Annotated in this window: 56 protein-coding genes and 4 pseudogenes; 35 read left to right on the top strand and 25 right to left on the bottom strand. The window is 61.2% G+C overall.

Annotated features, from left to right (window positions below):
* Nucleotides 1-186: 186 nt before the first annotated feature.
* Nucleotides 187-630 (top strand): DUF3564 family protein, encoded by a 444-nt coding sequence (locus SB822_RS46570; RefSeq protein WP_410857837.1) that lies wholly within the window; start codon nucleotides 187-189, stop codon nucleotides 628-630.
* Between the two features lie 240 nt (nucleotides 631-870).
* Here SB822_RS46570 and SB822_RS46575 read toward each other — a convergent pair whose 3' ends face one another.
* The 3 genes from SB822_RS46575 to SB822_RS46585 form a co-directional block, all read right to left on the bottom strand.
* Complete coding sequence (locus SB822_RS46575; RefSeq protein ID WP_410857838.1) at nucleotides 871-1,107, bottom strand: hypothetical protein; 237 nt, start codon at nucleotides 1,105-1,107, stop codon at nucleotides 871-873.
* Nucleotides 1,108-1,309: 202 nt separating this feature from the next.
* The gene (locus SB822_RS46580) at nucleotides 1,310-1,684 is read right to left on the bottom strand and encodes a permease (RefSeq protein ID WP_410857888.1); all 375 of its coding nucleotides are present in this window, start codon (nucleotides 1,682-1,684) and stop codon (nucleotides 1,310-1,312) included.
* Between the two features lie 99 nt (nucleotides 1,685-1,783).
* Nucleotides 1,784-2,062: a hypothetical protein gene (locus SB822_RS46585; protein ID WP_410857892.1), complete on the bottom strand. Its 279-nt coding sequence runs from the start codon at nucleotides 2,060-2,062 to the stop codon at nucleotides 1,784-1,786.
* Here SB822_RS46585 and SB822_RS46590 point away from each other — a divergent pair.
* The 9 genes and pseudogenes from SB822_RS46590 (at nucleotide 2,003) to katG (ending at nucleotide 8,900) form a co-directional block, all read left to right on the top strand.
* The gene (locus SB822_RS46590) at nucleotides 2,003-2,137 is read left to right on the top strand and encodes a DUF5939 domain-containing protein (RefSeq protein WP_410857889.1); all 135 of its coding nucleotides are present in this window, start codon (nucleotides 2,003-2,005) and stop codon (nucleotides 2,135-2,137) included. The two genes, SB822_RS46585 and SB822_RS46590, sit on opposite strands and share 60 nt — an antisense overlap.
* Nucleotides 2,124-2,858 carry a DUF5939 domain-containing protein gene (locus SB822_RS46595; protein ID WP_410857839.1) on the top strand — a complete coding sequence of 245 codons (735 nt, stop codon included), beginning with the start codon at nucleotides 2,124-2,126 and terminating at the stop codon, nucleotides 2,856-2,858. Before SB822_RS46590 ends, SB822_RS46595 begins: the two co-directional genes overlap by 14 nt.
* Nucleotides 2,834-3,217, top strand: coding sequence for an adenylate/guanylate cyclase domain-containing protein (locus SB822_RS46600; protein WP_410857840.1), 384 nt, complete (start codon nucleotides 2,834-2,836; stop codon nucleotides 3,215-3,217). Before SB822_RS46595 ends, SB822_RS46600 begins: the two co-directional genes overlap by 25 nt.
* Before the next feature lie 434 nt (nucleotides 3,218-3,651).
* Nucleotides 3,652-3,882: a hypothetical protein gene (locus SB822_RS46605; protein WP_410857841.1), complete on the top strand. Its 231-nt coding sequence runs from the start codon at nucleotides 3,652-3,654 to the stop codon at nucleotides 3,880-3,882.
* 347 nt (nucleotides 3,883-4,229) lie between these two features.
* Nucleotides 4,230-5,330, top strand: coding sequence for a polyamine ABC transporter substrate-binding protein (locus tag SB822_RS46610; RefSeq protein ID WP_410857842.1), 1,101 nt, complete (start codon nucleotides 4,230-4,232; stop codon nucleotides 5,328-5,330).
* Nucleotides 5,331-5,447: 117 nt separating this feature from the next.
* Nucleotides 5,448-5,705 (top strand): hypothetical protein, encoded by a 258-nt coding sequence (locus SB822_RS46615; RefSeq protein ID WP_410857843.1) that lies wholly within the window; start codon nucleotides 5,448-5,450, stop codon nucleotides 5,703-5,705.
* A 34-nt stretch (nucleotides 5,706-5,739) separates the two neighbouring features.
* Nucleotides 5,740-5,934: pseudogene (locus SB822_RS46620) on the top strand (GMC oxidoreductase); the annotation flags it as partial.
* Nucleotides 5,935-6,136: 202 nt separating this feature from the next.
* Nucleotides 6,137-6,512 (top strand): annotated as a pseudogene (locus SB822_RS46625) (SAM-dependent methyltransferase); the annotation flags it as partial.
* Between the two features lie 219 nt (nucleotides 6,513-6,731).
* Nucleotides 6,732-8,900, top strand: coding sequence for a catalase/peroxidase HPI (gene katG / locus SB822_RS46630; RefSeq protein WP_410857890.1), 2,169 nt, complete (start codon nucleotides 6,732-6,734; stop codon nucleotides 8,898-8,900).
* Nucleotides 8,901-9,317: 417 nt separating this feature from the next.
* Here katG and SB822_RS46635 read toward each other — a convergent pair whose 3' ends face one another.
* From SB822_RS46635 to SB822_RS46645, 3 genes are all read right to left on the bottom strand, one after another.
* Nucleotides 9,318-10,115, bottom strand: coding sequence for a hypothetical protein (locus tag SB822_RS46635; protein ID WP_410857844.1), 798 nt, complete (start codon nucleotides 10,113-10,115; stop codon nucleotides 9,318-9,320).
* Nucleotides 10,076-10,321 carry a hypothetical protein gene (locus SB822_RS46640; RefSeq protein WP_410857845.1) on the bottom strand — a complete coding sequence of 82 codons (246 nt, stop codon included), beginning with the start codon at nucleotides 10,319-10,321 and terminating at the stop codon, nucleotides 10,076-10,078. Before SB822_RS46640 ends, SB822_RS46635 begins: the two co-directional genes overlap by 40 nt.
* A 614-nt stretch (nucleotides 10,322-10,935) precedes the next feature.
* Nucleotides 10,936-11,280 (bottom strand): response regulator, encoded by a 345-nt coding sequence (locus tag SB822_RS46645; RefSeq protein ID WP_410857846.1) that lies wholly within the window; start codon nucleotides 11,278-11,280, stop codon nucleotides 10,936-10,938.
* Between the two features lie 348 nt (nucleotides 11,281-11,628).
* On the opposite strand from SB822_RS46645, the gene SB822_RS46650 reads away from it, so the two are divergent.
* From SB822_RS46650 to SB822_RS46675, 6 genes and pseudogenes are all read left to right on the top strand, one after another.
* Complete coding sequence (locus SB822_RS46650; RefSeq protein WP_410857847.1) at nucleotides 11,629-11,784, top strand: hypothetical protein; 156 nt, start codon at nucleotides 11,629-11,631, stop codon at nucleotides 11,782-11,784.
* 538 nt (nucleotides 11,785-12,322) lie between these two features.
* Entirely contained in the window at nucleotides 12,323-12,871 is a 549-nt protein-coding gene (locus SB822_RS46655) for a DUF4142 domain-containing protein (protein WP_410857848.1), read from the top strand.
* Nucleotides 12,868-13,211, top strand: a pseudogene (locus SB822_RS46660) (DUF1488 domain-containing protein). Before SB822_RS46655 ends, SB822_RS46660 begins: the two are co-directional and overlap by 4 nt.
* A 95-nt stretch (nucleotides 13,212-13,306) precedes the next feature.
* Nucleotides 13,307-13,826 (top strand): annotated as a pseudogene (locus SB822_RS46665) (hypothetical protein); the annotation flags it as partial.
* A 257-nt stretch (nucleotides 13,827-14,083) separates the two neighbouring features.
* On the top strand, nucleotides 14,084-14,536 hold the full coding sequence (locus SB822_RS46670; RefSeq protein WP_410857849.1) for a PA2169 family four-helix-bundle protein: 453 nt from the start codon (nucleotides 14,084-14,086) through the stop codon (nucleotides 14,534-14,536).
* Nucleotides 14,537-14,677: 141 nt separating this feature from the next.
* Complete coding sequence (locus tag SB822_RS46675) at nucleotides 14,678-14,857, top strand: winged helix-turn-helix transcriptional regulator (RefSeq protein WP_410857850.1); 180 nt, start codon at nucleotides 14,678-14,680, stop codon at nucleotides 14,855-14,857.
* A 292-nt stretch (nucleotides 14,858-15,149) separates the two neighbouring features.
* Here the strand turns inward: SB822_RS46675 and SB822_RS46680 are convergent, their stop codons facing one another.
* Both SB822_RS46680 and SB822_RS46685 read right to left on the bottom strand, forming a co-directional pair.
* On the bottom strand, nucleotides 15,150-15,566 hold the full coding sequence (locus SB822_RS46680; RefSeq protein ID WP_410857851.1) for a hypothetical protein: 417 nt from the start codon (nucleotides 15,564-15,566) through the stop codon (nucleotides 15,150-15,152).
* Nucleotides 15,567-15,990: 424 nt separating this feature from the next.
* A complete protein-coding gene (locus SB822_RS46685; protein WP_410857852.1) occupies nucleotides 15,991-16,509 on the bottom strand; it encodes a hypothetical protein in 519 nt (172 codons plus the stop codon).
* 620 nt (nucleotides 16,510-17,129) lie between these two features.
* On the opposite strand from SB822_RS46685, the gene SB822_RS46690 reads away from it, so the two are divergent.
* Entirely contained in the window at nucleotides 17,130-17,507 is a 378-nt protein-coding gene (locus SB822_RS46690) for a hypothetical protein (protein ID WP_410857853.1), read from the top strand.
* A gap of 27 nt (nucleotides 17,508-17,534) precedes the next feature.
* A complete protein-coding gene (locus SB822_RS46695; protein WP_410857854.1) occupies nucleotides 17,535-18,152 on the top strand; it encodes a hypothetical protein in 618 nt (205 codons plus the stop codon).
* A 98-nt stretch (nucleotides 18,153-18,250) separates the two neighbouring features.
* Here the strand turns inward: SB822_RS46695 and SB822_RS46700 are convergent, their stop codons facing one another.
* Nucleotides 18,251-18,565: a hypothetical protein gene (locus tag SB822_RS46700; RefSeq protein WP_410857855.1), complete on the bottom strand. Its 315-nt coding sequence runs from the start codon at nucleotides 18,563-18,565 to the stop codon at nucleotides 18,251-18,253.
* A 298-nt stretch (nucleotides 18,566-18,863) separates the two neighbouring features.
* On the opposite strand from SB822_RS46700, the gene SB822_RS46705 reads away from it, so the two are divergent.
* The 9 genes from SB822_RS46705 to SB822_RS46745 all read left to right on the top strand — a co-directional run bounded on the left by SB822_RS46705 (nucleotide 18,864) and on the right by SB822_RS46745 (nucleotide 27,804).
* Nucleotides 18,864-19,805, top strand: a complete 942-nt coding sequence (locus SB822_RS46705) for a tyrosine-type recombinase/integrase (protein WP_410857856.1) — start codon at nucleotides 18,864-18,866, stop codon at nucleotides 19,803-19,805.
* A gap of 95 nt (nucleotides 19,806-19,900) precedes the next feature.
* Entirely contained in the window at nucleotides 19,901-20,356 is a 456-nt protein-coding gene (locus SB822_RS46710) for a hypothetical protein (RefSeq protein WP_410857857.1), read from the top strand.
* A gap of 65 nt (nucleotides 20,357-20,421) precedes the next feature.
* On the top strand, nucleotides 20,422-20,685 hold the full coding sequence (locus tag SB822_RS46715) for a hypothetical protein (protein WP_410857858.1): 264 nt from the start codon (nucleotides 20,422-20,424) through the stop codon (nucleotides 20,683-20,685).
* Nucleotides 20,686-20,903: 218 nt separating this feature from the next.
* A complete protein-coding gene (locus SB822_RS46720) occupies nucleotides 20,904-21,365 on the top strand; it encodes a hypothetical protein (protein ID WP_410857859.1) in 462 nt (153 codons plus the stop codon).
* 255 nt (nucleotides 21,366-21,620) lie between these two features.
* Nucleotides 21,621-22,328: a translesion DNA synthesis-associated protein ImuA gene (imuA, locus tag SB822_RS46725; RefSeq protein ID WP_410857860.1), complete on the top strand. Its 708-nt coding sequence runs from the start codon at nucleotides 21,621-21,623 to the stop codon at nucleotides 22,326-22,328.
* Complete coding sequence (locus SB822_RS46730; RefSeq protein ID WP_410857861.1) at nucleotides 22,258-23,730, top strand: Y-family DNA polymerase; 1,473 nt, start codon at nucleotides 22,258-22,260, stop codon at nucleotides 23,728-23,730. The genes imuA and SB822_RS46730 overlap by 71 nt, the downstream gene beginning before the upstream one ends.
* A gap of 3 nt (nucleotides 23,731-23,733) precedes the next feature.
* The gene (locus SB822_RS46735) at nucleotides 23,734-26,880 is read left to right on the top strand and encodes an error-prone DNA polymerase (RefSeq protein WP_410857862.1); all 3,147 of its coding nucleotides are present in this window, start codon (nucleotides 23,734-23,736) and stop codon (nucleotides 26,878-26,880) included.
* 22 nt (nucleotides 26,881-26,902) lie between these two features.
* Nucleotides 26,903-27,202: a DUF2471 family protein gene (locus SB822_RS46740; protein ID WP_410857863.1), complete on the top strand. Its 300-nt coding sequence runs from the start codon at nucleotides 26,903-26,905 to the stop codon at nucleotides 27,200-27,202.
* A gap of 56 nt (nucleotides 27,203-27,258) precedes the next feature.
* Nucleotides 27,259-27,804 (top strand): hypothetical protein, encoded by a 546-nt coding sequence (locus SB822_RS46745; RefSeq protein ID WP_410857864.1) that lies wholly within the window; start codon nucleotides 27,259-27,261, stop codon nucleotides 27,802-27,804.
* A 92-nt stretch (nucleotides 27,805-27,896) separates the two neighbouring features.
* Here the strand turns inward: SB822_RS46745 and SB822_RS46750 are convergent, their stop codons facing one another.
* The 3 genes from SB822_RS46750 to ligD form a co-directional block, all read right to left on the bottom strand.
* Nucleotides 27,897-28,286 carry a hypothetical protein gene (locus tag SB822_RS46750; RefSeq protein WP_410857865.1) on the bottom strand — a complete coding sequence of 130 codons (390 nt, stop codon included), beginning with the start codon at nucleotides 28,284-28,286 and terminating at the stop codon, nucleotides 27,897-27,899.
* Nucleotides 28,287-28,368: 82 nt separating this feature from the next.
* A complete protein-coding gene (locus SB822_RS46755) occupies nucleotides 28,369-29,388 on the bottom strand; it encodes a DUF6685 family protein (RefSeq protein ID WP_410857866.1) in 1,020 nt (339 codons plus the stop codon).
* A 164-nt stretch (nucleotides 29,389-29,552) separates the two neighbouring features.
* Nucleotides 29,553-31,457, bottom strand: a complete 1,905-nt coding sequence (ligD, locus tag SB822_RS46760; protein ID WP_410857867.1) for a DNA ligase D — start codon at nucleotides 31,455-31,457, stop codon at nucleotides 29,553-29,555.
* 105 nt (nucleotides 31,458-31,562) lie between these two features.
* Here ligD and SB822_RS46765 point away from each other — a divergent pair, with 105 nt between their 5' ends.
* The 3 genes from SB822_RS46765 (at nucleotide 31,563) to SB822_RS46775 (ending at nucleotide 33,597) form a co-directional block, all read left to right on the top strand.
* Nucleotides 31,563-32,489, top strand: a complete 927-nt coding sequence (locus SB822_RS46765; protein WP_410857868.1) for a Ku protein — start codon at nucleotides 31,563-31,565, stop codon at nucleotides 32,487-32,489.
* Between the two features lies 1 nt (nucleotide 32,490).
* Complete coding sequence (locus tag SB822_RS46770) at nucleotides 32,491-33,309, top strand: tetratricopeptide repeat protein (protein WP_410857869.1); 819 nt, start codon at nucleotides 32,491-32,493, stop codon at nucleotides 33,307-33,309.
* A gap of 75 nt (nucleotides 33,310-33,384) precedes the next feature.
* Entirely contained in the window at nucleotides 33,385-33,597 is a 213-nt protein-coding gene (locus SB822_RS46775) for a hypothetical protein (protein WP_410857870.1), read from the top strand.
* Nucleotides 33,598-33,932: 335 nt separating this feature from the next.
* On the opposite strand, the gene SB822_RS46780 is transcribed toward SB822_RS46775, so the two are convergent.
* Nucleotides 33,933-34,973, bottom strand: a complete 1,041-nt coding sequence (locus SB822_RS46780) for an alpha/beta fold hydrolase (RefSeq protein ID WP_410857871.1) — start codon at nucleotides 34,971-34,973, stop codon at nucleotides 33,933-33,935.
* Between the two features lie 108 nt (nucleotides 34,974-35,081).
* Between SB822_RS46780 and SB822_RS46785 the strand changes: the two genes are divergently transcribed.
* The 3 genes from SB822_RS46785 to SB822_RS46795 all read left to right on the top strand — a co-directional run bounded on the left by SB822_RS46785 (nucleotide 35,082) and on the right by SB822_RS46795 (nucleotide 38,001).
* Nucleotides 35,082-36,116: an AraC family transcriptional regulator gene (locus SB822_RS46785; protein ID WP_410857872.1), complete on the top strand. Its 1,035-nt coding sequence runs from the start codon at nucleotides 35,082-35,084 to the stop codon at nucleotides 36,114-36,116.
* Nucleotides 36,117-36,456: 340 nt separating this feature from the next.
* On the top strand, nucleotides 36,457-37,416 hold the full coding sequence (locus SB822_RS46790; RefSeq protein WP_410857873.1) for a TauD/TfdA dioxygenase family protein: 960 nt from the start codon (nucleotides 36,457-36,459) through the stop codon (nucleotides 37,414-37,416).
* Nucleotides 37,417-37,524: 108 nt separating this feature from the next.
* A complete protein-coding gene (locus tag SB822_RS46795) occupies nucleotides 37,525-38,001 on the top strand; it encodes a 2,4'-dihydroxyacetophenone dioxygenase family protein (RefSeq protein WP_410857874.1) in 477 nt (158 codons plus the stop codon).
* 831 nt (nucleotides 38,002-38,832) lie between these two features.
* Here SB822_RS46795 and SB822_RS46800 read toward each other — a convergent pair.
* The 12 genes from SB822_RS46800 to SB822_RS46855 all read right to left on the bottom strand — a co-directional run bounded on the left by SB822_RS46800 (nucleotide 38,833) and on the right by SB822_RS46855 (nucleotide 51,648).
* On the bottom strand, nucleotides 38,833-39,021 hold the full coding sequence (locus tag SB822_RS46800; protein ID WP_410857875.1) for a hypothetical protein: 189 nt from the start codon (nucleotides 39,019-39,021) through the stop codon (nucleotides 38,833-38,835).
* Between the two features lie 43 nt (nucleotides 39,022-39,064).
* Complete coding sequence (locus SB822_RS46805) at nucleotides 39,065-39,916, bottom strand: 3-hydroxybutyryl-CoA dehydrogenase (protein WP_410857876.1); 852 nt, start codon at nucleotides 39,914-39,916, stop codon at nucleotides 39,065-39,067.
* A gap of 11 nt (nucleotides 39,917-39,927) precedes the next feature.
* Nucleotides 39,928-41,112: a beta-ketothiolase BktB gene (bktB, locus tag SB822_RS46810; protein ID WP_410857877.1), complete on the bottom strand. Its 1,185-nt coding sequence runs from the start codon at nucleotides 41,110-41,112 to the stop codon at nucleotides 39,928-39,930.
* Between the two features lie 110 nt (nucleotides 41,113-41,222).
* The gene (locus SB822_RS46815) at nucleotides 41,223-41,600 is read right to left on the bottom strand and encodes a BON domain-containing protein (RefSeq protein WP_410857878.1); all 378 of its coding nucleotides are present in this window, start codon (nucleotides 41,598-41,600) and stop codon (nucleotides 41,223-41,225) included.
* 29 nt (nucleotides 41,601-41,629) lie between these two features.
* Nucleotides 41,630-42,781 (bottom strand): porin, encoded by a 1,152-nt coding sequence (locus tag SB822_RS46820; RefSeq protein ID WP_410857879.1) that lies wholly within the window; start codon nucleotides 42,779-42,781, stop codon nucleotides 41,630-41,632.
* Nucleotides 42,782-42,983: 202 nt separating this feature from the next.
* A complete protein-coding gene (locus SB822_RS46825) occupies nucleotides 42,984-43,415 on the bottom strand; it encodes a Rieske (2Fe-2S) protein (RefSeq protein ID WP_410857880.1) in 432 nt (143 codons plus the stop codon).
* A 34-nt stretch (nucleotides 43,416-43,449) separates the two neighbouring features.
* Nucleotides 43,450-45,093 carry a fatty acid--CoA ligase gene (locus tag SB822_RS46830; protein ID WP_410857881.1) on the bottom strand — a complete coding sequence of 548 codons (1,644 nt, stop codon included), beginning with the start codon at nucleotides 45,091-45,093 and terminating at the stop codon, nucleotides 43,450-43,452.
* Between the two features lie 8 nt (nucleotides 45,094-45,101).
* The gene (locus SB822_RS46835; protein ID WP_410857882.1) at nucleotides 45,102-45,950 is read right to left on the bottom strand and encodes a TauD/TfdA dioxygenase family protein; all 849 of its coding nucleotides are present in this window, start codon (nucleotides 45,948-45,950) and stop codon (nucleotides 45,102-45,104) included.
* Between the two features lie 19 nt (nucleotides 45,951-45,969).
* On the bottom strand, nucleotides 45,970-46,956 hold the full coding sequence (locus SB822_RS46840; protein WP_410857883.1) for a quinone oxidoreductase family protein: 987 nt from the start codon (nucleotides 46,954-46,956) through the stop codon (nucleotides 45,970-45,972).
* Nucleotides 46,957-47,035: 79 nt separating this feature from the next.
* On the bottom strand, nucleotides 47,036-49,060 hold the full coding sequence (locus tag SB822_RS46845; protein ID WP_410857884.1) for an acetoacetate--CoA ligase: 2,025 nt from the start codon (nucleotides 49,058-49,060) through the stop codon (nucleotides 47,036-47,038).
* Between the two features lie 52 nt (nucleotides 49,061-49,112).
* Nucleotides 49,113-50,453: a spinster family MFS transporter gene (locus SB822_RS46850; protein ID WP_410857885.1), complete on the bottom strand. Its 1,341-nt coding sequence runs from the start codon at nucleotides 50,451-50,453 to the stop codon at nucleotides 49,113-49,115.
* 139 nt (nucleotides 50,454-50,592) lie between these two features.
* A complete protein-coding gene (locus SB822_RS46855) occupies nucleotides 50,593-51,648 on the bottom strand; it encodes a 3-keto-5-aminohexanoate cleavage protein (protein WP_410857886.1) in 1,056 nt (351 codons plus the stop codon).
* A 204-nt stretch (nucleotides 51,649-51,852) separates the two neighbouring features.
* Between SB822_RS46855 and SB822_RS46860 the strand changes: the two genes are divergently transcribed.
* Nucleotides 51,853-52,848, top strand: coding sequence for an AraC family transcriptional regulator (locus tag SB822_RS46860; protein WP_410857891.1), 996 nt, complete (start codon nucleotides 51,853-51,855; stop codon nucleotides 52,846-52,848).
* A 538-nt stretch (nucleotides 52,849-53,386) separates the two neighbouring features.
* A partial coding sequence (locus tag SB822_RS46865; protein ID WP_410857887.1) for an electron transfer flavoprotein subunit beta/FixA family protein occupies nucleotides 53,387-53,613 on the top strand: 227 nt, incomplete at its 3' end.

The following is a 53,613-nucleotide window of genomic DNA, read 5'->3' on the forward strand; positions in this document are numbered from 1 at the left end:
CGGTGAACTCGTCGTCGGCGTCGCCGCCGTCGGCAAGCCGACATACTAACGCCAAGGCGCGATTCCGGAAGACACCGTTCATCGATGTCCGTTATCTGCGAAATCGGCTTGCGTGCCGGTTTTCCGGTACTACACTTGATACCCCATCCCCTGCGACTCTGGTGGACGTCTCCTGACGCGACTGCTATGCGCCTGACTATTCTGATCAATGGCCCCGATCCCACCGTCAATCATGACTATGCGGTGCTTTGGCTTGACACTGGTGAACAACGCTGGTCCCGCGAGGCCCATGCAGGCATCGATCTGCCTGAGTGGGGCGAAATACATTACAGCGGCGACGCAACGGTCCTCAGCGGCTCCGCAGGACCGCTCTGCGTTCTGCATGGTCTGCGCGTGAACCGTCGTGAGGAAGTAAGTTGTGCAGACGGCACCGTCACGCTATCGCACGAAGCCTCGTATGTCCGGATTGCCTGGCACTGGCGCCTGCAGGCAGTTGATCGCACGCGCACCCATGCGGACAGTGCGCTGTTCGCAGGCGGAGTATCAGGGCGCGCGTCGTCCCCTATGGCCGCGCTGACCGGTGCGGGGGCAACTTGCGCGTTGCCCGGCGGAGTATGGCGCCGTGGTTAGGCGAGCTTGTCACCGGGGCGCCACACGCCTTGCGGGGATAAACTGGTGTCAATCGAACTAAAGATGCAACCCGCTCCAAACAGCGAACCACCTCATCTCGGGTTGCAAGTTTCTGTCAATGCTGAGCCGAAATCCGTTTTTTGATGCGCTGGGCGGTGTGGGGGTAGGCATCGTGTTAATGGGTACGGCATTATTCTCCATGCGAGAGATCAAGTCGCCGCTTGTGGGAGAATCCGCGCATCAGCATGTCCGCGATGCGATGGACGCCTGGCTAGAGAACCGGCCCGAGATTCGGCGCACGTCAGCTTCGTGGTACTCGAATGGGCGGACGATCTTGTCGTCGCCGTGCAGGCCGAGCTTGAGGCTGGTGGCACTGCTACTGACCTTGTTCGCATGATTGATCAGATAGAGAACGAATAGCAGATGCAGTTTCCGACTGCCCGATGGATTTACTTCGAACCGGAACTCCACGAACATGGTCGCAAATCCGCTTTGAAGCGGGCCGGCAGGCTTGCGCGTTGCGGAAGCCGGATCTAGCGACGCGACGAATGATCTTCTGCACAATGCGATTCGTGGCGAGCGCGGCCCAGATCTGGGCCAGTGCGACCTCGAGGGTGATCTTTCATCGTGCGCATCATGCTCACGCCACCCGTTCGCAAAAAAAAAACGGTGAAGAGCGCTATACACACAAGCCCGAATGCGATGTCGAGAATCGACGTGTAGTTGAAGGTGATGGACTGGCTGTATGCGCAGCCGAGCCGGTTTTCGGCCGTGCGGGAATCCATCCTGCCACCGCAAATATGCCTTCGACAACAAGGCTGGCGGCGAACATGGCAGCGTAAAACGTGACAAGCATGAAAGCGGTCATCCGCGCGCCGTAGTATTTGCGGTAGATGTTGAGAATGGGAAGGATGATGAGATCGCCGAAGATGAACGACGCGACGCCACCAACGCTGATGCCACCGTGCCACAGCACGCCAGCGAGTGGAATGTTGCCGACTGAGCAGGTGAAAGACGCGAGCGCAATAAGCGGCCCGGCAAATGCCCCCCACATCACCGACGGCACAGGATGACCGGTCAAGAACAGACGTTGCCAGATCCTGTTGGTACCCACGCGGAAAGCGCGCCCGCCACGAGCAGACCGATGGCGATGTCACGCCATAACATCGATCGGGTCATCACGTAAGTGTGACTGATCGCCGTGAGGCCTTTGCGCGAGAACAGACGTGCCGGCCATCCGCCTTCCTGCTCCTCGATTGAAATCGCGGCGTGACAGGGCGCCGTTGGGACGCTGGCGTACATTTTGCGCTTTTCCAAGCTCGAGACTCTGATCAGGAGCGGCGACGATCTGTCCGTTTACCGGGTCAACCCGTTGGCGTTTGCGCGTGATCGCGGCATAGGTGAGGTTGAATGCATTGACCTCTTTCTTCATGCGGCACGGTACGGATTGTTCGAGATGAACTGGGACGTTCTTTGTCCGCAGTCAGTCGGGAATGGTCCTCCATAGCTTCGGATCATTGCGCACGCTAAAGACCCACTATGTGCGTGGGCTATGCGACGTTACGGGCGAAACAGACCTGGACGATTTCATTGAAGTCACGTTTTCGATATCGCCGGAACTCCGGAGGCTGGCGTTCCACGATCCCGAGTCGCTTTCCGTCGAGGATTTCCACTGGAAACTGCGATTTAACGGTGACTGTCGGTTCGCCGGCCAGCAAGTCCGGTTTCTCGACTTCCTGAGGGGGCTGGTGCGCGGCCTCACGTTCCTGCCGCCAGGTTCGACGACCACTCTGCAGGCTGACCTTGCACCCGGTGCCTTGTCGGGCGTGAATGTCGAGACACAGGCCGCTTTTATGGTGCCGATCGCCGGCGAGCCCGCCACCTCGCCAACGCTGTTGCAGGTCGGATATGACGGACAACGGTTTGCGCCGGCGCTCTCCGTTGTGCCGCCCGGTCCTGTCGTCATTCAGGTGAGCAACGACGGGAGCACGCGCGGGTCGCTGCCCTTGATCAATTGGCCTCTCGAAGTCATTGCTCAGGCCATCAAGCCGCCGCTCGAATTTGATCCGTATCTGTCCGGAGGGACGCTGGTGGCGCGACAAACCTTCCGGCGCCTGTTCCGCTCGGAGCGCGTTGACGAGAAAGAGGGGCTTGGGATCCGGCAGGTGACGTTTGTTTTCACGGATCTCAAGGGTTCGACGCCATGTATGAACGCCTCGGCGATCTGAATGCGTACGGCCTCGTCAGACAGCATTTCGCACTGCTTGAGATGGTCGCGCAACGGTATTCCGGTGCTATCGTAAAGACGATTGGCGACGCCGTGATGGCCGTCTTCTGTCGACCCACGGATGCAGTGTCCGCGTCGTTAAGGATTGTGGAGGAAATCGGGCGCTTCAATCGCGAGCGTGGCGAACCGGCCATCATCCTGAAGATCGGGGCGCATTGGCCATCGATCGCCGTGACGCTGAACGACAATCTCGACTATTTCGGTCAGGCCGTCAACGTCGCCGCGCGCGTGCAGTCTTTCGCCGACGCCGGAGAGATTTGCCTCTCGGAAGCGCTCTATAGCTCGCCTTGGCGTCCGTGAGCTCCTTGCTGGCCGCACCGTCGTCGAATTCGAGGCTCCGCTTCGCGGCGTCCAGGGCAGGGCAAGCGTGTATCGCATCGCGTCCTGGGGGTGACGGTTGCGTCACGGATCTCGCCACCTCATTCGACGACGGGAAGAACGTCATTGCGTCGATCACGCTTACACGTAAAGTCGTGAAACGGTCCCATGGGACTGGATAGGAGCAGAAGCCACAAGCTACCGGCCTGGCGCATAGCCATCGGCCATGTGGCCGCGCGGATAGCTGCTGTAATGTGAAAGCTTGGGCCGAGGCGGAGCCAATTCAGACGGCAGCAGTGGGGTCGGTTGCTGTCCTCACTGCTGGAGCAAAATTGACGTTCGAGCCGTTCGTGAGACCCACGTCGGCAAAGTTGACCATCGCTGCAGGTGCCGCGCGAACTGGGCATCAGACTACTTTGACGACTTCGCGCGCGACAATCGCGAGTTCTTTCGTCACCCTCAGAAAGCGCTTCATGTGCCGGCCGGTGCCGTTCGCGGCCAACCTGCGCGAGATCGCGGCCCTTGACGGCGCCGAGGCGCCCCGACACCCGGTGCAACAGCATCGCCATCAGGCTCGACATGACGACGCTCCGCAGTTTCCCGTGCTCGACAACCGGGCGCCCGTGCGCTGCCTGGGCCGGGACTAATTCAACGCGAGCGGATCCATATTTATCGCAAGGTCACGGCCCGAAAGCACCAGCAAGACGAGCCGTGTGCCGCGCCTTTGCAACGGCATCGCGTGACTGCCCCTATCCGGGCTTATTTGACCGTCTATAGTGATGGGTGATGGCGGAAGACGCGTTTCGGAAAGCGGCCAGGACGCGGGACGACAGGCCGCACGCTGTACCCTTTGCGCGACATCTGGCGGTTTTTTGAATCGGGCATCAATTGAGGGTAGTTTTCGGGTTTCTCAAAAGGGGGAGCCGCGGCCAGCACGCAGCGGTTTGAAGCGGGGCAAGCGACCGGTTTCGCGCCGGTCAGAACGGAGAACGGAATGAAGAAACGGGTGGTGGGCCATCTGGCTGCGCTGGTACTGTGCGCGACGCCTTTCATGTCGGCGGCGGCAAAAGATACACAACTGAATGTGTACAACTGGTCGGACTACATCGCCAAGGACACGATTCCGAACTTCACCAGGCAGACTGGCGTGCAGGTCAAGTACGACAACTACGATAGCGACGACACGCTGCAGGCCAAGCTGCTCACGGGCAACTCGGGCTACGACATCGTCGTGCCGACCAGCAACTACGCGGGCAAGCAGATCGCAGCGGGCATCTTCGCGCCGCTCGACAAGTCGAAGATCCCGAACCTCAAGTATCTCGATCCGTCGCTGATGGCGCTCGTCGCGGGCGCGGACCCGGGCAACAGGTTCTCGGTACCCTGGGCCTACGGCACGACGGGGCTCGGCTACAACGTCACGAAGGCGCAGCAGATCCTCGGCAAGGGCGTCGCGCTCGACAGCTGGGACGTCCTGTTCAAGGCGGAAAACATCTCGAAGCTGAAGGCGTGCGGCGTCTCCGTGCTCGACGCGCCGGACCAGATGTTCGCGGCCGCGCTGCATTACATCGGTAAGGATCCGATGAGCACGAACCCGGCCGACTATCGCGAGGCGCTCGCGATGATGAAGAAGATCCGTCCGTACATCACGCAGTTCAACTCGTCGGGCTACATCAACGACCTGGTCGGCGGCGACATCTGCTTCGCATACGGCTGGTCGGGCGACGTCGTGATCGCAAAGCATCGCGCGGCAGAAGCGAAGAAGGCGTACAAGATCGACTACTACATTCCGAAGGGCGGCGCGCCCGTGTGGTTCGACGTGATGGCGATTCCGAAGGACGCGAAGAACAAGGAAGCCGCGATGGAGTGGATCAACTACATCGAGACGCCGCAGGTCCACGCGGCCATCACGAACGCCGTCTACTATCCGAGCGCGAACACGGAAGCGCGCAAGTACGTGGACAAGGATGTCGCGAACGATCCCGCCGTCTATCCGCCGGCGGACGTCGTCAAGACACTGTTCCTGTTGAAGCCGCTGCCGCCTGAAATCCAGCGTCTGCAGACGCGGCTGTGGACCGAGTTCAAGTCCGGCCGCTAAGCGGACCTGAACCAGACGATTGTGCAGGACAGCATCATCATGAGGTCCGCGACTCCCTTTTTGCCTCTGGTGCCGCAGTGGCTACGGTGAGCGTAAGATTAATCAGGAGATTTAGCCATGAAAGAAGCACCCGGAGTTAGCGGCGAAAGCGAGCCTTGTTTTGCCCGCAGACATTCTGCTGCGCTGGCGCGTGCGACCTTATATATTGCTAACGCGGCGGACCAGGACCTCGCGGCGCAAGCCATTGCAGAAATAATCCGTGACTTCGCTTCTGGCCATGGATCAGAGGAACTTATGGTCTTCCGGAGATCGCTGTCCGAGCGCCTTGAGAGGCGGGGCGATCACGCAGCCGCAATGGCGGTCTTGCAGTCGTAATGAAACGTTCCTTGTGGCGTCCCTCATACGACGGAGCGTCGTCGATAGCGCGCTGCGAGTCAGAGGTGTTGCCGGCCTACGGGTGGTGGACGCATCAGTGATGCCTACGATACCGTCTGGGAACACGAACGCTCCCACCATCACGATTGCCGAAAAAGCGGCGGAAATGATCATGCTGGCGAGGAATGCAACCCATGCCGAGACGCTCATAGCGGTTCCGGCCCGCTAGCGACTTATGTCACTACCTCTCCCGATCCCCTCCCAGCGATTCCGGGTCAATATGCGCCTACCGTCAACGGCGTGCGCTCCTGACTCCTGCCGAGGGTCCGACGTGCCTCGTCAAGATGCGTTTCCAGGGCATCGCCGCACGGATCACCTTCTCCTTGAACTCCTTGCTGTGGCGCCGGCGCCGTGTCGGCTGCACCACCTAGTCGTTCGACAACATTTCGTGCGCAGTGGCTTTCGACTATGTCGAAGACCTTGCGCCGGTTCTCCGGGAATTCCGGCGCGTAGCGCGACGGGGATTGACGTTTGGTGTTCTCCATGGCACTCCCCATGCGAGACTGGATGGATGCACGAACGCATGGCGAACGGACATACTTTACGACCTCGCGCTTCGGCCCATATTGGTCAGGTTTCGGTGAGTCGAAGCCGTACGCGCAAGCCTATCGTCGTCCTCTTTCCGACATTCCCAACGGAACCGAAAGCGGCTGGCTGTTGGATCGCTTTGTCGAAGCTCGACCGCTCGCCGGGATGCAGACCCTCTCGGAACGCCTGAGCCCAGCATACTGCGCGCGGCCGCTTTAGCGATTAATTCGATCGCTTTCCCCTATCGCATTGATCGTTAAATTTCAACAGTCCAGGTTTGATTTTCTGCCGGCAGAAAACTACACCAGAAAGTGTCATCTCGAAAATGTGCTGCCACGCTCCATGGAGGATGATATGTCTGACAAGCGACACACCGGAAGCGTTAGCGAAAGCGAAAGCCCTGCCATCCCCGCGCCAACTCCAAAGGTCAGCCGACCGATGAGGAACAAGGATTGGTGGCCGAATCAGCTGGATCTTTCGGTGCTTCACACGCACTCGCACCTGTCCTGCCCGTTGGAAGAGGAGTTCGACTATGCCGAACAGTTCAGGAATCTTGATGTCGAGGCGCTGAAGCAGGACCTGATCAAGCTCATGACCACGTCCCAGGATTGGTGGCCGGCCGACTACGGCCACTACGGGCCCTTGTTCATCCGCATGTCCTGGCATGCCGCCGGCACATATCGCATCGCCGATGGTCGCGGCGGCGGCGGCGAGGGCCAGCAGCGGTTTGCGCCGCTGAACAGTTGGCCGGACAACGCCAATCTTGACAAGGCGCGCCGGCTGCTCTGGCCCATCAAGCAGAAGTACGGCCAGAAAATTTCCTGGGCCGATCTGCTGATCCTGGCCGGCAATGTGGCTTATGAATCGATGGGCTTCAAGACCTTTGGCTTCGGTTTTGGCCGGCCCGACGTCTGGGAGCCCGAAGACATTTTTTGGGGTCCGGAGGACACGTGGCTGGGGGACGAGCGCTACAGCGGCGACCGGGAACTCGCCAAGCCGCTCGCCAACGTGCAGATGGGCCTGATCTACGTCAATCCCGAGGGCCCGGGGGGCAACCCCGATCCGCTCGCTGCGGCCAGGGACATCCGCGATACCTTTGGCCGCATGGCCATGAACGATGAAGAAACCGTTGCGCTCATCGTGGGCGGCCACACGGTCGGCAAGACGCATGGTGCTGCGCCGGCGGCAGGGAATGTCGGCCCGGAACCAGAGGGCGCCTCGATCGAGGAGCAAGGCCTGGGCTGGAAGAACAAGTTCGGCAGCGGCAAGGGTTCCGATGCGATTACCAGCGGGCTTGAAGGCGTATGGACCAACAATCCCACCACATGGGACAACGGGTTTCTGGAGAACCTGTTCAAGTACGAGTGGGAGCTGACGACGAGCCCTGCGGGCGCGAAGCAGTGGACGCCCAAGAATCCCGAGGCGAACGACACTGTGCCCGATGCACACGAGGCGTCCAGGCGGCACGCGCCGACGATGCTGACGACAGACCTGTCGCTGCGAATGGATCCGATTTACGCGCCGATTGCGAAGCGCTTCCACGACAACCCAGACCAGCTTGAGGACGCGTTTGCCAAAGCCTGGTTCAAGTTGCTTCACCGCGACATGGGTCCCCGCTCACGCTATTTGGGCCCCTGGGTCCCGGAGGCGCAGCTTTGGCAAGACCCGATACCACCGGTCGATCACGAGCTGGTCAGCGAACAGGATATCGTCGCCCTCAAGCGCACCGTCCTCGACTCTGGTTTGTCCGTCCCTGAGTTGGTTTCCACAGCCTGGGGCGCTGCCGCCAGCTTCCGTGGCACCGATAAACGTGGTGGTGCCAACGGCGCGCGGATTCGCCTGGCGCCGCAAAAGGATTGGGAGTCCAATGAGCCGCCGCGGCTGGCAAAGGTCCTGACAGCGCTTGAGCGCATCCGGAAAGACTTCAACGGCTCGCAGTCCGGTGGCAAGAAGGTTTCGCTTGCCGATCTGATTGTCCTTGGTGGGTGCGCTGCCGTCGAGGAAGCGGCCGGAAAGGCGGGATACAAAATTAGCGTCCCGTTCGCGCCGGGTCGCACCGATGCCTCGCAGGAACAGACTGATGAGAGCATCTTTGATGTGCTCGAACCGATCGGCGACGGGTTCCGCAACTATTTCCGAGCGGAAGACCCCCTGTCGCCGGAGGCCCGTCTGCTGGACCGGGCCAACCTCTTAAAGCTGACCGCGCCCCAGATGACGGTTCTCGTTGGCGGCATGCGCATGCTCGGTGCAAACCACGGGCAATCGAAGCACGGCGTGTTCACCGACAAGCCGGTTACGTTGAGCAACGACTTCTTCGTGAACTTGCTCGACATCGGCACAGCGTGGAGACCTTCCGCCTCGGACAAGAACGTGTACGAGGGCAATGATCGCTCTACGGGCAAGACCAGGTGGACCGCGACGGCTGCCGACCTTGTCTTCGGGGCGCATTCTCAATTGCGCGCGCTGGCCGAAGTCTACGCGTGCGACGACGGGAAGGAGAGATTCGTGCGCGACTTCGTGGCGGCGTGGAACAAGGTCATGAATCTCGATCGCTACGACCTGCTCGGCCGGGGAAACGGTCGACGCGCGGTTGCAGCCGCGCACTAAGCGAGTGTGACGACACCGCTGCAGCACAAACGTGGGCGGCCTTCCCGAGGGTCGCCTGCGCCTCGTTGCTCGGGCGCGTCGCTCAACATCATGTGAAGGCAAGTCCATGGATCAAGACACCGCACCTGATCGCTCGCCTCAACTCGATTACTGTCTCCGTGGAGGAGTTGATCCTTGCGAGCCGCGAAGGAGTACGGGGAGGCGTGGTCCGGCACCGACGGTTGCACAGGATCTTCAACTACATCCTGCAGTTGCTGTACATGGGATGTCAGTGGAAGGCGCTGCCGATCGAAAGGAATGGAGAAGGTCGCGGCATCGCCCTGAAATCCACTACACGCGCATCTATCGGGCGTTGCGGCGATGGCCGGCCGATGGCTGCATCCACGCGATTTTTGCGGGCTCGGTGCGCAAGCTTCATCAGGACGGACTGCTTGAGCTCACGGTCATCCACGGCGACGGCACGACCACTGTCGCGAAGAAGGCGACAACCTGGGGTACAGCGGACACAAGCACCTGAAAGGGGACAAGGTGGTCGCCTTCTGCGATCGCCGCTGCAACGTGATCGCGCCATTCGTTTCTGCCCCGGGCAACCGCAACGAATCGCCGCTGCTGCGTGAGGCGCTGCCCCGATTGAACCGCATCGCCCGGTCGCCCAGATGAAGCAGGTTGATCTCTTTCCCGGCGGTGTGGTCGGCGCGTATCTGGCGGTGGCGGCGAGTATGGGGAGTGGCCGGGGTCTGGCTCGATGGACGATGCGTGCTTCCGGACCGAACAGCTCATCGAAGGCGGCTGGCAACGGGGCCTTGCGTCAGTAAGGATTTTCCGGCGTCGACGCGGTTCCGAGGGGCGGAAGGTCAGGTTCATGTTCAGCGCCGCCCCCCACGGCACGTCCGCATGCAGGTGTTCGACGTAGGCTCTCCAGCCCGGCTCGTTGTCGGCGAAGAGGTCATGCTCAACGAGATGGGCGAGCGACCGTCGGTTCAGACTCACATCGAGCAATCCTTTGGGCCATAGAAAATAGGCGCCTGCAGCTCGCGTCACAAATTCCAGCGGCGTCATCTCCGGCTCAACCTCCTGCAAGATGGAAAAGGTCATCAGTGATTCTTCCTGCCGGACGGCTTCGCCAAAGGTGTTGTAACGGTGGGCGCATTTCATGACGCAGGCAATCGCCTCAATCACGTCGCCGAGATGAAGCAGCAGCGCTCTGCGTTCCATGCCATCCGCGGCGCCAATAGCAGCACCCGCTGTCGGTCCTTCGAGCGCTCGGCGGGTTCAATCCGCTTTGCGATACAGCGGTATAACCGCGTGTAGACATCGCGGTCCTGCTCGCCAATCCTGAGGTACAGGTCGAGCTGGTCGGGGGTCATGCATTCGTCGGCTGCGCTTCGCCTCAACGCATCGCGGTCGATGTTATCTGCCATTGACAGTTCTCTATCTGGTAACCTGGCTAGTCGCAATCTCAGGGCCCCGGACTGTAACCGGCCAGCATCTCCTGCTGGTCGGAGTTCCGGATTAAGCCACCAGCAATTGCTGGGCGAAAGCAGATCGGTCCATTGCCGCGCAGCAAAACTGACCATGTGCTCGTGATGCGGCGTTACCCTCGCACTGCGGATCGGAGAAGCGCGGATCACTTGCCTGATCTGGGGTCCGCCGTGCGGGCGAACGGATCACCCGGCGAGTGTGACCGTGGACGCGACCCGCGATTCAACATTTAAAGAAGGCTGGATCAGGTCAATTCGCTGACTACAAACCCGTCCGTAGAAACGGTCAACCTCACAGCTTTCGGAACTCTGGCAGGGGCTTACCTGGGATCACTTGCCTGATCTGGGGTCCGCCGTGCGGGCGAACGGATCACCCGGCGAGTGTGACCGTGGACGCGACCCGCGATTCAACATTTAAAGAAGGCTGGATCAGGTCAATTCGCTGACTACAAACCCGTCCGTAGAAACGGTCAACCTCACAGCTTTCGGAACTCTGGCAGGGGCTTACCTGGGAGCAGGTTCACTGCCGGCACGGGACGGGACGGCAGGGCCGCTCAGAAGAGCCGAGATAGCGGCAAGCAACGTAATACTTTCCACTGCTTTTGCAAAAAATGATCGTGCACAACTGTTGCGGCAGGTGACCATTCCAGGGACGAGGCGAGGATGATCGGCACAGAGGCAAGGTTGGCGTCTTCGCGAAAAACCCGACAGAGTGCCGGACCGTCCGTGCCCGGCAGTAATAAGCAGATCAGGGCGCGCGAGCCGTGAAGCGCCAGAGCGGCGTCGCCGTTCGGTGCCCACACAACTTCCCAACCGTTCATTCTCAGTACGGTGGCCCATGCGTCAGCATCATGATCCTCGGCCAGGAGAACGGTGGGGCGGCGTTCAGATGTCTCCATAACGCGTCCCGGCATAAGGCAGATTCAAATACTAGCTGCAATAAGCGAGCCAAAGCGGAGACCAAAAAACCGGCCGCGCCGAGCGGCGACCGTAAAGGTCTTCGATTCCGTGCGGTGTAAAGCATGGCGGTGTCAGCCAGCCAGGGCGAGTTGCAGACCGGCCTGCACCCTTTGCCTGCCATGATTGATGCGCAACGCACGTCGTGTGCCAATGTTCTACACGCCTGGCATCACCGTTTTGCCGCGAGAGCGCGCGCCAAAAAGGCACGGACCTTGCTTGTTCACTGATACAGCAAGAGAAAGTTGCGCTGCAAGCGGCGAACGCCGCATTCACCGACGCAGACTTCGATGAAGAAGGGGGTGATGAAACAGCTAACTAATCAAAGCACGGCCAAACAACTGCGGATGGTGGCAGCGCTTGTATTGTTGACCGCATTAGCGGCTGCAAGCGCTCTACTGGCGAAAGCGCTGCTTCGGGCGCCGCGCTGGACAGCAGCGGCGTGATGGACGGCCACGCGGGGACGGCCACGCGAGCGAACAGGCTGCGGCAGCCGCGGCGTCGGGCGCCAGCCAATGACGTCGGTCCGGCGCCAATTTGCAGTCAGGCAATCTGGGTTGAACGCCTCATGACCAGGTAGAAGCCGCGACAGTAATACCGGCGAGTTGCCGACGTGGACAAGCGCGGACTTACTGTTCCGGCTGTACCGGTGCAATCGATGCATGCGACCCGGTTCTCGCAAGGACGGGAATGAACGCATGCACTTGCATCGCGGGAGATGCAATCATGGACCCAAGAACTTATTGCCAGATGCATATCTGCGGCGGCGATTTTACACACGTCAGAGTGTGCTTCCGTTACCTGTGACTAGTGATGGCGGCGTTCGAAGCAAAGAAGCCTGAAGCGGTCCGCGCGCCTCGTCTTCTCTGCTCGCGGCCGGTGATCGGCGCGCTCAACGAGCCTGCCTCGCCGGACGCGATCTGACACATTGTGCCGCATGTATCCGCGGCGTTTCGGTGAAGACATCGACCAGGGAGAAAAAACATGAAACTCCGGTATTTCCTTCAGGTGGTGGCTGCCGCGCTGGGTCTTGGTGTCGCGTCGACCGGCGCAGTGTATGCGCAGACGAGCGATGCAGCGGCGGGCGCCGCGAAGCTGTCGGCGGCGGACCAGCAGTTCGTGCAGGATGCCTCGCAGGCCAACGCCACCGAAATCGCTGCAAGCAACATAGCGCTCAGGAATTCGAGCGATCCGCACGTCAGGACATTCGCCCAGCAGATGATCACCGACCATACGAAGCTTGCGCACAGCATGGGCGCACTGGCTGCCAGAAAGGGCCTGGGCGCGGCACCGGCCGCCAATTCCGCTCTGGTCGGCAAGCTGCAGACGCTTAAGGGCAAGGAGTTCGATCAGGCGTACGTCGAACAGATTGCGCTCGAGGGTCACCAGAAGGCGGTCGATCTGTTCCAGACAGAGAGCGAAAGCGGCAGCGATGTGGAACTGAAGGCCGCGGCCGCGCACGCGCTGCCGACCATCAAGCATCACCTCGCGATGGCGCAGCAACTCGCTGGCACGATGAAGGGTTCGTCATGAGTGAGATGCTGCCGCGGCCAGCCTATGAGGATTTCCTATGCACATCACGTTTCCCGACGACCAGCCAGCGTTCGATGGTGCGAATCTGACCGTGCGTTTTACGGCGCGCGCCGACGGCAAGCCGGTTGAATGCACCATTACCGCCGAGGCGCTGGAAGATCATTTCGGCGCCGATTCCGCGCTGGAACCCGCCCTGATGGCTGCTTTCGACAACGGCCGCAATCGCATCCATTCGGTTTGCGCGGAAGCGCTCGCCCAGAACGGTGGCAAAGAAGTCGTGTTACATAGCGGACTGTTCAGGGTGGACGGCATGGAACCCGATCGCGGCACCACGGCATAGTCCGCCTGCGTGTCACCGCTTGCATTTGTGCCTTGGCGCGCGCGGGGTGGGGCAGCATAGTCCGCAACCACCAGTCAACGATGAAGGGAGGCGACATGTCACTGATCGTCGCAGCACGCTTTACGACATTCCCCGCCGCTGAAGACGCGGCGCAACGGCTCTTCGCTGCGGGTTTCGTCGAGGAGGACGTCATGCTGTTTTTCGTTAATCCGCGCGGCCAGCATGCACGTTTTCGGCTCGGCGGCGATACCAGCACCGACGCAAATGCGAGGGAGGCGCCGAAGGGCGCCGGCATGGGCGTCACGATTGGCGCGGGTGGTTGGTAGCGGTAGTCGGCGTCGGGATATTCGCAGCGTTTTCGGCGCCGCTTGTCGTGTCGCTGATCGCAGCCGGGGTGGGCGCGTATGTCGGTTCACTGGTCGGCGCGATGGCGCGTACCTTCGAAGCCAATAAGACAGGACACCCGGTGCCGTATTACGAAGAAACCCGGGAATCCGGCGTGCTGATCGCCGTACACGTGTCGCCGGACAACCAGATGGACGCCGCGCGCGGGTGTTGCGCGACGCGGGAGGCGCAGCAATCGAACGTGCGAGCGGCCGCTGGCAGCAAGGACGGTAGGCCGACTTCGATCCAACCAGACAGCCGGAGCCGCTGAACGAATTCAGCGGGAAGCACGTATGAATCGAGGGAATTTTTCGCTGGGATTTTTCAGCGAACTAGGAGACACGAACGGCCTGGATATGCCAGCCGTTCTGCATGCCGGGCGGTACATTCCAGGCATGCCCCATGCGGATAGATCCGTGGATCTCCGCTGCTGCATGAAAGTATGCGGCGACTGATTCCACGATTGGCGGAACCCCAGGAGGTATTGAATGGCTACGAACGTTGTTTCCGTGCTGAACGATCTGATCGAAACGTCGAAGGATGGCGAGAAGGGCTTTCTCAAGGCGGCGGAAGACGCGCATGACGCCCAACTGAAAACGCTGTTTCTGTCGCGGGCCGATGACTGCGCGCGCAGCATACGTGAATTGCAGGATGCGGTTCAAGGCTTGGGCGGCAAGCCGGAAACGCACGGCAGTATGAGCGGAGCCTTGCATCGCGGCTGGCTCGACGTGAAGTCGGCGGTGACGGATCGCAGCGACCACGAAATCCTTGCTGAATGCGAAAAAGGCGAGGATATAGCGAAGAAGCGCTATCACGACGCGCTTGAAGAGGATTTGCCGCCGGACGTGCGCAGAGTCGTCGAGGGCCAGTATCAGGGCGTATTGCAAAACCATGATCGCGTGCGCGATCTGCGCGACCAGTACGCCGCGGTCAGGCATTAATCGGTGGTAAGTGGCCGGCGCTCCGACGGGCGCCGGTGATAGGGGGTAAATGGAAGCCCCTGATCCTGTTTCACGTCGCACACGACATTATGGAGAACTAAGGCGGGCGGTCGGAGCAGTTAGCCACAAGATGCTAATCCAGTGGAGACAGTTGGCCTCGTCAATCGTGTCGACTACAAGGAGATTCCGCCGCGAGTCGGGTACACGCTAACAGCATTCGGCCTGGCTCCAGTAAGCTATCAAACAGATCAGCGTCCTCTCCGTGAATCACAACTACATTCGATGGTGCGAAAAAAGGCGCGCGAACCGGCACAACGCTAAGTCGAGCGTGAGGCCTGCCGAGGGGTTATTTGACATAAACCGAATTATCAACATTTCATAAGACTCCTAATGTAATCGATAAGACTTGAACCGATAACGTCTGTCGTATCGCTTTCGGTGCCCGGTTCGCTTCGGAAAATAGATAGGCATCCTACTCACGTGAAATAACCAGAGTTGTCGAACGGACATTCGGGAGTGTTGCGCTTTTCTGGCGTCCGACAATGACAATTTCAAGGTTCGCGGGCAGACTTCGCGCAACAGAAACGGCCGCCGTGTGACGCACCACCTTGACTCAAAAGTTGTTGGATACAAGCTTGATAGCGAACACCGAGTGATACGCTCCCAGCGGGTCATGATGCTGGAAGACCACGTCATAATTCACCCCCCAAATCATGCAGGCATCACCGGTGTGTCGATTCGTGCCGTTGGGGCGATGTGTTAGCGTAATCCGCTCGACCGTGAAGGATTTTTTTGTTTCCAAGTCCGTAATCACGAAATTCGGGTCCTGTTCAACATGCCAGCTTGCACCGTACTTCCTGTCGAGGACGGGCCTAATCTCATCCCAGTAGGTCTTATTGAAGGCCACATCAATCTCTGTGATGCGCCCTCCAGGGAACGAAACAAATACGCTTACCGGAGAATTGCTATTGCCGACCCCCACTCCAAATGGAATCCGGGCATGAGTCACTATCGCAGGCTGGACCCGCATTCCACTCTTCGATTTCGGCCGCTGAGGTCAGTCCGTATTTTTTCCCAAGTTCAAGGAACTTGTCGGATTGCCATCGCTCGGGGTTCATCTTGTAGTTCTTTATCCCGAGAGACTCCATCAACGATGATGGCGTCGTTTTCTCCCCCACGGATACGCCCTTGAAGTCGCAGGGGGTTTCCGCAGCGGCGCACGTTGCGGCAACAACGAAAAAGTACGGTACTAGTCGGTGAAACATTTCTCCCCCTGCAAGCCGGCGCAACACAGCGCCGCATGTACCAAGAATCAACGAACTGGTATGTTTTGGGCCGTTGCTCAGCGCACGGCCTCACGACGTGGGCCGTGTCAATACTGTCAGCATTGGCAGTTGATAATGTCGTGAGCGCTGCTTCTGCAATGAGTTCGCGAAGTAACGCTTCCCGAGAACTCAACGATTTTTCGTTACTCGATTCAAGTAACGGTTAAACGCTGCATCGTCGTCTCCAAACAACTGCACGACGCTACGATCCGCCCACCAGATCAGCCGCTCGAGCACGGCGCGTTTGGGCAGGCCGTAATGTGCCTCCAGCCGCTGGAGCGAAAAGAACTCGCGACCGTTCATCGTCACCACCAGCCGCTTGTCATCCGATTCCGCCTCGTCCGCCGGCACCGGCTGGACCAACACCGCTGAGGCAGCAAGCTCGCCATCGCTAGACACACGACCACGTGGCTTTGCGATCCCGCGTCGAGTCTTTGCCAATTCTTCGCGCAGCCGCTCACATTCGCGCACGAGTTCATCATGCTCATTTTTCGTTACAGTAACGGGTTTTCCCGCCGCCTTATGCCGCGCTCGGAAAGCCGCCTGGCGCTGTGCGTTCGTCAGGGCGCCGGGTTTTCGCGGCCTGCCCCGCCTGCGTTTTTCCGTTACGGAATCAACCTGTAACGGAATATCGTGATCGCCTGCCATGGTCCGCCCCTGTCTGTCCGGACCTTTATTTTGTGTTACAGGTAACGCAGAATCAACACTCTGCGAATCACTTCAACGAGATCGAGAGTCGCACGACGCCCGGGACGTCGACACGCTTGCGATACGCCAAGATGCTGAACCGGCTATGCCGCCATCTCGTCGACATCGGGCTGCGTGCCAGCAACCCGGCGTCTGGAGTGAGCGCGTTTGCTCGTTGGCCCGAGGACGAGCCGCTACCTCTTTACCTCGATCAGGCCGCAGACGAACGGCTGCAAGCGTGGACTAACCCCTCAGGGCCAGTTGTGTGCGTTTCCCCGGGGAAACGAAACGTTAGATCGCTTACGATCGCGTGGATAAGTTACGAAGGGTTCGTTAGCCGTTTCCCCGGGGAAACGGCAATTCAATGGCGCGGCCGTTCGTTTTACCTCGTATCGACGCAGGTTCCACCACAGCATCGCTCCACCGCTCGTTGCTAAGGCAAGCGCTGGACTTGCTCGGCCGCCGCACCTCGCCATGAAATCTATCCGTTTTTCGTTGAAACGGCCACTTTTTCGTTTCCGTTACGACATTTCCCGAAAACGTCTTGGTACACTTCCACCCGACCGACGGGAGGCGATTGCATGGCGACATCAGGCGAACTGTTTGAGCAGGATTTTGAGACATGGACGCCGGCTCAGGCAAAGTCGTTCTTTCGCGCCGGGATGGTAGATGATTTCTTCGCGACTAACGTTGGCGACGATCAGTGGGTGCTTACGCTGCTCGTCGTCGGTCGGCAAGGTCGCCAGACGCAGGTCCAGTTGCGCACCGCTCGCGAGCTTGATACTCACAAGGTGCGTCACTTCAAGACTCTCGATGCCGCCGTCAGAGCGGCAGGCGAGATAGGCTTCGATGTGCGTACGATCGGGACCGCTCGAATTGCACAACGCTCGTCGCAGCGTCCCGGCAAGGCCTCGCGAGTCACGCCGGAACATCGCCGCATGCTGCCGGACGCTGACTAAGCGCAGGTATCAGCTCCCTACAATTCAATGTCGAATATGCAACGTATAAAGTCGTCAAAAATCGCCGGTGCCTGTGCCGCCTTGCTTTTGAGTATTTCGCTAGCGGCCTGTGACGGCAAGTCGTCGCCAACGAAAGAGAACTACGCGAAGGCCGTGCAGACCTACTTCGACGGCAAGGACGCGGTGTGCATGTTGGTCGGCGCAGTGCCGTTCGATGCAGCCGAACATTCGAGTGAGGCGCTGTTTGCCGAGCCGCTCGTGAAAACCGGTCTTCTCACCAAAGAACCGACCCATGTGCAGCAAGCCGGTTCAGCGCACATGCTGCTCCCTGGCTTCCACTATGCGCTGACCGACGAAGGCAAAAAAGCTTACCGTCGAGCAGATCCAGCAAAGAACTCGAAAATTTGTGGTGGCAAAGCCAAGCTCCTCGCAATCACCTTCGCGTCGTCGGCCGAAAGCGCTCACGTGGGCGACAGGGTTGATATCAAGTATGAGGCGAAGCTCGTTGATCGTCCGCGTTGGGACGATGAGGCAGTGCTTCGAACGCTGCACCCCGATTTGATTGAGACAGAAAACGATCAGTACCACAGCGAGTTATACGTAGAACTGACAAACGACGGCTGGGTTGTGAACCCCTCCTTGTAGTGCCTACGTCCGAAAAATCTGTTCCGCTAATGCGTAGGACTCGCTCCAACGACGATTTCATTGTCCATTGGCTTCCCGCCAATCGCCGTTTATGGCCCCTAGCATCCACGCCCGCTGATGCGTGAGATGACCGAGTTAGTCTGAGCGGCTGCCAGTTCGGCCCGCAGGTCTGCCCACCTGGCGATCAACGTTGGATCTGGCGTCAGGAAGAGCGGCTGCGTTGTCCAACCGACGACACGGGCGCCGTTCCATTGCGTCTCGAAGATGCGCATGTCTTCGTCCTCGCTAACGCCCGCGTTCACGAGATCGTCAAAGGACTCGAGGTTGAACAGTTCAGCTCGTCCTGGTGGATGCCCGATATCAACGATATCGCCGAGCAGAAAAATCGCCGCGCATCCTCGCGCGTCGCGCATAGCGCGAACGCGTCGACAATTCCATCAGGTGTCTGCCACATCATTCGGTAAAGCAGCTTGCGGCACCGCTGTGATAGCTCGCTCATAGAGGTCTCATGTTTCTGGCGCACAACCGCGCCTTGACATTGCGTGGCGATCTGTACGATAGGCCGCATATGCCTTTCTCGACAATGCCCGCAGATGAATAATCGTCTCCCCTCACCCGCCTTGCAGCGACCCCATGCCCCTGATGGCACGGTTTCGGCGAAGCGCCAGCTTCGTTATGATGGGGAGCGCGCGACTTCAGTATATACATTTTATGAATGCAGACCTGTGGCGGTCCGATCCCGAAACAGCCTACGCTGAATGGCAGCAGGCAGAAGCCACCGGTGCGGACAGGCGGGCGTTTGCCGAGCGCTCCATTGTTCAGCACCGCTCGATGTTTGCCCGATTCCATCGCTATCTGACAAGCCACGGCGTCGCGGTGACGGAGTTCGGCACTGACCATATCGACGGCTTTTTCGCCGATCTGGATCGCGACTGCGCGCCGGGAACATCGACGCGCCTGCGCTACCTCAAACTGCTGGACCGGCTCTCGCGCCACCTCTCTATGCTCGGCCTGCGGACCGACAACCCGGCCGCACGCCTGCTTCCGCGAGAACACTGGCCGGAAGACGAGCCGGTGCCGGTTTTCCTGTGGCCGGATGAGGATGCGCGATTGCAGGAGCTTTGCCGCGTAGTCGACTTCGAGTCGTTCAAGGAGATGCGCAACCGTGCAAGCGTCGCGGCGCTGCTTGGCACCGGCACCACTGCCGCTGAACTGACTGCGCTCACCGTTGGAGATCTTGAGGTAGGCAAGCGACCCAGCGTGTTCGTCAAAAAACGCGGGCCACGTATCGCGCGCCGCGTGCCCATTGACGCGTTCGCAGTTGAGCTGCTGCGCGCCTACGCGAAGGCGCGTGAGGGACAGGCCGTCAGCGATGGTCTGTTGTTCATGGCGACGGCGAGCGGGAAGTCGATGAAGCCAGGCACCCTGGGACAGTGTGTGCAGGCGGCACTGCGACTCGTCGGCGCGACGGCCGACGACGAGAGCCCGCGACTGCTACGCAACACGTATGGACGCAGGCACCTGCTGGAAGGCAAGACCAACGAACAGGTGAGCAACCTGTTGGGCCTGTCGAGCCGCAGGACGGCCACGCGGTTACGGGAAACCATCCTTGACCCCGGCGATGACGACGACCGGACGGCCGACACTGCCTAGCTGTCGCGCGAACCGTCGCCTTGACTTTGGCCCGCGACGCGTAGCCTGGTGAGTGAGCCGTACAGGGGTGCGGCCACACATACGGGGTTTCAGTCATGATCTACAAAAGCGCCTTCAGGGACATCATCTATCCAGCGCAGAACCGGGAGCCGCGCGCCACGCGCTACCGCATCGTGCTCGCAAAGACCTCGCGACTTGTGCGCGCGATCGTTCATCTCGTTGCTGATGAGCCGACCCAGCCGGAAAGCACCGACCTTCCCACGGCAATCGACGTGATCCTGAACAGGATCATCGACGGCGAACTGACGGGCGTGCGTCACGACTGCATCTGGCTCGTGGTTCAAACCGGCGCGCAATTGACCGACTACCCCATCACCTACAACGCGCTGGAGTTGAAGGGCCACGGCGGTCGCGCACCGCGTCCCCCGGGCACCTCCGACCAGCCGATCCACATCCGCTCTATCGACGTGGTTGGCGGCTCGGTCGCGTTTTACGTGGACTACGACGGCGGAAAGCCAGCAAGTGACGTTGTTGCGAGAATGCTGCGATGAACAGCCGCCGGCGTCCTCAATACGCCGTCGGTCGGTGGGAGTCGCTGTGGGCGAGCGATCCGTATATGTCGCACCGGATCATCATCGATCTTTCGGCGCGAAAAGTGATCGCCGGGCAGGATCGCTACCACAAACGGTGGCATCCAATGAGCGTTCGTGACGTCGACTACATGCAGCAAATTCTGGAAGAGACGGCCGACGACATTTTCGATGAGCCGCGCGAACACGGCTTTGAACTCGTCGATCATCCGCCAGCCTGGGCGCTCGAACCGTGGCCTTGGCCGCGGATCTACGGGCGAACTGACGACGAGTACGAACAAGACGACTGACGCTTCATCGCGACCGAGCAGATTTTGCGTGACACCAACTGAGGCTGTGGAAATCCCGGTATGTAACGCGCGCGCCGACGATTTTCTAGTACTTTGGGGCGAACGGGCCTCCCTGCGGCACGCGGCAGCCTGCAGCACTAGCCCCGCCCGCCCGCTGGCCGACAAATTGCTCCCTCCGTAGCCTATCGTGGGTGTAGGTGTGCGGCGAGGAGGCGGGCGTGTTCCACTTTTATCTCATTGATCCGGTCGGGCACACGGTCGTAAAGGTGAATGACGGATTCGACAGGGCTGCGGAACTGACGGACTGCGCAGCGCCTGACCTCTACACGCTATGGCAAGACGCGGCAGAGCCGGATTCGTCGGTTGATATTGCATACGACCCGGACGCCGAAGATCAGCCCGCTTTTCTTCTGACCCTTACGCATGGCAGCACGACGACGGAACGTCTTGTGGCTGGCCGGGCGGTCTTGATGGCGGTCGGTGCAGTGCCCGACGACATCGCGCAGCAGTTGTCGACGGCAGAGGCGGTTCAGGATGCCATCGGTTTTGTGGGCAAGGTCCGGACAGATGTCGCCGCGTGGCTGAAGTCCGGTGCGCCCGATACTCGCGCGCCTGCCCGGCGCAGCGCCGCCTCTGGCCACCCCCGGAAACCCCGTCACGGCACGTTCGGACGGCGCTAGACGGGGCGTCGCCGGCTAAAAAAAGCCAGGCGTCGTGATAAGCGCCTGGCTTTCAACTCAGCCGACTGCCTGTACGTGTCGCCATGAAGTGGGCCGGCTGTGCAGTCCACGCGACCTGACGGCGCGGGATTGCATCCCGATCGCAGCATTTGGCGTACCCGCCTCGAAAGCCACGTCGCTTCGCACGGGCGATGTAAGGGGCGCGTTACCAGGCTATACTACTGTTTATATATACAGTGTTTTGAGGGGAGAGCGATGAGCGCCGTCATGCTACCCGAAGCGATACACCCCGGGCTCTGGAAAGGAAACCAGTTGGCCCGCGCTGCATCGCGGGTCATCCCTTGCGGCGATGACGCACTTACGGCGGAATTGCCCGGCGGCGGCTGGCCACGCGGCGCACTGACCGATCTGCTGGTCCAGCAGACGGGCTGCGGGGAACTGCGTCTACTGCGACCTGCCTTCGAGCGCCTTGGATCTAAGCCGGTCGTGCTCCTGCAGCCGCCGCACAACGTCCAGCCGACGGCGTTCGCATGGTGGGGCCTGGATGCCTCCAATCTGATGATGGTGAAAGCGCCGAAGACGGCCGACGCGCTGTGGGCTGCCGAGCAGATTCTGCGTGCGGGCACCTGTGGCGCGCTCGTATTCTGGCAGCAGCACGTGCGGCCCGAGGCGGTGCGGCGACTGCATCTGGCCGCGCAAACGTCCGAGTCGCTCTTTTTCATGGCGCGACCGCTCGCGACGACACGCGACGCCTCGCCTGCCCCGTTGCGCCTTGCGATCCGTGCGGCCAAAGGCGGCGTCGATGTCCAGTTTCTGAAGCGCCGCGGCCCCGCCCGCGATGAACCGCTGTTCGTCGCCCTGACGCCCTCTCCAATCCTGAACGTAAAACGCAATGCAACTGTGGATAGGCGTCCATCTCCCGTTGTTGTGCCTCGAAGTGTTCCGGCCGAAGTGGTCGCATGAGCCCGATGACGGCGCAGGCCTTGCCGTGCTCGAAAAGGAGCGCGTCATTGCCGCCGACCCATGCGCACGCGCGGACGGGGTCTGCATCGGCATGCGGCGCGGCGGCGTCCTCACGCTCTCGCCGGCCACGGTCATGCAGGAGCGCGACAGTACGGCGGAAGTCAACGCTGTGCGCGGGATCGCCACCGGACTGCTGAACCTGTCACCGCAGGTCGTGATCGCCGAGGAGAGCACGGTGCTCATCGACGTGTCAGCGAGTCTGCGGCTCTTCGGCGGCATCCGCTCGGTACGTCGCATGGCGCGGCGAGTTGCCGACGCGATCGGGGTTACGGCCACGATCAGCGTCGCTCCAACGGGACAGGCGGCATGGCTGCTGGCGCGGTACCGCGGTGGCGTTGCGTTGTCGCACCGTTCCCTCTCGCGCGCCCTCGCCGGACTGCCGGTCAGCCTGCCGACGCCCGCCCGACGTCATTTCGACTGGCTGACGGGCATCGGCTGCGAGACGGTCGGCCAGCTGATGCGCCTGCCCCGTGCGGGACTGAAAAAACGCTGCGGCACGGCACTCCTCGATGTGCTGGACCGCGCCAACGGAGTGGCACCCGAAGTGTACGAATGGTATGAAACGCCGCCGACCTTTCAGGCGCGCGTCGAGCTGCCCGATAGCATTGAGCACGCCGAAGCCTGTCTTTTTGCGGCCCGCCGGCTCGTCGTCCAGCTAACGGGCTGGCTGTCGCAAAAGCAGCTTGCCGTCACACGCATTGCGCTGCTGCTCGAACATGAGCGCGGGCGCGATTCGATCGCCCCGACAACGATCGAGGTGGCGCTCGCCGAGCCGACGTGGCGCGAAGACCACCTGATGCGCCTGCTGAAAGAACGGCTGGGCCGTGTCGAACTCGCCGCAGCCGTGATCGCGCTGCAGCTAGTCGTGCAGGAAGTGAAGGAAGCCGAACCAGCCTCGGACTCGCTGTTTCCCGAGCCGGGCGGCACGGCGGCGGATCACGCGCGCCTGCTGGAACTGCTGGTCGCGCGGCTCGGCGCAGAAAACGTGCTGAAGCCCGCGCCCGTCGCCGACCACCGTCCGGAAGTAGCCGCGCGCTGGGTGCCCGTCACGGACAAGGCAAAGTACGTCGCGCCGGCGACGGACACGCCCCGCCCCGCCTGGCTGCTGGAGTCGCCCATCAAGCTGCTGATGCGCGGCGAGCGACCGTTTTACGGCTCCCCATTGCGCACGGTGTCATCCGGCGAGCGCGTCGAAGCGGGGTGGTTCGAGGGAGAGCCGGTGACGCGTGACTACTTCGTTGCCGAGGCCGACGACCACATCTGCTACTGGATCTACCGCGAGCGCATCGGCGCCGTCGACGAGGACGAGCCGCGCTGGTTCCTGCATGGGCTGTTCGGATAAGTCATGCTGCCCGCTTCGTTCGGCCTGCCCGGCTATGCCGAGTTGCAGTGCGCATCCAACTTCACATTCCTGCACGGTGCTTCGCATGCCGAGGAACTGGCCGCGCGCGCGGCGCAGCTCGGGTACGAGGCAATTGCGATCACCGACGAGTGCTCGCTTGCAGGCATCGTCCGCGCGCTCGTCGCTGCGAAGGAAGCGGGGATCAAGCTGCTGGTCGGCGCGCACTTCCGCGTCACGAACGCGGACGGCTCACCTGCCCTAGCCTTCACCGCGATTGCCCAGAACCGCGATGGCTACGGCAACCTGTCCGAACTCATCACGCTTGCGCGCACGCGCAAGGCCAAGGGCACGTATGTCGTGTACCCGCACGACCTCGACCATCCCGATCCGCCTTTCACGCATCTGCGCGCGCTGCCCGACTGCCTGATCGTTTTGACGCCCGAGTACCCCGCGAAGGATGTGCGCCTTGACGCGCAGGCGCTATGGGCGGCACAGACGTTCAGCACGGACCGCTGCTGGATCGGGCTCACTCTGCACGCCCGCGCGCTCGATGACCTGCATCGCAATACCGTCTATGACGTCGCCGAGCGGCATGGACTGAACGTGGTGGCCACCGGCCAGGTGCTGATGCATGTGCGTTCGCGCAAGCCGTTGCAGGACACACTGACGGCGATCCGCCTGAACCGGCCCGTGACCGAATGCGGGTTCGAGCTGTCGCCGAACGCCGAACAGCATCTTCGCTCACGGTTGAGGCTGGCCAACGTCTATGCGGTGGACGCGCTTGCACAGACGCTGAACATCGCGTCGCGCTGCACGTTCAAGCTCGACGAGCTCCGCTATGAGTACCCCGACGAACTCGTGCCGCCTGGCACCACGCCGACCGCCTATCTGCGACGCGAGACCTATCTGGGCGCCCAGCGGCGCTATCCGCGCGGCATTCCGCACAGCGTTCAGACCCAGATCGAGCACGAACTGTCGCTGATCGCCGACCTGAAGTACGAGCCGTACTTCCTGACGGTGTACGACATCGTGCGCTTCGCGCGCAACGAGGGCATCCTGTGTCAGGGGCGCGGCTCGGCGGCCAATTCGGCAGTCTGCTTTTGTCTGGGCGTCACAGAGGTCGATCCCGATCGGAGCAGCATGCTTTTCGAGCGCTTCATCAGCAAAGAGCGTGGAGAACCCCCGGACATCGACGTCGATTTTGAGCACCAGAGACGGGAAGAGGTCATCCAGTACATCTACCGTAAATACACGCGGACCCGCGCGGCGCTCGCGGCCGCCGTGACAACCTATCGACCGCGCTCCGCGATCCGCGATTCCGGCAAGGCGCTCGGGATCGATCCGGTGATCGTCGATCGCGTCGCCAAGGAGCATCACTGGTTTGATTCGAGCGCCGATCTTATCCGTCGCTTCGTTGATAGCGGACTCGACCCTGAGACGCCGATGATCCAGCAGTGGGCGACGCTCGCCGCGACACTGCTCGGCTTTCCCCGTCACCTGTCGCAGCACACAGGCGGCTTCGTAATCGCGCGAGGTAAGCTCTCGCGGCTCGTGCCCGTCGAAAATGCGTCGATGCAGGATCGCACCGTGATCCAGTGGGACAAGGACGATCTGGAAGCGCTCGGCCTGCTGAAAATCGACGTGCTCGCGCTCGGCATGCTGTCGGCGATCCGCCGCACGCTTGACCTGGTGTCGCAGCAGCGCGGCGAGCCGTTCGAGATGCAGGACATTCCGCCGGAGGACGAGGCCACCTACGACATGATCTGCGCAGCCGATACCGTCGGCGTGTTCCAGATCGAGTCGCGCGCACAGATGAGCATGCTGCCGCGCCTGAAACCGCGCGAGTTCTACGACCTTGTGATCGAAGTCGCGATCGTACGTCCCGGCCCTGTGCAGGGCGGCATGGTCCATCCGTACCTCCGCCGGCGGCAGGGATTGGAACCCGTAAGTTATCCGAGTCCTGACGTCGAACAGGCGCTGAAACGTACGCTAGGCGTGCCGATCTTCCAGGAGCAGGTGATGCAGGTCGCAATGCTCGCGGCAGGCTTCAGTGCGGGCGAGGCGGATCAGCTGCGCCGGGCGATGGCCGCATGGAAGCGCAAGGGCGGCCTGCAGCACTATCACGACCGCATCGTCGAAGGGATGCTCCAGCGCGGCTACGACCGCGGGTTCGCCGAGTCCATCTTTGCGCAGATCCAGGGCTTCGGCGAGTACGGCTTTCCCGAGAGCCACGCGGCGAGCTTTGCACTGCTCGTCTACGCAAGCTGCTGGCTCAAGCGCCATGAGCCAGCAGCGTTCCTGTGCGCAATGCTCAACAGCCAGCCAATGGGCTTCTATTCACCGTCGCAACTGGTTCAGGATGCGAAGCGTCACGGCGTCGGCGTGCTGCCCGTCGACGTGACCGTCAGCGACTGGGATTCAACGATGGAAGGCGACGGCAGCATGGTGCCTGTGCGTCTGGGCATGTCCATGATCCGCGGCATGCGTGAGGAAACCGCGCAGCGCATCGAAGCGGCGCGCGCGGTGAAGCCGTTCCGCGACGTCGCGGACCTCGCGAACCGGGCGCAGCTCGATCGCCATGACCTGCAGGTGCTCGCGGCCGCCAACGCGCTGAGGGCGCTCGCGGGCGACCGGCGGCAGGCATTATGGGCAGCCGTCGCCGCCGTCCCGGAAAAGGATCTGTTGCGCGCGACGGCGCGCGAGGAGGAAGCGCCCACGTTGGTCGCGCCAAGCGAAGGACAGGACCTGATCGCCGACTACCGTTCGACGGGCCTGACACTAGGCCGCCATCCGCTCGCGCTGCTGCGCAAGAAGCTGCTCTCGATGCGCCTGATGCCTGCCGAAGCGCTGTCGCGCTATCGCGACGGCCAGCTCGCGCGGGCGTGCGGCATCGTCACCGTACGCCAGCGCCCCGGTACCGCGAACGGCGTCATGTTCATGACGCTCGAGGACGAGACGGGGTCTGTGAACGTGATCGTCTGGCAGTCGGTGGTCGAACGGCAGCGGCGCGAGGCGCTCGGCTCGTCATTGCTCGCCGTCTATGGTGTGTGGCAGCGTCAGGGGGATGTGAAGCATCTCGTGGCACAACGGCTCGTCGACGTCTCACATCTCCTCGGCGAACTGCCGACGGCGAGCCGAAATTTTCACTGAACCCAACGAAAAGGAATGACCGATGGGAAACTACAACGTGCTGTTTGACGCACAGGCCGCCGTCGAAGCAGTACTCCCGCACGTCGTCGCACGGCACCGCAGCAAAGGCGTCCGCACCTGGAAGTTGATCCACCAGATCGAGGAAGAGGTGTTGACCGAGGTCCGCGCGGAGGGACGGTTCAACGACCGGCTGCTGCAGATGATCTGCGCGCCCGCCGCCCTCTCCTATCCCAACGACGACCGGCCCGTTTCATTCGAGGGCCATGACTTCGTGCCGATAGTCTTCTCGGCGATCGACCGCGCATGGCGGCTGGTACATTAAGTGCGGCCGGTGGAACGTCGGATGCTGAACGGAGTTTGACTTGAAGGAGGCATTCCATGTGTTACAGAGATCCGGAGAAAGGCATTGCGCTGCTGCTCGAGGTGATCGGTGATCTGAAAAGCGCGCACGGCCACACAGTGCTGGAGGATTTCGACCACTTCTGCAGCTACTCGGGCTTGTCCGAGGCTGAAGTGGGCCGCCTTCCTTTCCTCTGGACAAAGTACGGTTATCTGTCGGCATGGAAACCTGCCGACGAGAGCAGACAAAGTAGCGCGGCCGCATTAGCAGGCGTGTCTCATCGACGAGAGGATGACGAGGTCGCAGTCTCGGCGTTCAAACTGCAAGTAGGGATGCTACTGCGTGATCTTCCACTGGGAACGGTCGCAGAACTCGACGACCTATGCATCGCGTGGTGGAACGGCAAAGATCTCGTTTTCGCGCACCTTTGCGACGACGACCCCGACCGGATCGAAGAGGAATTCGACCTCGACGATTGCGAATGGCAAGAGCGGCGCGAGGCTTTTGAGGCGTGGCTGAAGGAACCGAACTACAGTTCGCGCGCCGAGGTGCGTGACTGGGTGTTGCGACGGCGGCAGCCATGAGATGTTAACTGGGTGCCGCGGGCTGTTGCACTGTCGGCACCTTATCGCACGCCTCCAGATTGGCCAGCGTGCCGATGATTTAGCCTATTTTCCTAGCGCAACTCACCCCGGCCGACTCGAACAAGCGTCGACTCTAGGCCGGACATGACACCCTGCACATCGATGCCCTGCTCGGCGCACAGCTGCGTGCACGCAAGCACATTGGCCAGAAGTGCGGCGCCCGCGGGGCTATATACCGGATTGATCCTCACGAATGCCCTTACGTCGTCAATCCGATCCTTCAGCGTAGGCGCAACTTCAAGACCTCTCCAACCGCCGGCTGGCAGGTTCCTACGGAAATCCGTTTCGTAGGAGTCTGGCACCCGAACCTTCACGACGATGGACTCGAATGCGTCCAGGACCGCAACATAGTCGGAGAGTCGGATCGGGTCGTTACCTTTGTCCTCGTCATACGCTTTTTTTGCCGCAAGCAATGTCTGCATTTGGTTTCCTTAAAAGAAGGGGCTATACCGGCACCGCCGGCGCTTACCGGATTCTTCGACATTTTGGGATGCACCTCTTCTGCTAAATGCGCACCGGCGGTCGATGGACTGATTGATCACGAAGTCGGTCGATCGATTCATGCTGGTTAGCCGCCAAGTCGGAAAGGAGTCGCCCAAGATCCACGACCCCGGCTTTGGCAAACTCTTCTGCGACATGCATCGAACGACGCTCACCCCGCGGCAAAAGAATGGCCCGCGTCTGGTTGTATGGCGCAGGCATTCCGTGCCGATGCCACGTCGCGCCGAAGCTGCGCATCGCATCAACGAAACCGTTCGAAAATGCGGCGTGGTTGGGCACGACGAACATCTCGAAGTCGCGACGAAGCGAGGAAATTGCCTCTTCATTAAGGGCATACACGCGCAGGTCCGCTTGCAGAGGCACGCGCTGCGGCAGACGTGAGGCAATGTATTTGGCCGCTGCAAAATGATGCGACCCACCACAGTTCATCAGCCAGAGGCGCCCGTCCCATTGATAGCAGGCGAAGTGGTCAGTCGTTTTCTTCCTGTGCAGTATGCGGATCTCGTCGTGTGCGAGATTCTCTGCAAGCTTCTCAGGAGTAATCTCGTCGATCATGTTCCGACTGTTACGCTCAACCATCGCGTCAGTCGAAGAAAATTCAGACAGCTTCGACTTCGACCCGCTAAAGCCGTGCACGTCGGAAATGTCGCACCACCAGCCTTTAACAGTCGTCTCGACACAAATCTGCTCATACTCTGGACGGTGAATCTTAAAGCCACGGTAGTCCCCGCCGATACGCTTCCAACCCATCAACGTGCCGCCTGGTAACCGATCGTGGAAGTTGAGCGAAATGCCATCGTTTAGGCGATGCCACGCCGGCACACTTGACGCAAGAATGCACGGCGCTGATTCGCTCAACCTTGTAGGGAGGTCCAGAGTCGCCGCAAGCAACCGCTGAAGCTTTACGGGCCGTCCAAAGTGTTCCTGTACGCTATCGGCCAGCAATTTTAAGATCGACGTCACGCTGCTTCCCCGTTGTGAAATGGCCAATGTGTGTTTTTCCGTTCTGTTCTCTTGCGTCACGAACACTTCGCAAGATGCGCGGCGCGCGTAACGCTACCGAAGCTCCGAGCCGACTTCATTGATACCGATCACCTTCCGGTAGGCGGCATGCTCGTCGTGCCAACGGTCGTCCAACAACGTCTTATCGGCCACTGCGCCCTCTTTCTTGACTAGGCGCACCTTGTCTACGCGCGAATCAATCGCCGCATTTTGTCGGTGAACACCTGCCGACCGGCGCCGGCGGTCTCTTCGCCTGACCTCAGCCTGGCTTCTGCGATGCCCGTCATGACGTTCCAGTCGGCGGCACCACTGAGTTCCAGCAACTCGTCCCACTTGATCGGCATCGATATCGGAAGCCCGGGTCTGGCACGAGGAGACAAGGCGATCGCTGTCGTTGCGCCTTTTCCATTTCGCAGGTAATCCACAAAAATCTTGCCGATGCGATTCCGCGGGCCCGACACGGCTGAAAAGCGTTGCGGAATGACCTTCGCAAGATGTCGTGCAATCGCGTGACTGAATCCCTTCACCTCCTGCCACGTATGGACCGGCGCAAGCGGCACGATGATGTGCACGCCCTTCCCTCCGCTGGTCTTGCAGTGCGACTGCAGTCCGAGTTCGTCCAGCACAACCCGCGTAAGCGTTGCGGCTTCAACCATAACGCTCCAGTCGAGTTGCGGATCGGGGTCGAGATCGAGAATGAAGCGGTCGGGATGATCGAGGTCGGGCGCAGTCGCGTTCCACGCGTGAATCTCGATCGTGTTGAGTTGCGCAAGCTCCAGCAACGCTTCTCGCGTGTTCGCAACCAGTAGCGGCGCATGACCGGGGTGCATCGACTCCGGCAACTGCGTAACGGCTTTCAGGCGCTGCCCTTCTGCGTGCTTCTGATAAAACATCTCGCCATTGATCCCATCGGGCGCGCGCACGATCATGAGGGGCCTGTCCTTGACGTACGGCAAGAGGTAATCGGCAACCGCGTCAAAGTACCGGACGACGTCCGCTTTCTTGAGGCCCGTCGATGGATCAACGATGCGCGAAGCGTTGGTGATTGTCGTTCCGGCCACGCTCGAACTCGCACCGCGACGAATGCCTGTCGCGGGCGGGGCAACCGGCTTCTCTTCATGGACTTCGTCTGCCTCCTTGTCGTCGCGTAGCGCCTTCAGGACGCCGTGACGGATCTCCCCGGACGAAGTCCATTCAAGGAACGATACTTCGACAACTACATGTGGCCGCATCCAGACGATCTCCCGTCCTCGCTCAGGCTTCGGCGGGTTAAAGAACGGCGATTCGGCGCCCGGTTCGAGACGCTCGCGCAGAGCGCGCATCTGTGCGGGCCGCAACGTCGCCTTAACCGAACCTGAGAAGCGAAACCCGCCATCGCGTTCATACACGCCGAGCAGCAACGAGCGAATGCCTGCTGCCGCTCCCGCGCTCCGGCTGATACCGCCGACGACGAATTCCTGCCGTTGTAGGCATTTCACCTTGGCCCAGTCGGGCGAGCGGCCTTCCGTATAGGGGCGGTCGATCCGTTTGCCGATGAGACCTTCAAGGCCCATCCGACAGGCCGAGTCGAGCAAGGATTCGACGCCGTCGTTGAACGTGTTGCTAAGCCGTATATGTGCGTCGTCGACGCCAGCAAGCAACTGCCGCAATGCGGCTTGCCTGTCGTGGAGCTTGGCCCGTCGGAGGTCCGCGCCATCCAGAAACATCATGTCGAAAGCGAAAAACGTCAGGCCTGCCGTGCGACGCCTGGCGAAGGCATTTTGCAAAGCCGAGAAGTCGGGGACGTCGGCTTTATTGAGCGCCACCACCTCCCCATCGATCCATGCCTGGCTGACGGGCAGGCGGGCGAATGCTTCCGCTAGGACAGGCATCTTCCCGGTCCAGTCGTGACCGTTGCGCGTGAACAATGTCACCGAGCCGTTGTCGATACGGCACAGCATTCGATAGCCATCGAACTTGATCTCGTACGACCAATTCGAGCCGACCGGCGGCCGATCGACGAGCGTGGCGAGTTGCGGCCGGATGATGTCCGGCAGGCTGTCCACCTGGCTCTCGTCCGCCTGATCGGGTACTCTCGTTCTACGCGCCACCTGTTCCGCCTCCCAAATCCCATCGGCGTCGCGCTGACTGTTCCAGCCAGGCGCGCTGGCCGGGAAATTGCTGCGAACGGGAGCGCCTGCCAACGGGAGAATGTCATGGCCGCTCCGCGTTCGATCGCCTCGATGACCATCAGCTTTGGACTTGTTTCGATTCCCTGCCGCATGTTCTCGGCCACGGAATCCAAGTCTGCGGTCAGCTTCAATATGTTGCACAAGGATTGCGGCGCCCGGGTACGCCAGCAGCTCTACTGCCCCGCTCATCAGGCCGTGGTCGAGCGTTCAGATACCGTCAAAGGATACGAGTTCGAGAAGGACAAATACGTCGTCTTCGAGCCGTCCGAGCTCGAGGCCTTCGAGGCGACCGCCAGCCACAGCATTGACATTGTCGCCTTCCTTCCGGCCGACGCGATTGATCCGATCTATTTCGACAAGGCTTACTATCTCGGCCCCGACAAGCGCGGCGCGAAGCCCTATCAGCTACTCGCGCAGGCAATGACCGAAACCGGCACCTGCGCGCTCGCCAAGTTCGTGATGAAGGGAAAACAGAACGTCGCGCAGGTGCGTTCCGGACCGGACGGGCTCATCCTCCAGCAGCTTCTGTACGCCGACGAGGTACGGGCACAGTCGGCGATCGGCATTGACAAGCCGGAGGTGCTGCCCGCGGAACTGAAGCTCGCCGAACAGCTTATCGAGCAGTACCGCGTCGATTCGTATGACCCGACGCAGTTTAAGGACGAGGAAAAGGAGCGCCTGCTCGCCGCGATCGACCAGAAAATCGCGGGAAAGAAGATCACCCTGCAGCCCGCCGCGCAGCCCGAGGGCGCGGAGATCATCGACCTCGTCGAGGCTTTGCGGGCGAGCCTGAAGGGCAGCGCCACGCCTGCGACCCGGCAGAAACCGGAGGCCGCCGCCCCAGCCGCCGAGCCTGCCGCGCCGAAGCAGCGCAAGTCGGCGCGCCGTACTGCAACTGCGGAAATGCCCGCCGCGCCCGCACCGGCCAGAAAGACAGGAACCCGCAAATAGCATGACCCGCGAAGAGCGTTTCCGCATGCGTGACGTGCAGCGGATGCTGGGCGTCTCGCGAACAGTGATCACCCAGCTCGTCGCTGGCGGCTTCGTCCAGCCGGCGCGCGGCCATGGCCGGGAGACGCTGTTTTCGTTCCGCGACGTCGTCATGCTGCGCACCGCCCATTCGTTGAGAAAGGCGGGCATCCCACCGCGCAAGATCGTGCGAGCTCTGGAAAACCTGCGCGCGACCTGGTCACCCGACAAGGACCTCACGGCGATCCGGATCACTGCCGTTGGTGCCGACGTGGCCGTGCAGGACCGCGCCGGGCCGTGGGACGCCCATACTGGCCAGTTGCTGCTCGATTTTGAGCCGACGCCCGCATGCGGCGGTACCGGCAACGTCACGGAGATTCAAAAGCGCCGCGCGCCCGACGAATTCGCGGACGCTGCTGCAAGGGAAGCTGAGGGCGATGTCGACGGCGCCGAAGCCGGCTACCGGCGCGCCATCGAGTCGGACCGGACCTATCTCGACGCGTACCTGAACCTTGGATGCCTGCTGTCGGAGTGCGGCCGCTACGACGACGCTATCGAGGTATGGCGCAGCGCCCTGCTCGAAAACCCGGACCATCACCTGCTTCACTTCAATCTCGGCGTGGCGCTGGAAGACTCGGGGCGCCTCGAACAGGCTCTCATCGCATACCGGCGCAGCATCGAACTGAAACACGACTTCGCAGACGCGCATTTCAACGCGGCGCGCATCCATGAGGAACTGGGCCAGCAGACACAGGCGATCCGCCACTACAACGCCTACCGGACATTGAACCGCGACGGTTGAGGGGCTTCCCAACCCGTCGGGCATCAGGCTTGCTGTCCCCTTTTTGTTATCGTCCGATTGATAGGGAGGCGAGCTATGGCAGAGCAGCACAAGCCCGGCGAGATCGTGAAAACATCCGGGATTTACAAAGTCGTTCACGAAGGCGACAGCAAGGCAGGGTTCGAAGTGACATGCGTCGAGGGCGAACATTTCCCGCCGACACGTACCGGCAAAGGCGCGGTCTATGAGCTTGTGCACGGTGCGACGCATTCGCACAAGCACAGCGAACTCGGCAGCGGCGACAAGTGACAGACCGGAGGCGAATAAGCGGGCCAGCGGAGACGCTGGCCGGTGGCGGCGGGCGGGCTCTTCCGAGCCGCTCAAATCGCGCTTTCGCCGGTTCCCGCAGCGGGCACCGGCGAAGCCAACGCCGATTGCACATCGATTGGCAATTTGCGGCCACTAGCTGCCGTTCGCGTTCGCGGTCGCTCGGTCATTCGAATGGCCGCTCCGCTCAGATAACGGACCGCTGTTCGCAATCGTTTCTGCCGCCTCTATGCCGCTTCGACACGCTTGCGGTCACCCGTGCCGACGCTGCCGCTGGTGCTCCCGGTTACACCCACCGCTAGCGAAGAACCTGGACGCTAGCGCTCCAGCTGCCCGAGAAATTCCAGGAGCAATTCGTTAACCTGATCAACGCTTTCTTCCGCTGCAGCATGGCCCACGCCGGGGAGCAGCACCTTCTTCTGCAATCCGGACAAATAGGTGTCGAACTGGTCGTAGATTCCACGAATTTCGATCGGTTCAAGGGAAGGGTCGGCAGTGCCACCGATGAACAGGCTCGGCTGGCGGACCACCGCGCCGTCCAGAAACGCTGTGATTTCCCAGTTGCGGTCGCGACAGCGGTAGTGATTCAGGGCACCGGTAAAGCCTGTGCGCGTGTATTCATCCACGTAGTAGTCGATCGCCCGTGCGCTTAACCATGACGGGAACTCCTTCGGCTCAGTGAAGGCATTGAGAATGGGCTCACCGGCTTCGATGAACATGCGCCAACGCTCGGTGCCGACGGCGCTGCCGGAGACCGAGTAGAAGATGCTGCGCAACGTCTTGCGCGGATCGCTGGCCAACTCGCGATCCGGCTTGCCGATCTGCTGGAAGTACAGGTGGTGATACACCCTGCCTTTCGCCATCTCCCGCAAACCGACGGTCGGTTTGACCTTTCCGCGCGGTGGCACCGGGGTATTGAGCATCACGAGGCCGCGGAACAGGTCTGGCCTCAGCATGGCCGCCGCCTGAGCCACCCATGCGCCCAGGTCGTGTCCGACGATTACCGCGGTCTTTTCATCCAGAGCCTTCATCAAGCCAACCATGTCTCCGACTGACTGGCTCATGTCGTAGGCTTCAATGGAATCCGGCCGATCGGTTTGCCCGAATCCCCGTTGATCGGGGACGACGACCCGAAAGCCGGCCTCGGCTAACACCCCGATCTGGCGGCGCCACATGTACCACAGGTATGGAAAACCATGCAGCAGAATAACGAGCGGGCCCTGCCCCTCGTCGATGTAATGCATGCGAATGCCATTGACTTCGGCAAAGCAGTGGTTGAATGCGGCGGGGTCGTCGGCATCCACTTGCCCCAATGCGGCGCGCGGCTGACCGATGCGCAGTGCAGCGTTTGTGTCCATTGTCTACCTCCAGCTGTTGAAGTTCTCGGCCTCAAAGATAGCTCTGACATGAGTTCCCTTCTATACTTACCAGGACATAAGTTTGAGCAATTGGGACAGGTGACGTCGGTGCATACCCTGACGCGAAGTGCCAGCCTTACCGACTATGCGCACGTTGCCCATTCAGTGGGGCTCGATCCGTTTCTGATGCTGCGGCTGGCCAGGCTGCCGCCGAAGGTCCTCATCGATCCAGATATGATGATTAGTGCCGATTCGGTGGGGTGGCTGCTGGAGGAGTCGGCCCGTCTGTCCGGCCAGGAGGCCTTCGGGCTGTTGCTCGCGGAAACGAGAAGCCTGGCCAATCTGGGCATGCTGGCGCTGGCGATCCGGGAAGAGCCCACGCTGCGCGCAGCAGTGCAATTTTTCGGCCGCTATATGCGCCTGCATAACGCCGGCGTGCAATTGCGGCTTGACGATGCGGGCGACGTCGCACTGCTGCATATAGGTGTGAATTTGCAGGGCCATGGCGTCTGGCGCCAGGCTATCGAACAGTCGACTGGTATCGCATTGCGGACGTTGAGAGTGCTGGCCCACGACACCTTCCAGCCGGCAAAGATCAGTTTCACCCACGCGCGACCCGCCAGCCTTGAAGTGCACCGCCGCGTGCTGAGAACCGCGATCGAGTTTTCACAGGAATGCAATGCCATCGTTTGCCGCAGCCGCGACCTGGACATGCCCATCCCTGCGGCAGACCCGGCGCTGAATCGCGAAATGAAACGATGGCTGGACGTGCAGTTGGCTAGCCTGCGCGACGAGCCCACGCAGCGGGCGCGCCAGATCGTCAGGATGCTGCTGCCAGGCGGACTGTGTTCGGTCGATCGGGTTGCCCAGCATCTTGGCATGCATCGACGCACCCTTAATCGGCACCTGGCGGCCGAGGGCGAGAGTGTCACAACGATCATCAATGCTGTACGGGCTGAACTCGCCGCGGAGTATCTGGCCAACAGCGAACGCAAGTTGTATGAAGTCGCCGAACTCCTTGGCTTTTCCTCTGCCTGTGAACTTTCTCGCTGGTTCCGCGGCCAGTTTGGTAAGACACCCTCGGAGTGGGCTGCCCACTACCGGCAGAGCAAGGTGGCAGCCGGGCCCATCTCGCATAAGTAGGACGCCAGGTTCGAGGACGTCTGACGCGTCCCTTCGTCATCCCAGCTAGCCACACGGCCTGAACCGGCCGCACCCTGCACATTCCTGACGTTACAGATCCCCGCCTGCTTCCGCGACTGCACGGGAGCGTTATCGCTATCGGCTTTCCAGCCATGGGCCCTGGCCTCGCGTCCCAATATGCAAAGAAATTGGCGCGTTAAATCAATAGCATCGTGGCCGCACCGCCTATTATGAGTCCCGTGGCCCAAACGAAACGGTGCCCCTGCCCGCTGACAGGCCAGCTACATCTGCCGGACGCACATAGTGCTCGCCGCCGCACCAGCACAGATCGGAGACATCAATGACAGCAACTGCCGCAACCGAAGACACTGCTTCCCAAACCACGCTGGCACCAGCCATTGTCCGGCCATCAGTGCGCCAGCATTCGATCAAGGTGGAGATTTGCACGCCCGCCATCGGCGCCGAACTCAGCAACATCAGCCTCGCTGATGCCGCCCTGGACCCCGACGCCATCGCCGAAATCCGGGCGCTGTGGCTGAAGCATAAAGTCCTGTTCTTCCGCGATCAGAACATTACGCCGATGGAGCAACAGAACTTCGCCGCGCAATTCGCCGAACTGGAAGGCCATCCCCTCGCGCCGAGCCATCCAGAGGCGGACAAGCTGCTGATGCTGTACCGCAATCTCGACCCGAGCAAGCCGAAGAGCTTCGTCGAAAAAGCCAGCCGCGAAAACCTCTGGCATGCCGACGTGACCTTCAAGAAGGCGCCACCCCGCGGCGCGGTGCTGCGGCGCGAACTGGGTCCGGAGACAGGCGGCGACACCATATGGTCCAACATGGTGATGGCCTATGAAAAGCTGCCCGACACCATCAAGCAACGGATCGACGGCCTGTATGCAAAGCACAGTGCCGAGCATGTCTTTCTCGCCCAGATGCCGATCGAAGAACGTCACGCGATGGCCGCGAAGAACCCTGGCGCCGAGCATCCGGTGGTGCTCACCCATCCGGAGACGGGTGAAAAGGTGTTGTTCGTCAACTCGGGGTTCACGACGCATTTCTCGAATTTCTTCAACTTCGAGGACATCCGGTACGGCCAGGACTTCATGCCGGAGGCTCATCACCTGATGAACTATCTGACCTCTCAGGCCGCGATTCCGGAATACCAGGTACGCCTGAAGTGGCGAACCAACACGGTTGCCATGTGGGACAACCTGCAGGTTCAGCACTACGCCGTGGCGGACTACGGTAATGAGCCAAGAAAGATGCTGCGCGCCACCCTCTCGGGCACCCCGCTGGCATAGGGCGAACAGTTTCCTCCGGCGTATCCAGGGCACCCGCCCATCAGGAACAGACGGGCAGCCCTGGTACGCTTACCAGTTTTCGACCACCACCACAAAATGGAGACAGATATGCTTCACGAACAGGTCGACACCTCCCTCATCGATGGCGAATCGCTGCCGTGGGTACCGTTTACGCCCTATGCAGACAACGTCCTGCTGAAATACTTCAAGCTTGACCCGATCCGGGGTGAAGTGATCGTACTGATGAAGGCGCCGCTCGACATGCAACTGCCCAGGCACCACCACACCGGTACGGTCATGGTCTACACGATCGAAGGCCAGTGGAAATACAAGGAGCACGACTGGATCGCGAGGCCCGGCAGCGTCGTGTACGAGACCGCCGCATCGACCCACACCCCTGAAATCGTCACGGAAGGCGGAAAAGGGCATGCGGTCATGCTGGTTCAGATGACCGGCGATCTCCTGTTCCTCGACGGGAACGACAACATCGTCGCGCTCGAAAACTGGAAGAGCGGACTGCAGCGCTATCTCGCCTACTGCGAGCAGCATGGCATCAAGCCGAAAGACCTCACGGCGTTCAACTGATCTGGATTTCATCCGCGAATACTGCGGCGTAATCGTCGGCGAAGAACACTCTACTAACAGGTTCACTGAACTTCTGTAGAAGTCGAGAAACCGGCGTCGCCGCTCTCTCTTGTGCCATTTTTCGGTTTTGGAGAGTCTCAATCTCCATCGGGCGTTCGCCTCCCCGTCCCGTATCGCCTATAACGGCTACGGCGCGAGCCGACGAGGGGCGGCTCAGATCGCAAAGCCGCCGTTCCCCCGATGCGTTGGGAAACGACGGCTCCGGGTCCGACTGCTGCCGGACGCTGCCGATCAATGGCCGACCACGCCGGCCGTTCTATGTCGGACCGGGTTCGGCCACAGGCCACAAAGAGTCATTTACTTTTACTGTCCAGCGGACATTCTGGTGTCCGTTCTTGATCGGTAAGCGACTTACGTCCCGGCAAGCAATCGAAATCGCCTTTCGCTTCTATCGCCGCGAGTTCGTCCGGCGCCAGCCTGGGCCGCGACGCATGACACCAATCATCGAACGCTGTCTTTGATCGCAAATCGGCCTACTTCGCGTTCAGCAACGGGACCGCGGCAGGCACACAACCCCCGTCCAGCGCTTCGGGTCGAGGAGCATAGATACGCATCATGATGCTGCCCCAGAAAGGGCTACTTGTTTTGCTGCGGAGGCTGCCGGAGCTCTTTGGGGCAACGCGTTCGTAAAACTCGTCCGCATCGGCAATGCGGTCATTAAAGGCGAACGTACATGGTGGCCGTTTACAGGCCGCGACGTCCTTTCAGCAGGCCCTCACGGGTTGCCTTTTTACCGTTCTCATGCGGTAGGGTGGCCGAGCAGTCAGCGATTCATAAACGTAATTCAAGGGCAACGTAAGATGAATAAGCAGGAGTCGTCGATGCCGTGGCTGCCGATACCGGGGAAAGCAGGCTCGGTAGCGGCAACGTATTGCGATAGGTTTCAGCTCGGTGCGCGGCGTTCCCGTTGATCGCTCGACGATCGGAGAGGCCGATGACCAGGGCAGGAAAGCTGTTCATCGCCTCATTTCACTGCCGCCCCCCCAACAACCTGACAAAGGCCTCACTGGTAAATGTAGACGCCCTGGCCAACCTTACGACCGAATCGGCCCGCAGCCACCAGTTCTCGCAGCAACGGACACGCGCGGTACTTCGGATCGCCGAACTCCTTCTGATAGACATCCATCACGGACAGCAAGACATCAAGCCCCACCATATCAGCCAGCGCGAGCGGGCCAATGGGGTGATTGGCTCCCAGTCGCATTCCGGCGTCTATTTCCTCAGCAGTTGCGATGCCTTCGGCCAAAACGAAGAACGCTTCGTTGATCATCGGCACGAGAATGCGGTTGACTGCGAACCCGGGTGAGTTCCTGACGATGATGGGCGATTTGCCGAGGCGCACGGTTATCTCACGAATCGCTTCAACAGTCTGATCACTCGTACCAATACCACGGATGATCTCAACGAGCGGCATCAGCGGCACCGGATTGAAGAAGTGCATACCAATGAACCGTGAGGGAGCGGCAAGCGTGCCACCTAGCGCGGTGATCGAAATGGATGATGTATTCGTTGCGATGATCGCGTCGGCCCCAACCACCGACTCGATCTGCTCAAGGATACGGACCTTCAGGTCGTTTCTTTCAGTGGCGGCCTCGATAACGAGATCGACGTCGGCAAGCCGCTGACAGTCATTCGATGTTTCGATCCGGGCGAGCGCGGCTGCGCGCGCATCCGCATCGAGGTTACCCTTGGCAACAAGGCGTTCGAGGCTGTTGCTCAGCGTCGCGACGCCTTTGGCGAGGGCAGCATCGGTCACGTCGATCATGATCACCTTAAGGCCCGAGAGTGCAACGGTCTGGGCGATGCCATTGCCCATCGTACCGGCGCCAACTACCCCTACAAGTTCGATATTCATTCCCACTCTACTCAAAGGTTCTCAAAAATGGCTGCGATGCCCTGGCCACCGCCGATACACATTGTGGCAAGCGCGTACCGCCCACCGACGCGCTTGAGCTCGTACAGCGCCTTGACAGTGATCAGGGCGCCCGTTGCGCCAATCGGGTGACCCAGGGAAATGCCGGAGCCGTTTGGATTGACCCGGGCAGGATCGAGTCGAAGCTCCTGCGTAACGGCGCAGGCTTGCGCGGCAAACGCTTCATTGGCCTCGATCACATCGAGGTCACCGATACGAAGGCCGGCCCGCTCGAGCGCAAGACGGGTGGCGGGCACTGGCCCAATACCCATGTAGCGAGGGTCGACACCTGCGTGCGCGTACGACACGAGCCTGGCCATCGGCTTGATTCCGTGTCGTTCGGCAGCTTGCCGCTCCATCATCAGGATTGCGGCAGCGGCGTCGTTGATGCCGGACGCGTTGCCTGCCGTGACAGTGCCGTTTTCCTTCTGGAAGACGGGCCGCATCGCAGCCATCCCGGCGGTGTCGACATCCGTGCGTACATGCTCGTCAGTGTCGAACACGACTTCCTTGCCTTTGACCTTTCGCGCGATCGGGAGGATCTGCTCCCTGAACCGTCCTTCTGCAAGCGCCGTCGCCGCGCGTCGATGCGACTCGACTGCGAGCGCATCCTGCTGCTCGCGCGAGATGCCGTATTTCCGAGCCACATTTTCCGCGGTGACACCCATTGGAACAGCGTGGAACGGATCGTTCAGCGCGCCGAGCATCATATCGATCAGACGGCTGTCGCCCATGCGCGCTCCAAATCGCGCGTCGGTGCTGATATAGGGCGCGCGGCTCATGTTCTCGGCGCCACCACCGATCGCCACCTCGGCGTCACCCAGCAGGATGGCTTGAGCCGCTGAAATGATGGCCTGCAGGCCCGATCCGCACAGCCGGTTGACCGTGAGGGCGGGGGTTGTTTCTGCCACGCCGCCGTCGAGGGCGGCGACGCGCGCGAGATAGAGATCCTTTGGTTCGGTAGCGATGACATTGCCGAACACCACATGGCCGACCTGACCGCCCGCGACGCCGGCACGCGCGAGTGCTTCCCGCACGACAAGCGCACCAAGTTCCGTGGTCGGGACATCTTTCAGGCTACCGCCGAACTTTCCAATGGCAGTGCGCACACCGCTGACGACAACGACATCTCTCTGCATCAAAAACTCCTTCAAATCTGTGTAATTCCTGAACATGCCGCGTGGCATAGCGGCCGCGTACCGCGACAGTGGCAGTGAAAGTTGTCCGGTCGTACCGGGGCCGGGCCAACCTACTGGCCGCCGAATGGTTTCTGGACGGTCAGCCTGTTGGTAACGGACGTCACGCCGGGAACGCCTCGGGCGATCTCGGCGACCTTGTCGATCTGCGAGGCGTCCACGACTGTGCCGTCGAGCGTCACCGCGCCGTTCTTCGCTACGACGCTGATATCGCCGGCGTTGATCTCCTTGTGCTTCGCGATGGCGGCGTAGATCGTCCTGCGCAGCGCACGATTGGCCTTGCGGATGTCTTTGGCAGTCGTGCCACCGGAGGCGGCGGCCGCGGTGGCGTTCGAAGCGGCGCTCGCGCCTGGGGGCTGCGCCCACGCATGAACGGATGCCAGTGCAATCAATGCAGCACCAGCGAGCCCGAATGCCCTTGTTGTAGTCATGAAATGCTCCAGTTGTTGTGTGGAAGGGATCAGAAGCTGTGACGCATGCCGATCATCGCCGCAGTGGTCGACCTGCCTTGTGGAACGGGTGCGCCGTAGGTGATCGTCTGGCTCATGTTGCCGTGGTTGTCGACATAACCGACCTGCGCATAGGCGAGAGTGCGCTTGGACACGCTATATTCGGCGCCCACTGCGTACTCGGCGGAGTGATTGGCCCCGACGTTCCGGTCATGCAGGTAATAGAATCCTGATGTGACCTTGAAGAGCGGGCTGAACCTGTAGCCAAGCCCCCCGGAGAACATCTCCAGGTTGAACCCTTTGGGCCCGCTGGTATTCGCGGGATTTCGGGCCCGGCTGTAGGACGACGACACGGAAAATGCGTGAAACGTGTATTGCGCGCCCACGTAGTAGAACTGGTTGTTGTTCACACCCGTCGACGGCGCAGTGACGATTCCACTGGCGGTCGTCGTGAACGGGTTGGAGTCGTGTCCGTTGTAGTACACGGCCGCAAGGTTCAGACCGTAGTTCGAATATTGCAGCACGGCCGACTCGCGCGTGCCGCCCTGGAATTTCCCGGGGACGCCGCCCGGTGCGTACTCGAGCGCGAGCGATGCGCCATAGAACTTCGGCGACCGGTAGACGATCGCGTTGTCGTCATACAGCGCCCCGACCGAGCCGTTCGTGCTCGTGCCCTGCCACCCCGAGGCCTGGTTCAGGCCGAGCCATCCGGTCAGAATGCTGCCGAAATACTGGGCGTTCCGCACGTCGGTGTCGGCCATCGCGTAGATCATCGGCACGATCTGCCGACCCATGTCGACGGAGCCGTACGGACTCGAAACGCCTACCGTCGTCTGCTGGGTGAACATCGACGTGGCGGTCGGCGTGTCTGCCAGGCCACTTCTCCCGGTGCCGCTGTTGAACGATCCTTGTAGCTTGAAGTTGACCTTGAAGCCGCCGCCAATGTCCTCGGAGCCTTTCAGGCCAAAGATGCTCGAATAGATGCCGCCGTCCTTATACTGGAAGACGTGCCCGAGATTCACCTTGGACTGGAAGTTCGCTGCGTTTGCGCTTTGATAGAGCAGACCGGAATCCAGGACGCCATATAGCGTGACTGACGATTGTGCATGTGCCGCACTGGCGAACACGACAAGCGCCGCAGCGCCACTCCACTTCAATTTCATTTTGTCTCCTCATATGATTAGGAATGCATAAAAATACAGCAGATACGCGGCAATTGCTTCAATGACACTGGGCCTGTGGCTTATGCAGACAGAATGTCGGCGCGACGGAAGGTGCCCGGTACCACGCGCGGCAGGCAAATGATCGGCGCGCCAGCGCCGTCACCAGCCGTTGTCCTCACGAAATTGGCTCTGAGCCGTAGTGCTATCGACTCATGCTGCCTGGCATGGACCACTGGTCGTCCGCATCGCTCTGCAATATCAGGACGCCTCCGATCTCGCGTATCGGAAACCGGTGAAGGCGCAGCCTGTCCGACACACCCTCGTCGGGCTTCGCCAGATCGAACTGCAGTCCATGGGCGGGACATCGCAATACCGTTCCGTCGATACAACCGCTGGCCAGGGACGCCCCGTTGTGTGGGCAGGAATTCTCAATGGCGTGGATCGTCCCGCCGACGTTGAAAAGGACGACGCCTTTGCCGTTGACGAAGACGAGCTTGCGCTGGCCCGGAGAAAGCTCGGTTGCCAGCGCGACAGGCACCAGATTTGATGTGCAGGCAGAGTGGGATTGACAAGTCATGTTCTGTCGATGGAAATGAGGTCGGCTGAACCGGGGCACCCGTTCCGCAAAGATCATCTTTCACGAGTGCTGCCCGGGTTCGACATACCTGTCAGCACTGCTCACGCAGCAGCTTCTTGTTGATCTTGCCCACGCTCGTTTTGGGAATTTCCTCGACGAAGGCAATGCGGTCCGCATCAGGAACCGCGTACTTGCTGATTCGCTTTGCGTCAACGTGTTGCATCAACCGTTCACGAATCACCTCAACGCAAACGCCCGCGCCCGTCTCGCGAACGACGAACGCCATCGGCCGTTCTCCCCACTTCTCATCACGCACGCCGACCACCGCACACTCCTGCACGCCGGCTACGCCCGTGATCAGGCTCTCGACCTCGATCGACGACACCCATTCGCCGCCCGTCTTGATCACATCCTTGATGCGGTCAACGATCTGGATGAACCCGTCGGGCGTCATGACGGCAATGTCCTGCGTATGCAGATAGCCGCCGGCCCAAAGCTCCTCAGACGCTGCTGGCTTGCCGACGTAGGTCTTCGTGAGGAACGGTGAGCGCAGGACGATCTCGCCCTGCTGCTTTCCGTCGCGTGCGACGTCTTTCATGTTCCCGTCGACGACCCGGAAGTCGACAAACGGCACCGGGCGGCCGGTCGCGGAGCGCATCCGCACTTCTTCCTGACGGTCCTTCGGTACGTATCCAGGCGGCAGTTGCGCCATGGAGACGATGGGGCCGGTCTCCGACATGCCATAGGCTGTAAAGACATCCATGCCGCGGTCGAGCGCAGCTTCACACAGCGCGGGCGACAAGGCGGAACCACCAATCATGAGCTTCCAGCCCTTCAGGTCCTGCCCGTGCGCGTCCGCCGCCTGGAGCACCATCTTGAGGATGGTCGGCACGCAGTGGGAGAAGGTGACCTTTTCCGTCTGGCGCAGGCCGACCAGGCGCTCGGGGATATAACGTCCCGGCAGCACGGTCTTGAGCCCCAGCATGACCGCGATATACGGCATGCCCCAGGCGAGCACGTGAAACATCGGCGTGATCGGCATGTAGACGTCCTCCCGATGCAACCGCTGGCCGTCGCGCGGCGCGCACAGGCTCATGGCCGTCCCCATGGCGTGCAGGACGATGTCGCGGTGGCTGTACGCCACGCCCTTTGGATCACCGGTCGTGCCCGTCGTGTAAAACGTCGCGGCGCGCGTCCTTTCGTCGAAGTCGGGGAATTCGAAATCCGCCGACGCGCGCGCCATCAGCTCCTCGTACTCGCCGGCGACCGGCAGTGTCATTGTCGGCACGGTTTCACCGTCGGCAAGCACCACCATCTGGCGCACGAACTTCAGTTCTGCCTTGATCTCCTCCAGCACGGGAACGAAGTCCGTATGCACCAGTACGACCTCGGCACGGGAGTCGTTCAGGGTATAGAGGATCTGCTGGGCCGACAGCCGCACGTTGACCGTGAAGAGCGTCGCGCCCATCATCGGGATAGCGAAATAGCTTTCCAGGTAGCGGTGGCTGTCCCAGTCCATCACGGCTACGGTGGAGCCGTTGCGGACATCCAGCCCGCGCAGCATGGACGCGAGCTGGCCGACGCGCTCCCGGAACTGCCGGAAGCTGTAACGCAGTTCTCCGCGATAGGTGATTTCCTGGTCGCCATGGATGCTCAGTGCGTTCAGGAGCAGCTGCTTGACGAGCAGCGGGTAGGTATAGGCCGACGGCGTCGGCGTGATCAGGCTGTCTTGCATGGCAGGGCTCAGAACGGTTTGCTTCCAATGATTCCAGCGCGCTCCATCTTGCGGTGGCTCGGCGGATAGTCCATGACGGCGTAGTGCTGCGTCGCGCTGTTGTCCCAGATCGCGATGCTGTTGGGCTTCCAGCGCCAGCGCACCTGGTATTCCGGGATAGACGCCTGACTGATCAGGTAGCGCAGCAGGTCCGCGGCACCCGGGTTCGCATCGGCGCCGTAGCGCACGCGGGCCGGGGTATGGAAGTTGGTGAAGTGGGTCGTGAAGACGTTCACATACAGGATCTTTTCGCCCGTTTCTGCGTGGGTCCGGACCACGGGATGCTCCGCATCGGGAAACTGCGCCCTGAGCGCAAGGCGCTTCTCGATGGGCATGATGGCCCCGAAGGTGGCCTCAATGCTGTGGCGCGCGCGCAGGTCGGCAATCTCGCTTTTGATGTGCTCGGGCAGCTTCTGGTACGCCAGCACCATGTTCGCCCACATCGTGTCGCCGCCGACGGGCGGGCATTCCACGCAGCGAAGCACCGCGCCGAACGGCGGTGCTTCGCGCCACGTGGCATCAGAGTGCCACGCGTTCTCATAGCGGTCGTTCGGCTGCTCCGGCGTGCGGTAGATCCGCGCCAGCCCTGGATTCTCGGGATCGCTACCCACGACAGGATGCCCTTCGAGCTCGCCGAAGCGACGGGCGAAGGCCACGTGATCGGCACGGGTGATGTCCTGGTCGCGCAGGAATACCACGCGATATTGGAGCAGGGCTGCCCGGATCTCCGCAAAGAGGCCAGCATCGTGGAGGGCGTCGGCCAGCTTGACACCGGTCAGTTCTGCGCCAATGGCATGAGTGAGTTGTTCGATACGCATAGCTTCGGTATTCCTCGTCTTACTGTTCCAACACGAAGACTGACGAGCCGGTCGTCTTGCGCGATTCGAGGTCGCGGTGGGCGTGGGCGGCGTCTTCGAGGGCGTACTTCTGGTTGATCTCGATCTGGATGCGACCGGCTGCCACATGGCCGAACAGTTCCGCTGCGAGGTCGGCTTTTTCGGCGGGGTCCGCGATGTAGTCGGCCAGCGCCGGACGGGTCAGGTAGAGCGATCCCTTATGCGCGAGCAGTTGCGGATTGAACGGTGGGATTGGGCCCGAAGCGGTGCCAACGCATACCATCAGGCCCCTGCGCTTGAGAGAATCGAGCGAGGCCTCGAAGGTGTCCTTGCCGACGCTGTCGAAGACGACGTTCACGCCGACGCCATCGGTCAGCTCGCGCACGCGCTTTGCCACGTCTTCCCGGCTGTAATCGATGATGTGGTCGCAGCCATGTGCCCGTGCGACTTCCGCCTTGGCGTCGTTCGATACAGTACCGATGACCGTCAGTCCGAGCAGCCTGGCCCATTGCGACACGATGAGGCCGACGCCCCCGGCAGCTGCGTGCAGCAGGACAGTGTCGCCCGCGTTGAAGCCGTAGATGCGCCGCATGAGGTAGGATGCGGTGAACCCCCGCATCGTCATGGCGGCGGCGGTCTCGAACGAGATGTCGTCCGGCAGTTTGATCAGGGGAGCCGCGTCGATCACGCGCTCCGTGCAGTAAGCGCCGAGCGTGTTGTACGCGCCGGTGTAGGTCACCCGGTCACCTACCGAGACGCTGGTGACGTCCGGCCCCACGCTGACCACGGTGCCGGCTGCTTCGGTGCCAATGCCCGAGGGCAGCGGCGCCGGATACAGGCCGGTGCGGAAATAGATGTCGGCAAAGTTGAGGCCGACCGCCTCGTGGCGCAGCCTGACCTGACCCGGTCCGGGTTCGCCGACCGCCACGTCCTCATAGCGCAGGACCTCGGGGCCACCAGTTTCATAAAAGCGAACAGCTTTTGCCATGCTTTGTCTCCTTCATTCAATACAGGTGCGCCAGCCTTGTGCCGGATCGGCACCTTCGAGCAAGCGCGCAAATACGTGACTACCGTCCCATCGCTGTGCGATCGGCGGCAAACTTGACGAACCAGTCCAGGCTTTCAGGATTCGCCATGGTGTCGGGATTAGCCACCTTGTCCAGCGGCTGTCCCAGTAGCAGCTTCTTGATTGGCAGTTCCATCTTCTTGCCGGACAGGGTGCGTGGAATCGCCGACACCTGGAACACTTCGTTCGGCACATGCCGTGCGGAGAGCGCGACCTTGATGCGCTGGCGAATGGTTTCGGTGAGCGCAGGCGTCAGCTTGACGCCCGGCCGCAACACCACGAACAGCGGCATGTAAGACTCACGTCCCAGGTATTCGAGATCCACGACCATGCTGTCGAGGACCTCGGGCAACTCCTCCACGGCCCGGTACAACTCGCTCGTACCCATGCGGATGCCGTGGCGATTGATCGTGGCGTCCGAGCGGCCATAGATGATCGCGCCGCCCCTTGGAGTGATGCGCACCCAGTCTCCATGGCGCCAGATTCCTGGATACATGTCGAAGTAGCTGTCGCGGTAGCGTGCGTTGTCCCTGTCATTCCAGAAGCGCAGCGGCATCGACGGCATCGGGGCGGTGCAGACCAGCTCGCCGACCTCGTCTACCACCGCCTTTCCCGCCTCATCGAAGGCCTCGACGCGCGCGCCCAGGCAGCGGCACTGCATTTCGCCAAGGTAGACGGGCAGCGTGGGCACACCTGAAACAAAGCAGCCGGCGAAGTCGGTGCCCCCCGATAGCGCGTTGATCCAGACCGGCCCGACGTGATCGAGGATCCAGCGGTAGCCTTCAGGTGCCAGCGGAGAGCCCGTCGAGCCGACTGCGCGCAGCCGCGCAAGGTCGGCCACGTTGCGGGGCTCGATAGCGGACTTTTCACAGGCCTGAAAGTACGCTGCGCCCGCACCGAAAAAGTTCACCCCGGCGTCCCCGATGAATCGCCAGAGCGCGTTCATGTCCGGATAGCCGGGATTCCCGTCGAACAGGCATGCCGTCGCGCCTGCGAGCAATCCGCCGACTTGCAGGTTCCACATGATCCAGCCGGTACTGGCCTGCCAGAAGAAGCGGTCACCGGCATGCAGATCCAGATGGAGCGTGGTGAGCTTGACATGCTCGAGAACGATGCCACCCTGCGAGTGGACGATGGGCTTCGGCAGGCCTGTCGTGCCTGACGAGTAGACGATCCACAGCGGATGGTCGAACGGCACGTGCTCGACGCCGAGCGGCGTAGCGTCTTGCGAGATCGCTTCGGCCCACGTCACCACGTTCGAAAGCCCATCGCAATCGTCCTCGCAACGCAGCGTCGGAACGACGATGACATGCTCGACGCTCGGCAACTGCTCGAGCAGCGTGCGCAATACCGGTCGGCGATCGAATTCCTTGCCGCCATACCGGTAGCCGTCGACGGCGATCATGACTTTGGGCGCGATCTGGCGGAAGCGATCCAGCACTGCCAGTTCCCCCATGTCGGGCGCGCAGGCCGACCAGATTGCGCCGATGCTTGCCGCGGCGAGAAACGCAACGATCGCATGCGGGGTGTTGGAAAGATAGGCCGCAACCCGGTCGCCCCGAACCACACCCCTGCTGCGCAGAGAGGCCGCCAAAGCCGCAACCTGACGTTCCAGTTCGGCCCAGCTCATTTCTCCTGCCTCGCCCGCCTCGTTGCGATAAACGATGGCGGGCCGGCCAGCCGTGGAGTGTCGAAACACCTGCTCGACGTAGTTCATCTGCACGCACGGGAACCACGCAGCGCCTGGCATGGTGGCGTCAGCCAGTGCGACGCGGGGCTTCTGGATCGACGGGATCGCGGCCCAGTCCCACAGCGCCAGCCAGAAGGCGTCGATCTCGTCGACTGACCACTGCCACAAGGCGTCGTAGTTCGCAAATGAGAGGCCGCGCTCCTGCTCGAGCCATCGCATGAATTGCGTGACGCGGGCGTCGTCGACGATGGCTGAAGACGGCGACCACGCCGGCAGTGTGAGTGACGGTGCCGTCACCGCACCAGCGTTCAGGGTCGGACTGATGGAAATGCTCATTGCTCGGGTACCGATAAGGGGTGGGTGCTATCAAGGCGCATTGCTGCGCGGTTCAGGCCGATACCGTCACGGGCGAGCCCGGCGAGGTCGCGGCATCCAGGCGGATATGCTCCACCTTCGCCAGTTCCGATTCGTAGGTGCGCATGGCCAGCAGGAAACACAGGGCGGCGAGCAGACCGAACGCGGGCATCACCGCAAGCGCCGTCTGCAAGCCCCATGCATCGGACACCAGGCCACCCACGAAGGGGCCGACGGCGAGGCCAAAGAGATTCTGGAACAGCGACAGAATGGCGGCCCCGGTGGAACGGACACCCGGATGAATTACGTTGAGCACCACCGTGGCAGTTGGCGCCACCGTGCACATCATCAGGAGACCACCAAGAGCGATCAGCAGGAACTGCCCGTTCGCTGACATCGTGCCGCCGAAGGCTGTCACGAAGACAAGCAACGTTGCCGTGCACAGGATGGCCATCATCACAAGTTTGTTGCGCGGTCGGCGGACGGCGAGTCGATCCGCTATCACGCCCCAGATGACCGAGCCCGTTGCGCCACACAGCACGACCACTGCGGCTAGCATCCCTGCGTGGTCCGGGGCGGCGCCGTGGTAACGGTGGAAATAGCTTGGAAGCCACGACCAGATCATCGACACGACGACGAGCTGAAGGGCGGCGCCCAGGCACGTCCACCATACCGTGGGCGAACTGGCCAGTATCGATACGATCTGCCTTGCAAAGCTCTGCACAGAGTGCCGCGCCTGGTCCATGCGGGGGGCGAGTTCCACGGTCTTATAGTCCGGCACAAGCAGGTACAGGAAAGCCAGGACCAGGCCGGGAACGCCAACGATACCGAATGCCGCTTTCCAGCCCCAGTGGGCCGCGACAACGCCACCCAGCATCACGCCAAGCACGGAACCGAGCGAGGCCGCCGCGAAAAAGGCGCCAAGCAGCGTGGTGCGCAGTCGCTTCGGAAACAGGCTGGCAATCAGGGCGCCGCCCACCGAGCCGTAGCCGGTCTCGCCAAGGCCGACGATGGCTCGCGCCGCGAAGAGCTGTCCAAAGTTGCGCGCGAACATGCAGGAGATCGTCGCCAGGCTCCACACCGTTGCCATCACGAAGATGCTCTTGACCCGGCTGAAGCGGTCAGCCATCAGCGCGACGGGAACGCCGCCTGCGGCCACGACGATGGAAATGATCGACACCAGGCTGCCAAGTTGCATGTCTGATAGGCCCCAGGCGGCCTTCAGGTGCGGAAACAACGACACAATGACCTGACGATCGACGTAATCGAACAACATCAGCGCGAAGGTCATCGCGAAGGCGAACCACGCCTGACGCCGGCTGACGAGGTAGCCGTCGCGGTCGTCCGACTGCGGCGCGGCGGAATGCAAGTTCATGATTTACGTCTCCGGGGTGAGACTCTTTCATGGAGAGCCTCTTTCTATCTGGCGATCTCACAACGAGACCGGAAAGTTCGTTGCTTCGCAACGTCTGCGAAGCAACGGCGCACTCAAATCGCAACGTGCGATCTCGCTCTCAGGCAGCGCGCAGCGGAACGCCTCTGATGCCTGGCTGGCGGTTGGGCGCCATGCCGTTCGCGGCCAGCGTCTCGTCAACAGTGTCGTACCAGGTACCAATGCGGTAGATCTCGCGGGCTTCCTTGCCGGTCGCGATGCCGCGGCCGAGTTCATGGGCGACGCGCACGCACTGCTGGATCTGCTGCACGGAGGTCATGCGATTGCCGCGTTGATCGGTGAGCGTGTCCTCTGTGCCGACGCGAGGATGGAAGCCCATTGCCATGGACATCATGTTGAGTGGCAGCACGTTATGCAGAAGAGACTCTGACGTGACGCAGACGCCGTCGGCTGCGCGCTGCAGGAGGTACATGAAGTTGTAGGGATTGGGGCCGTCGGCGCCGCCGGCGATGCCGATCCAGGTCAGGTTGACCGGGCCTTTGTAGATGCCGCGGCGGATCATGCGTTCGATTGTGTCGTAGGAGTGAACGCCCGCGAGCTGGAAGTGAGGCTGGATACCGGCAGCCTGCAGGCGCCGCAAGTGCTCTTCAACCCAGCCCGGACCTGCCGGGACCGTCATCTCGCGATAGGCTTGCTGCAATGCCGGCTCGGCGAGCGACGTCCCTGCCACGGCCTCCGGCGTCATCAACTCCATGATGTTCATCTGCGTGGTGTTGATCGCAATCGTCACCTGGTCCGGCTTCGGGTCCAGTTCGGCGAGCATGTGGCGGGTGTCGTCGGACAGCCACGTCGCAGCCTGGCCTTCATTTTCCGGAGCGAAAGAGATCGAGCCGCCGACCTGGATGATCATGTCGGGTACTGCCGCGCGTACGCCGGCGATCAGTTCGTTGAACTTGGACAGGCGCTTCGAGCCTTTGCCATCGAGTTCGCGCACGTGCAGGTGCAGCACCCTTGCTCCGGCTTCGTAGCAGTCAACGGCCTTCTGGATCTGCTCGTCCATGGTTACCGCAATGTCTTCCGGGAAATCGGAAGGCATCCACTCGGGGGCGTAAGGGGCGACGGTGATGACCACCTTCTGCTGGTTTTGGGGATGAAGCGAGTCGTCGAGGAATTGCATGGATTGGCTCCTGGTGTTGAGCACCGATACCGGCGCTTGGTTCGGCGTATGGCCACACTGTAGGCTGTCCATGAGGTAGACTATTTCGTTCAGGTGCCAGTTATTTTCGTTTTGATGCCATTCGGTAGAAACCATTAGCGGCGCACTCCAAGTGCTGTTATAGGGCACGACCGGCGCATCAAGGAGATCCAGGTGACGGAACCGATGGTCCGTGCGCGAGCGTTGAGTGGCCTCTTGCAGGTGGCCCGGCGACATGGGCTGGTGCCCCAGAACCTGCTGCGCGAGGTGGGTCTCGATGCCGCTGTACTGGCCAATCTCGACCATCGGATTCCGATTGCCGCCGTATGCCAGCTGCTGGAAAATGCCGCGTCAAATGCGAAGTGCCCAACGTTCGGGATCGAGATGGCCGACAGTCGTCAGCCACTCGATTTCGGCATGCTCGAACTATTGCTCTCGCACAAGCGGACCCTGCGCGAGGTCCTGCTGGCGGCGATCCAGTATCGCCACCTGCTCAATGAAGCGCTGGCGATTTACGTGGAAGCTGGCGGAAGTACCGTCGTGATCCGCGAGGAAATCGTCGCAGAGCAAGGCATTCCGACGCGCCAGGCAACCGAACTTGCCATTGGCGTGCTGGCCCGCACCTGTGTCGCCCTCCTGGGAGAACACTGGCAGCCACGAAGCGTCAACTTCACCCATCCCGGGCCGGCCAGCATGAACTTTTACCGGCGTTTCTTTGGATGCCCGGTGGAATTCGACAGCGACTTCAATGGTATTGTCTGCGCCGCCGGGGATCTCGACCGCCCGAATCCGAATGCGGACCCGGAACTTGTGACTTATGCGGAAAGCCTGGCCAACCCGCTTAACCTGTCAGAGCCGCACTCGATCGTCCTGGATGTGCGTAAGACCATCTACCTGCTGCTACCCATTGAGCAGGCTGCCGTTGACCAGGTTGCAGGGCACCTTCACCTGAGTGTACGCACGATGCAGCGTCAACTCGATGCGGCCGGTACCAACTTCTCAAATCTGGTCGATGAGGTTCGACGGGAGCTCGCAATACGCTATCTGACCAATCGGCGTTACCCAATCGGGCGCGTGGCAACGTTGCTCGGCTATTCGAGGCAGTCAACCTTCACCCAATGGTTTACGGCGCGGTTCGGCACATCACCGCGTGCGTGGCGGAGTACGCAGTTGAAGCAATGACCAGTTCCCGGCGCGCCTCGCCGCCTGCCTGGGCGGTTCAGCCGGAATTGAACGCAACATGCAGCATCAGTTGCCGTTTCTGATTTCTTCGCAAGCGTGGTTTGCTGGCTCGGCGGTTTACGCACGGATAGACCGTTTGGCCAATAAAGTCACAACGCCGCTGCGATGAACGCTCGCTGCGTTCAGACTCGGCCGTTAGGCCTTCCTGCGTAGCCGTTGGCGGTCAAGGCGACCCGGTCAGCGTGTTTTCCCGACGGTCGGGAATGGCACCCAGCATACGTAGCGCCTGGGCGATTGAGATTGGCCACTTTCGCTCGCACGACGCATTGCGCGAACGCGTAGCGCGCCCGACTGGCCGGATCTGTCAGTAAATGGACCTGTTTGGACAGCCGATTATTCCGTCTCCAGCGATACGATGTGCCCAATCGTTGCTCCTGTCGCTGCTTGCAATCACCGATACGGTCAAAGTCGCGCTTGAAGTCAGATCGCGATACGTAGGAGTACAACGTTGACAACTGTTTTTGCGTAGGAGAATTTCGTGAGAGTTCTGGTCGCGGTAAAGCGCGTAATTGACTACAACGTGAAGGTCCGCGTGAAGTCGGACAACACGGGCGTCGATATCGCCAACGTGAAGATGTCGATGAATCCGTTCGACGAAATCGCCGTCGAAGAGGCCGTGCGCCTGAAGGAAGCGGGCGTGGCGACGGAAGTGATCGCCGTGTCGGCGGGCGTGACGCAATGTCAGGAAACGCTGCGCACGGCGCT

Source organism: Paraburkholderia sp. SIMBA_054 (assembly GCF_046534875.1).
Classification (GTDB): Bacteria; Pseudomonadota; Gammaproteobacteria; order Burkholderiales; family Burkholderiaceae; genus Paraburkholderia; species Paraburkholderia hospita.

What these genes read in the sequence shown, in the direction of transcription:
- SB822_RS46570 (WP_410857837.1), top strand. Translation starts at nt 187, where the DNA reads ATGCGCCTGACTATTCTGATCAATGGCCCCGATCCCACCGTCAATCAT.
- SB822_RS46575 (WP_410857838.1), bottom strand. Translation starts at nt 1,107, where the DNA reads ATGTTCGTGGAGTTCCGGTTCGAAGTAAATCCATCGGGCAGTCGGAAA.
- SB822_RS46580 (WP_410857888.1), bottom strand. Translation starts at nt 1,684, where the DNA reads ATGTGGGGGGCATTTGCCGGGCCGCTTATTGCGCTCGCGTCTTTCACC.
- SB822_RS46585 (WP_410857892.1), bottom strand. Translation starts at nt 2,062, where the DNA reads ATGAAGAAAGAGGTCAATGCATTCAACCTCACCTATGCCGCGATCACG.
- SB822_RS46595 (WP_410857839.1), top strand. Translation starts at nt 2,124, where the DNA reads ATGGTCCTCCATAGCTTCGGATCATTGCGCACGCTAAAGACCCACTAT.
- SB822_RS46600 (WP_410857840.1), top strand. Translation starts at nt 2,834, where the DNA reads ATGTATGAACGCCTCGGCGATCTGAATGCGTACGGCCTCGTCAGACAG.
- SB822_RS46610 (WP_410857842.1), top strand. Translation starts at nt 4,230, where the DNA reads ATGAAGAAACGGGTGGTGGGCCATCTGGCTGCGCTGGTACTGTGCGCG.
- SB822_RS46615 (WP_410857843.1), top strand. Translation starts at nt 5,448, where the DNA reads ATGAAAGAAGCACCCGGAGTTAGCGGCGAAAGCGAGCCTTGTTTTGCC.
- katG (WP_410857890.1), top strand. Translation starts at nt 6,732, where the DNA reads ATGAGGAACAAGGATTGGTGGCCGAATCAGCTGGATCTTTCGGTGCTT.
- SB822_RS46635 (WP_410857844.1), bottom strand. Translation starts at nt 10,115, where the DNA reads ATGGAACGCAGAGCGCTGCTGCTTCATCTCGGCGACGTGATTGAGGCG.
- SB822_RS46640 (WP_410857845.1), bottom strand. Translation starts at nt 10,321, where the DNA reads ATGGCAGATAACATCGACCGCGATGCGTTGAGGCGAAGCGCAGCCGAC.
- SB822_RS46645 (WP_410857846.1), bottom strand. Translation starts at nt 11,280, where the DNA reads ATGGAGACATCTGAACGCCGCCCCACCGTTCTCCTGGCCGAGGATCAT.
- SB822_RS46650 (WP_410857847.1), top strand. Translation starts at nt 11,629, where the DNA reads ATGAAGAAGGGGGTGATGAAACAGCTAACTAATCAAAGCACGGCCAAA.
- SB822_RS46655 (WP_410857848.1), top strand. Translation starts at nt 12,323, where the DNA reads ATGAAACTCCGGTATTTCCTTCAGGTGGTGGCTGCCGCGCTGGGTCTT.
- SB822_RS46670 (WP_410857849.1), top strand. Translation starts at nt 14,084, where the DNA reads ATGGCTACGAACGTTGTTTCCGTGCTGAACGATCTGATCGAAACGTCG.
- SB822_RS46680 (WP_410857851.1), bottom strand. Translation starts at nt 15,566, where the DNA reads ATGCGGGTCCAGCCTGCGATAGTGACTCATGCCCGGATTCCATTTGGA.
- SB822_RS46685 (WP_410857852.1), bottom strand. Translation starts at nt 16,509, where the DNA reads ATGGCAGGCGATCACGATATTCCGTTACAGGTTGATTCCGTAACGGAA.
- SB822_RS46690 (WP_410857853.1), top strand. Translation starts at nt 17,130, where the DNA reads ATGGCGACATCAGGCGAACTGTTTGAGCAGGATTTTGAGACATGGACG.
- SB822_RS46695 (WP_410857854.1), top strand. Translation starts at nt 17,535, where the DNA reads ATGTCGAATATGCAACGTATAAAGTCGTCAAAAATCGCCGGTGCCTGT.
- SB822_RS46700 (WP_410857855.1), bottom strand. Translation starts at nt 18,565, where the DNA reads ATGCGCGACGCGCGAGGATGCGCGGCGATTTTTCTGCTCGGCGATATC.
- SB822_RS46705 (WP_410857856.1), top strand. Translation starts at nt 18,864, where the DNA reads ATGAATGCAGACCTGTGGCGGTCCGATCCCGAAACAGCCTACGCTGAA.
- SB822_RS46710 (WP_410857857.1), top strand. Translation starts at nt 19,901, where the DNA reads ATGATCTACAAAAGCGCCTTCAGGGACATCATCTATCCAGCGCAGAAC.
- SB822_RS46715 (WP_410857858.1), top strand. Translation starts at nt 20,422, where the DNA reads ATGTCGCACCGGATCATCATCGATCTTTCGGCGCGAAAAGTGATCGCC.
- imuA (WP_410857860.1), top strand. Translation starts at nt 21,621, where the DNA reads ATGAGCGCCGTCATGCTACCCGAAGCGATACACCCCGGGCTCTGGAAA.
- SB822_RS46730 (WP_410857861.1), top strand. Translation starts at nt 22,258, where the DNA reads ATGCAACTGTGGATAGGCGTCCATCTCCCGTTGTTGTGCCTCGAAGTG.
- SB822_RS46735 (WP_410857862.1), top strand. Translation starts at nt 23,734, where the DNA reads ATGCTGCCCGCTTCGTTCGGCCTGCCCGGCTATGCCGAGTTGCAGTGC.
- SB822_RS46740 (WP_410857863.1), top strand. Translation starts at nt 26,903, where the DNA reads ATGGGAAACTACAACGTGCTGTTTGACGCACAGGCCGCCGTCGAAGCA.
- SB822_RS46745 (WP_410857864.1), top strand. Translation starts at nt 27,259, where the DNA reads ATGTGTTACAGAGATCCGGAGAAAGGCATTGCGCTGCTGCTCGAGGTG.
- SB822_RS46750 (WP_410857865.1), bottom strand. Translation starts at nt 28,286, where the DNA reads ATGCAGACATTGCTTGCGGCAAAAAAAGCGTATGACGAGGACAAAGGT.
- SB822_RS46765 (WP_410857868.1), top strand. Translation starts at nt 31,563, where the DNA reads ATGGCCGCTCCGCGTTCGATCGCCTCGATGACCATCAGCTTTGGACTT.
- SB822_RS46770 (WP_410857869.1), top strand. Translation starts at nt 32,491, where the DNA reads ATGACCCGCGAAGAGCGTTTCCGCATGCGTGACGTGCAGCGGATGCTG.
- SB822_RS46775 (WP_410857870.1), top strand. Translation starts at nt 33,385, where the DNA reads ATGGCAGAGCAGCACAAGCCCGGCGAGATCGTGAAAACATCCGGGATT.
- SB822_RS46780 (WP_410857871.1), bottom strand. Translation starts at nt 34,973, where the DNA reads ATGGACACAAACGCTGCACTGCGCATCGGTCAGCCGCGCGCCGCATTG.
- SB822_RS46790 (WP_410857873.1), top strand. Translation starts at nt 36,457, where the DNA reads ATGACAGCAACTGCCGCAACCGAAGACACTGCTTCCCAAACCACGCTG.
- SB822_RS46795 (WP_410857874.1), top strand. Translation starts at nt 37,525, where the DNA reads ATGCTTCACGAACAGGTCGACACCTCCCTCATCGATGGCGAATCGCTG.
- SB822_RS46800 (WP_410857875.1), bottom strand. Translation starts at nt 39,021, where the DNA reads ATGAACAGCTTTCCTGCCCTGGTCATCGGCCTCTCCGATCGTCGAGCG.
- SB822_RS46805 (WP_410857876.1), bottom strand. Translation starts at nt 39,916, where the DNA reads ATGAATATCGAACTTGTAGGGGTAGTTGGCGCCGGTACGATGGGCAAT.
- bktB (WP_410857877.1), bottom strand. Translation starts at nt 41,112, where the DNA reads ATGCAGAGAGATGTCGTTGTCGTCAGCGGTGTGCGCACTGCCATTGGA.
- SB822_RS46815 (WP_410857878.1), bottom strand. Translation starts at nt 41,600, where the DNA reads ATGACTACAACAAGGGCATTCGGGCTCGCTGGTGCTGCATTGATTGCA.
- SB822_RS46820 (WP_410857879.1), bottom strand. Translation starts at nt 42,781, where the DNA reads ATGAAATTGAAGTGGAGTGGCGCTGCGGCGCTTGTCGTGTTCGCCAGT.
- SB822_RS46825 (WP_410857880.1), bottom strand. Translation starts at nt 43,415, where the DNA reads ATGATCTTTGCGGAACGGGTGCCCCGGTTCAGCCGACCTCATTTCCAT.
- SB822_RS46830 (WP_410857881.1), bottom strand. Translation starts at nt 45,093, where the DNA reads ATGCAAGACAGCCTGATCACGCCGACGCCGTCGGCCTATACCTACCCG.
- SB822_RS46835 (WP_410857882.1), bottom strand. Translation starts at nt 45,950, where the DNA reads ATGCGTATCGAACAACTCACTCATGCCATTGGCGCAGAACTGACCGGT.
- SB822_RS46840 (WP_410857883.1), bottom strand. Translation starts at nt 46,956, where the DNA reads ATGGCAAAAGCTGTTCGCTTTTATGAAACTGGTGGCCCCGAGGTCCTG.
- SB822_RS46845 (WP_410857884.1), bottom strand. Translation starts at nt 49,060, where the DNA reads ATGAGCATTTCCATCAGTCCGACCCTGAACGCTGGTGCGGTGACGGCA.
- SB822_RS46850 (WP_410857885.1), bottom strand. Translation starts at nt 50,453, where the DNA reads ATGAACTTGCATTCCGCCGCGCCGCAGTCGGACGACCGCGACGGCTAC.
- SB822_RS46855 (WP_410857886.1), bottom strand. Translation starts at nt 51,648, where the DNA reads ATGCAATTCCTCGACGACTCGCTTCATCCCCAAAACCAGCAGAAGGTG.
- SB822_RS46860 (WP_410857891.1), top strand. Translation starts at nt 51,853, where the DNA reads ATGGTCCGTGCGCGAGCGTTGAGTGGCCTCTTGCAGGTGGCCCGGCGA.